Here is a 57,037-nt window from a genome sequence, read left to right on the forward strand (position 1 = left end):
GCGCTGGCCCTCAAGAGCAGCGGCATGACCGTTGACGTTCTGCACGACGGCGTCGCAGCTGATCTGGCCCTGAGTAGCGAAGAATATGCCGCGGTGGTGCTCGACGTCGGCCTGCCGCGCATGGACGGCTTCGAAGTGCTGGCGCGTCTGCGGGCGCGGGGCAAGAACACGCCCGTGCTGATGCTGACGGCCCGCAGCGACGTCAAGGACAGGGTCCACGGCCTCAACCTCGGCGCCGACGACTACCTGGCCAAACCCTTCGAGCTGTCCGAGCTGGAAGCGCGGGTCAAGGCGTTGTTGCGCCGTAGCGTACTGGGTGGCGAACGCCAGCAACGCTGCGGGGAGCTGGTCTACGACCTCGACACCCGCCGCTTCACCTTGGGCGAAGAACTCCTCACGCTGACCTCCCGCGAGCAATCGGTGCTTGAATCGCTCATCGCCCGGCCCGGTCGGGTGATGAGCAAGGAGCAACTGGCGGCCCAGGTATTCGGCCTGGACGAAGAGGCCAGCGCCGACGCCATCGAAATCTACGTGCACCGTCTGCGCAAGAAGCTCGACGGGCACCCGATTGCGATCGTCACGTTTCGGGGTCTGGGTTATCTGCTGGAAAGCCGGGATGCTTAATCCGTTCCCTTCAGCGGAAAACAGCCTGCGCTGGCGCTTGCTGTGGAACCTCGGTCTGCTGCTGGTGGTGCTGATGATCGCCAGCGGCATGAGCGCCTACTGGAACGGACGCGAAGCGGCAGACACTGCTTACGATCGCACCTTGCTGGCTTCGGCGCGGACCATCGCTGCCGGGTTGTCGGAACGCGACGGCACCCTCAGCGCCGACGTACCGTATGTGGCCCTGGACACCTTCGCCTACGACAGCGCGGGGCGCATCTACTACCAGGTCAACGACATCAATCAGAAGCTCATTTCGGGCTACGAAAACATTCCCGCGCCGCCCCAAGGCACGCCGCGCACCGACGCCTATCCGGCGCTCGCCAAGTTCTACAGCGCGCGTTATCAGGGGCAGGATGTGCGAGTGGTGAGCCTGCTCAAGGCCGTGAGCGAGCCGAACATGAACGGCATGGCCGAGATTCGCGTGGCGGAAACCGAAGAGGCGCGGGTCGACATGGCCCAGGCCCTGATGGCCGATACCCTGCTGCGTCTGGGCATGCTCGGCAGCGGCGCTCTGCTGCTGGTCTGGTTCACGGTCAGCGCCGCGTTGCGACCCCTGGACCGCTTGCGCACGGCGGTGGAAGAACGCCAGCCTGACGATTTGCGCTCGTTGCCGCTGGTCGAAGTGCAGCACGAGCTGCGTCCGCTGGTCAGCTCGCTCAATCATTTCACCGAACGGCTGCGCATGCAGTTCGAGCGTCAGGCGCAATTCATCGCCGACGCCGCCCATGAATTACGCACGCCGCTGGCTGCATTAAAGGCGCGGCTGGAGCTGGGGCTGCGTGATCAGGAGCCTGCGGCGTGGCGTAACACGCTGGAGAGCGCCGCCTCCGGCACCGACAAACTGACCCACCTGGCCAACCAGTTGCTGTCGCTGGCACGCATCGAAAATGGCGCGCGGGCCATTGCGGAGGGCGGCGCACAATTGCTCGACCTCAGTCAACTGGCCCGGGAGCTGGGCATGGCGATGGCGCCGCTGGCCCATGCCCGGGGTGTGGCATTGGCGCTGGAAGCCGACGAGCCGGTGTGGATGCGCGGCGAACCCACGTTGCTCAACGAACTGCTGAGCAACCTGGTGGATAACGCCCTGGCTCATACCCCGGCGGGCGGCAACGTGATTTTGCGTGTTCATGCGCCGTGTGTGCTTGAAGTCGAGGACGACGGCCCCGGCATCCCCGCCCACGAGCGCGAGCGAGTGTTCGAGCGCTTCTACCGGCGTAATCAGCAGAGCAAGGGTTCCGGTCTGGGGTTGGCGATCGTGGGGGAGATCTGCAGGGCACACCTGGCGCGTATCACCTTGCATGACGGCGCACAGCGGGGCTTGAAAGTGAGGGTGAGCTTTATGGTGCCGGAGTCGGGGCTGGTGGGACTGGTTTGACCGGTTAGGTCAACAGGATCAGTACAACAGCGTCATTGCCTGGTTCATCTCATTGATCAGCCCGCCATCGGCCATGTTCAGGCCCAACCGCGCCACGGCCGGCACGGCCTGAAACTGCAGATTCGAGTACGGCGTGCCGTTCATTTCGTGAATGTGAATCGTCGCGACCTGGACCAGATCCACGTAGTCAGCCTGACCCGAGACACGGCTGAAATTCTGGAATTCCCGGGGCACGATCGCCAGGCCGTCCGGGAAATCCCATGAGCGCAGCAGCCGCTCGCCGATGATTGGATGGATGCGTTCGATAACATGATTGAGGCTGATCGGGTCGGCGAGCAACTCGTAGTTGTCCTCGGCGTACGTCAGGATCGGCAACACACCAATCAGGTGGATGAGCCCGGCCAGCGTGGCCTTGTCAGCCTTGAGGCGCGCACTGCGGTAACTGAGGACATTACACACCCCGGCCACCTGCATGCTGAGTTTCCAGATGTCGCGCATCTTGGTTTCGATGACGTCGGATTTTGCGTGAAACATCTGCTCCACCACCAGCCCGATGGCCAGGTTACAGCTGTAGTTAACGCCCAGCCGTCGGACCGCCGTCAGCACGTCGCTGACTTCGAAATTGGGCCGCAGCAGGGGGCTGTTGACGACTTTGATCAGCCGTGCGGAAAGCGCGGTGTCGCTGCCGATGACCTTGCTCAGTGCAGCAATGGAGATTTCCGAGTCTTCCGCCGCGAGGCGGATTTTCAGTGCAACTTCGGGGAGAGTTGGCAGAAACAGAGCATCCTTGTCGATCGCCTTGATCAGATCCCTCTGCACTTCGTCAGCCATGCTACTCATATTGGATCTCTGGACATTGCATTCCGGCCAACGGCCGTCCACACGAGGGGACGGCGCTGGCAACTACACCGACGTCTTGCACATGCCTCAACCGGGTTCAACGCTGTGTTTCGAGCTTCGCGTCGAGGGTGTATGGCAATTCGCTCATTTGCAGGGCCTCGCCATCTGCCGCACCCAGATGGATCCGGCCATCTTCCGCCGCATCCGCCTGCAAGACCGCCAGCACCTCGATCCCGACATCAGACCGGGCCGCGATCACAACGTTGCCTACTGCGCTTGAATGAACCGGCGAAAACAGTGCAGCGCCCGGTTCAGGCAGTTCTGTGCTGCCCATGGTCAGGCGGTACAGCCGGCGTTTCAGCTTGCCGAGGTACTGCATGCGCGCCACGATTTCCTGGCCGGTGTAGCAACCTTTCTTGAAACTCACACCGCCCACGGCTTGCAGGTTGATCATCTGCGGAATGAATTCTTCGCGAGTCTGCCCGACCACCTGGCCGATGCCGGCGCGAATCTGCCCCAGCAACCAGTCGTTGAGCGGCGCTTGCGGCACGTGGGAGATCAGCCGGCTGCGCACGTCCTCGGCCTGCTCGGCACGTACCCACAATTCGGCGCGGGCAGGGGAGACGCGAATGGCGATGAGGTCATTGGCGCGGACCACCGAGTCGGTCTCCTGCGCAAGGTCGAGGCCAAGGCTGACCAGTGCCCCGTCGCCATCCTGCAAGCCGAATCGCACCCAGGACACGCTTTCGTCGGTCAGTTTGGATTTGGAGAAAACCGCGTATTTCTTCAGGTCCAGCAATTGCGCTTCGATCAGCTCGCTGGACATCGCCAGCAGCACGCCATCACCTTCGAGCAGGATGCGGAAGCTCGACTGCATGCGGCCTTTTTGCGTGCAGCGCGCACCGAGGGTGGCTTTGCCTTCGCTCAGGTAGTCGATGTTGCAAGTCAGTTGGCCTTGCAGGAATTTGCCGGCATCCACGCCGCGAACGGCGAGCACACCTTCATGGGACAGGGGGCAGAAAAATGCTGGAACGGCCATGAGTCATCGCAGGGTAGAAGTCTGGGGCACCATCATAGTGCCGCGTGTCGTTAATGGGTATACGCAAAAAGCTGCGACTAACTGCAAGTACGCCCCGGGACGATGCGCCTGTATACTCGCCGGCAAATTCGAGGAGCCCTCCATGGTCGAAGATGTTGAACTCAATCGCCTCTTTTGGCACAGCCGTCGCGGCATGCTCGAGCTGGACGTATTGCTGGTGCCGTTCGTCAAAGAAGTTTACCCGACGCTCAACCAGGTCGATCGCGACCTCTACGTGCGCCTGCTGACCTGTGAAGATCAGGACATGTTCGGCTGGTTCATGCAGCGCGCGGAATCCGAAGATCCGGAGCTGCAACGCATGGTTCGGATGATCCTGGACCGTGTCCAGCCGAAGTGATCGCTTCGAGTGCCGTTGGCAGCCTTCCCGGGCGCTGCTGACGGCGTACCTCGTCACGCAAATCCTTGCGCTGGCGTCGACCGTTTTCCTTTCAATTCCCTTGTGGGCAAAAGCCATCGGCGTCTTGCTGTGCGCTTTGCACGCAGCACGCAGTCTCCGGACGTTCATTCTGCTGGACCGGCCTCAGTCATCTACGGGGCTGCGCCGAGACGGCAGCGGCTGGGCGTTGTGGAGCGAGGAGGGCGGCTGGCAACCGGTGCAGCTGCGCCCCGACAGCCTGGCGCTGCCGCACCTGGTTGTGCTGCGTTTCAGGCGGATGACGGGCCATTGGCTGAGCCGCATGTGGGTGCGAAGCCTGTGCATCCCGGCAGACGCCATGGCCCCGGACAGTCACCGACGCCTGCGTTTGCGCCTGAAGTTCAGCCGGCGAAGGTGGGCGGCACCAGAATAGTGTCCAGCGCTTCGGGCAGCATGTCGGGGTAATCCAGCGTGTAGTGCAGACCGCGGCTTTCTTTGCGCGCCATCGCTGAAGCAATCATCAGCTCTGCCACTTGGGCCAGGTTGCGCAGCTCGATCAGATCGCGACTGACCTTGTAGTTGCTGTAGAACTCGGCGATTTCGTCCAGCAACAGCCGCACCCGATGCTGGGCGCGCTGCAGACGCTTGTTGGTGCGCACGATGCCCACGTAGTCCCACATGAACCGACGCAGCTCATCCCAGTTGTGGGCGATGATCACGTCTTCGTCGGAATCGGTCACCTGGCTCGAATCCCATGCCGGCAGGTTTTGCGGCTGGGGGACGTGCTCAAGCTGAGTCACGATGTCTGCCGCAGCCGAGCGGGCGTACACGAAGCACTCCAGCAGCGAGTTGCTGGCCATGCGGTTGGCGCCGTGCAGGCCGGTGAAGCTGGTCTCGCCGATCGCATACAGTCCAGGCACATCGGTGCGGCCCTGTTGGTCAACCATAACGCCGCCACAGGTGTAGTGCGCCGCCGGCACCACCGGAATCGGTTGACGGGTGATGTCGATACCGAACGTGAGGCAACGCTCGTACACGGTCGGGAAGTGGCTCTTGATGAAGTCTTCGGACTGGTGACTGATGTCCAGAAACACGCAGTCGGCGCCCAGGCGTTTCATCTCGTGGTCAATCGCCCGGGCAACGATGTCGCGGGGAGCCAATTCGGCCCTTGGGTCAAAACGCTGCATGAAGCGTTCGCCATCGGGCAGCTTCAGGTAAGCGCCTTCGCCGCGCAGGGCTTCGGTAATCAGAAAGCTCTTGGCCTGGGGGTGGTACAGGCAGGTGGGGTGGAACTGGTTGAACTCCAGATTGCCCACGCGGCAGCCTGCGCGCCAGGCCATCGCGATGCCGTCGCCGCAAGCGCCGTCTGGGTTGCTGGTGTAGAGGTAGACTTTCGCCGCGCCGCCGGACGCCAGAATGGTGAAACGCGCGCTGTGGGTGTCGACCTCTCCCGTCAAACGATCCAGCACATAGGCGCCCAGGCAACGCTGCCCTTGCAGGCCCAGCCGGGACTCGGTGATGAGATCGACTGCCACGCGCTGTTCCAGCAATTCGATATTGGGGCGTGCGCTGGCCTGCGCCAGCAATGTGCGGAAGATCGCCGCGCCAGTAGCGTCGGCGGCATGAATAATCCGGCGATGGCTGTGACCCCCTTCGCGGGTGAGGTGAAACTCGAAGCCGCCGTCCACGACGGTCGAGGGGTCATCGCGGGTAAAGGGCACGCCAAGGTCGATCAGCCATTGAATGGCCTCGCGGCTGTGCTCGACGGTAAACCGGACTGCGTCCTCATGGCACAGGCCGCCGCCGGCGTTGAGGGTGTCTTCCACGTGTGACTGTATGGTGTCGGCGTCATCCAGCACTGCCGCAACGCCGCCCTGAGCCCAGAACGTCGAGCCGTTCGCCAGATCGCCTTTGCTGAGGACCGCCACGCGCAAATGCCCGGGCAGTGTCAGTGCAAGACTCAAACCGGCTGCGCCGGAGCCTATTACCAATACGTCGTGCTGGAAATGCTGACTCATCTCAGGTACCGGCGTCTAAATGGCCACTAGTATAAGCAAGTGTGGAACGGCACAATGTCCGCGCTTTATGGCAACGGTGAATCACGGTGGGAGCGGAGTGTGCGCCACCTCGCAATCTCCCGCACCCCGTTTGATGGATGCGATCTTTCCCACAGCTTCATATGGATTGAGTCCTACAACTGACGGGGCATGTGTCTTACGGCCAATAATGAACGATGGGAACTTTTCACGAACCCGCACGTTCAATAGTGGGTTGCCCATAAAGGAACAGCGTCGACGTTGCGCAGTGGCAGTTTCCAGCCAGTACGAACGTTTTTGACGACAAGATTATTTACGCAGCCGACCTGGTTCGAGCGGCGTTTTCTGTGCGGGCAGCAGACGCCCGCCGGAAACTTGCTTGAAGGGGGGAGAACTTTTGCTTAAAGCCCGAGTCTATGTTTGCAAGCCTGCGAAAGAGCCGATGCGATGCTCCTTTAAGCTTTATGAGGAGTGTTCATGCTAACCCAGGAAGAAGATCAGCAGCTGGTTGAACGCGTACAGCGCGGCGACAAGCGAGCGTTTGATCTGCTAGTGGTGAAATATCAGCACAAGATTCTTGGGTTGATCGTGAGATTTGTTCACGACACCCACGAAGCCCAGGATGTTGCGCAAGAGGCATTTATCAAGGCCTATCGCGCACTTGGTAACTTCCGCGGTGACAGTGCGTTTTATACGTGGCTGTACCGTATCGCCATTAACACGGCGAAGAACTATCTGGTGTCGCGAGGTCGGCGTCCGCCGGATAGCGATGTCAGATCGGAAGACGCGGAGTTCTACGATGGCGATCACGGCCTCAAGGACATCGAGTCGCCAGAACGGGCATTGCTGCGGGATGAGATCGAAGGCACCGTCCATCGAACCATCCAGCTACTGCCAGAAGATTTGCGTACAGCTTTAACGTTGCGTGAGTTCGACGGTCTGAGTTACGAAGACATTGCCAGTGTCATGCAATGTCCGGTTGGTACCGTGCGCTCTCGCATTTTTCGCGCTCGGGAAGCCATCGACAAAGCCTTGCAACCTCTGTTGCAGGAAACCTGAGACAGCGGCGATAGCCACAAGAGAGGAACCGCCATGAGTCGTGAAGCCCTGCAGGAATCGCTGTCCGCGGTGATGGATAACGAAGCGGACGAATTGGAACTGCGTCGGGTGCTTAGCGCCATTGAAGATGCAGACACACGAGCCACCTGGTCCCGTTATCAGATTGCCCGTGCAGCAATGCATAAAGAACTGTTGCTGCCTCATCTGGATATTTCGGCTGCCGTTGCTGCCGGAATCGCTGATGAAGTCAGCCCGTTGAAGGCCGGTCGCGGCCCTTGGCGTACGCTGGGTCGCCTGGCGGTAGCCGCCTCGGTGACTGTTGCCGTTCTGGCTGGTGTCCGCTTGTACAACCAGGACGAAATTGCCGGGGCGCAACTGGCTCAGCAATCTCAGCCGGCCAACGTCGCAATGCCGCAGGCCAAAGGCCCGGCGGTGCTCGCAGGCTACACCGAGGGCGAGCAGTCCCCGGGTCCGATGGCCAGCGGTGTGCTGCAGAACCAGGCCGGTTGGCATGACCAACGTCTGCCAGGTTACCTGCGTCAGCATGCTCAGCAAGCTGCCATGAAAGGCGCTGAAGGCGCTCTGCCATACGCTCGTGCTGCAAGCCTGGAAAACCGCTAAGGAGGATCATGCGCGCCATCCCTCTACTGCCGCTTCTGCTGGGTGGATGGCTGGTCCTTCCAGCTCATGCCGATGACGCGCAAGACCAGCTGAAACGTCTTGCGCAGGCCGAGCAACGGCAAAGCTACACCGGCACATTCGTTTACGAGCGTAACGGAAGCTTCTCTACTCACCGAATCTGGCAGCGCGTCGCCGACGGCAAGGTTCGGGAGCATCTTCTTCAACTGGATGGCTCTCCTCAGGAAGTACTGCGCGTCGACGGGGTCACCCAGTGCGTGAGCGGTACCCTCGAAGAGGGTGTGTCCAGCGTTCCCGATTCTCCGGCCCGAGCTTTTGATGCTGCCAGGTTGTCATCCTGGTATGACATCAAGTCAGCAGGCACCTCGCGTGTTGCCGGACGTGTGGCCAATGTGGTGACGCTTACCCCCCGTGATCAGCACCGCTACGGCATCGAACTGCACCTCGACAGTGAAACCGGTCTGCCATTGAAGTCGTTGTTGCTCAGTGACAAGGGCCAATTGCTCGAGCGCTTCCAGTTCACCGACCTCAACACCTCGCAGTCGCTGACTGATCAGATGCTGTCGCCAAGTGCTGACTGCAAGCCGGTTGAAGTGGCCAGGTCCAAAGCAGATGCGCCAAAGCAGAATGTTGCATGGCGCTCGGACTGGTTGCCTCCCGGTTTTGACCTGAGCAGCGCTGCCGCACGCAAGGATCCGGACTCGAAAAGTCTGGTGACGAGCCTGATGTATGACGATGGCCTCGCCCGTTTTTCGGTGTTCGTCGAGCCCGTCACTGGCGCCGCGGTCACGGACATCCGAACTCAGTTAGGGCCAACCGTTGCCGTCTCCCGTCGCGTAACCACACCCAAGGGTGATGCGATGGTGACCGTGGTGGGCGAGATCCCCATCGGGACCGCCGAGCGCATTGCGTTGTCGATGCGCGACGATGCTGCGACCACGAGTAAGAACTGATTCTGCACGCCGGTGATGGCCACTATGAAAAAGGTTTCATTCGGTCGTTTCACGCTCACAAGCCTTTAAATATGGGCTTCACTGGTACTGCTGAAATGTTTAGTGCGCTTTGTCGGTTGCAATCGGGTGTATTTTTTTCTATAGGTCACAGCTTCGCAGCTGTGGCCTTTGTTGTTTCAGGGTCCAGGAAACTGGAGCAGACACAGGTGTCACGGGAAGCCGCGACACACAGATGCTTCGCGAGCCTGCGGGCTCGTACCGCTTAACCATGCTCGTTGTAAACGGGAGCCATATGTCGATACCACGCTTGAAACCTTACCTGGCCTGGATGGCCGCTGTGCTGATGCTTGGACAGGTCTTCACCGCTCAGGCCGAAGCCCTGCCGGACTTCACCTCTCTGGTGGAGCAGGCTTCCCCTGCAGTCGTCAACATCAGTACGCGTCAAAAACTGCCGGACCGCGCGGTTGCCCAGGGTCAGATGCCTGATCTGGAAGGCCTGCCACCGATGCTTCGTGAATTCCTTGAGCGCAGCACGCCGCCAGGCTCCCGTGCGCCAGGGGGCGGCAAGGGGGATCGTCAGCGTGAGGCGCAGTCACTCGGCTCGGGCTTCATCATCTCCGCCGACGGGTTCATCCTGACCAACAATCACGTGATCGATGGTGCCGATGAGATTCTCGTGCGTCTTTCAGATCGCAGCGAAATGAAGGCCAAGCTGATCGGCACCGATCCTCGTACCGACGTCGCGGTGCTGAAGATCGACGGCAAGGACCTTCCCACCGTCAAGCTGGGTAATTCCGACAAGCTGAAAGTCGGGGAATGGGTGCTGGCGATCGGCTCGCCGTTCGGCTTCGATCACTCGGTGACCAAAGGCATCGTCAGCGCCAAGGGCCGCAGTCTGCCGAATGATACCTACGTGCCGTTCATCCAGACCGACGTGGCGATCAACCCGGGTAACTCGGGCGGTCCGCTGTTCAACATGGCGGGCGAAGTGGTGGGTATCAACTCGCAGATCTTCACCCGCTCCGGTGGCTTCATGGGACTGTCGTTCGCCATCCCGATCGACGTGGCGATGGACGTTGCCAACCAGCTCAAGGCCAGCGGCAAGGTCAATCGTGGTTGGCTGGGTGTCGTGATTCAGGAAGTGAACAAAGACCTGGCCGAGTCCTTCGGTCTGGACAAGCCGGCCGGTGCGCTGGTGGCTCAAGTGCTTGAAGACGGACCGGCCGCCAAAGGTGGTTTGCAGGTCGGCGACGTGATCCTGAGCGCCAATGGCACGCCTATCGTCATGTCCGCAGACTTGCCGCACCTGATTGGCAACCTGAAAGACGGCAGCAAGGCCGAGCTGGAAGTGATTCGCGACGGCAAGCGTCAGAAGCTCACGGTGACTGTGGGTGCACTGCCGGCCGAAGGCGAAGAGATGGGCGCGGCTGACACCGGTGTTGAGCGCAGCAGCAACCGCCTGGGCGTTTCCGTGGTCGATCTGACCGCTGAACAGATGAAGTCGCTGGACCTGAAGGGCGGCGTCGTCATCAAGGAAGTCCAGGACGGTCCTGCGTCGCTGATCGGTCTGCAGTCGGGTGATGTCATCACTCACCTGAACAACCAGGCGATCACTTCGTCCAAGCAGTTCACTGAAGTGGCCAAGGGCTTGCCGAAGAATCGCTCTGTCTCCATGCGCGTGCTGCGTCAGGGTCGTGCGACATTCATCACGTTCAAACTGGCGGAATAGCCCGTCGGGAACAGCAAAAAGGAGCGGTCAGACCGCTCCTTTTTTTGTGCCCCCAGGGTGCATGGCGAGCAGGCGCTGCGCGTGAACGTGACGCCTGATCGTTCCTTCAGGTACAATTCCCGGCTATTTTAGGCGGGCAGTCTGCCTGCGACCTTTTTCGAGTGTTGATCCGTGAGTGATTTGAGTCATATCCGCAATTTCTCCATCATCGCCCACATTGACCATGGCAAGTCGACGCTGGCTGACCGTTTTATCCAGATGTGCGGCGGCCTGACCGAGCGCGAGATGGAAGCTCAGGTCCTCGATTCCATGGACCTGGAGCGTGAGCGCGGGATTACGATCAAAGCCCACAGCGTCACGCTTTATTACAAAGCGAAGGACGGGATCACCTACCAGCTCAACTTCATTGATACCCCAGGGCACGTTGACTTCACCTACGAAGTCAGCCGCTCGCTGGCGGCATGTGAGGGCGCGTTGCTGGTGGTCGATGCCGGTCAGGGCGTAGAAGCCCAATCCGTCGCCAACTGCTACACCGCTATCGAACAGGGCCTGGAAGTCATGCCGGTCCTGAACAAGATTGACCTGCCTCAGGCCGATCCGGACCGGGTCAAGGAAGAAATCGAAAAGATCATCGGCATTGATGCCACCGACGCCGTGGTCTGTAGCGCCAAGACCGGCCTGGGCGTCGACGAAGTGCTGGAGCGTCTGGTTCACACCATCCCGGCACCAACCGGCAACATCGAAGATCCGCTGCAAGCGCTGATCATCGATTCGTGGTTCGACAACTACCTGGGCGTTGTTTCCCTGGTGCGTGTGCGTCACGGCCGCGTCAAGAAGGGCGACAAGATTCTGGTCAAGTCGACCGGCAAGATGCACCTCGTCGATAGCGTGGGCGTGTTCAACCCCAAGCACAGCGCCACCGCTGATCTGAAAGCGGGCGAAGTGGGCTTCATTATCGCCGGCATCAAGGACATTCATGGCGCGCCAGTGGGCGACACCCTGACCCTGAGCACTACGCCGGACGTTCCGGTGCTGCCCGGTTTCAAGCGCATCCAGCCGCAGGTCTACGCCGGTCTGTTCCCGGTCAGCTCCGATGACTTCGAAGACTTCCGCGACGCGCTGCAAAAGCTGACGCTGAATGACTCTTCCCTGCAGTATCTGCCGGAAAGCTCGGACGCGCTGGGCTTCGGCTTCCGCTGCGGCTTCCTCGGCATGCTGCACATGGAGATCATCCAGGAGCGCCTTGAGCGCGAGTACGACCTGGACCTGATCACCACCGCACCGACGGTCATCTTCGAGCTTCTGCTGAAGACCGGTGAAACCATTTACGTCGACAACCCGTCGAAATTGCCAGACCTGTCCACCATCGAGGACATGCGTGAGCCGATCGTGCGGGCGAACATTCTTGTGCCTCAAGAGCACCTGGGCAACGTCATTACGCTGTGTATCGAGAAGCGTGGCATTCAGCACGACATGCTGTTCCTCGGCACGCAGGTCCAAGTGACCTACGATTTGCCGATGAACGAAGTGGTGCTGGATTTCTTCGACCGACTGAAGTCGACCAGCCGCGGTTATGCGTCGCTGGACTACCATTTCGATCGTTATCAGTCGGCCAATCTGGTTCGCCTGGACGTGATGATCAACGGCGACAAGGTCGACGCTCTGGCGCTGATCGTGCACCGTGACAACGCCGCCTACAAAGGCCGCGCGTTGACTGAAAAGATGAAAGAACTGATTCCTCGTCAGATGTTCGACGTGGCAATCCAGGCCGCCATTGGCGGTCAGATTATCGCGCGTACAACCGTCAAGGCGCTCAGAAAGAACGTACTGGCCAAATGTTACGGTGGTGACGTCAGCCGTAAGCGCAAGCTGCTCGAGAAGCAGAAGGCCGGTAAAAAACGCATGAAGCAGGTCGGCAACGTGGAAATTCCACAAGAAGCCTTCCTTGCAGTGCTCAGGTTGGAATAGTCAGGCCCTATGTCACTAAATTTCCCGCTGTTGCTGGTCGTCGCCGTGTTTGTCTGCGGTTTGCTGGCCCTGTTCGATCTGGTCATATTGGCGCCGCGTCGCCGTAACGCGATAGCGAACTATCAGGGCAGCGTGAGCCAGCCTGATGTCGCGGTCGTGGAGCGGTTGAACAAGGAGCCGTTTCTGGTCGAATACGGCAAATCGTTCTTTCCGGTGTTGTTCATCGTTCTGGTCCTGCGCTCGTTTCTGGTTGAGCCGTTCCAGATCCCGTCGGGCTCGATGAAGCCGACGCTGGACGTGGGCGATTTCATCCTGGTCAACAAGTTCTCGTACGGCATTCGCCTGCCGGTGATCGACCTCAAGGTCATCCCGGTCGGAGACCCGCAGCGTGGCGACGTGATGGTGTTCCGCTACCCAAGCGACCCCAACGTCAATTACATCAAGCGGGTGATCGGCTTGCCAGGTGATGTGATTCGCTACACCAACGACAAGCAGTTGTTCATCAACGGCCAGTTGGTGGCCAAGCAGTTGATCGGTTCGGAGCCGGGCACGCTGGGCAGCGCAGAGCTTTACAACGAGAAGCTGGGCGAAGTGGAACACCAGATCCGTCAGGAAATGAGCCGCTACCGCGCGCCGCCTGATCATGAATGGACCGTTCCGGCCGCGCACTACTTCATGATGGGCGACAACCGCGACAATTCGAATGACAGCCGTTACTGGGATGATCCCAACATTCCCAAGGACGAGCTGGGCATGGTCCCCGACAAGAACATCGTCGGCAAGGCCTTCGCGGTCTGGATGAGCTGGCCTGAACCCAAGCTCAGCCACTTTCCGAACTTCTCGCGAGTCGGTCTGATCAAGTAACCGATGCGGCGCTGCCATTGGCAGCGCCGTATGTCATTCAGGGCCATGTTGCGTGGCCGATCTCGCAGGTGACAGGGAAGGGCTACTCTTGAAAACAATCATGACGTCTGCCGGTCCGCAAAAAGGCCTCTCGTTCATCGGCTGGCTGGTGTTGCTGGCGATTCTGGCGTTCCTTGGAAGCGCTGCCGCCAAGATCGTGCCGCATTACATGGACTACCTGTCTATGAAGAAAATCATCGAAAGTGCCGGCACTGACCGCACGGCAGACATCACCAACGCCGGTGACCTTTACGCCTATGTGGCCAAAGGTATGCAGGTTAATAACATTCGGGATTTGGATTTGAACAAGGCGTTAACTGTGACGACGGAGAACAACAGGTTCCTCGCTCATTTGAACTACGAAAAACGTGAGTCACTGATCCAGAACATCGATCTGGTGGTCAAGTTCGACCACGAATTCAGCGTGGGTAAACCGTGAGCGTTTCATTGAGTCGCCTGGAGCGTCAGCTCGGCTATACCTTCAAGGATCAGGAGCTGATGATCCTGGCGCTGACCCACCGCAGCTTTGCCGGACGCAACAACGAGCGTCTGGAATTCCTCGGTGATGCCATTCTCAACTTCGTCGCCGGCGAAGCGCTGTTCGAGCGTTTCCCCCAGGCGCGTGAAGGTCAGTTGTCCCGTCTGCGCGCCCGTCTGGTGAAAGGCGAGACCCTTGCGCTTCTGGCCCGCGGTTTCGATCTGGGCGAATACCTGCGCCTGGGCTCGGGTGAGTTGAAGAGCGGCGGCTTTCGCCGTGAGTCGATTCTGGCTGACGCACTGGAAGCCCTGATCGGTGCGATCTACCTCGACGCCGGGATGGACATGGCAAGGGAGCGCGTGCTCGCCTGGCTGGCCAGCGAGTTCGAAACCCTGACCCTGGTCGACACCAACAAAGACCCGAAAACACGACTGCAGGAATTCCTTCAGTCACGCGCCTGCGATCTGCCACGCTATGAAGTGGTGGATATCCAGGGCGAGCCGCATTGCCGAATCTTCTTCGTCGAATGCGAGATCTCTTTATTGAATGAAAAAAGCCGGGGACAAGGCGTAAGCCGTCGCATTGCCGAACAGGTAGCAGCGGCCGCAGCCCTTATCGCCCTGGGTGTGGAGAATGGCAATGACTGATTCACCTGCAACACGCTGTGGCTATGTTGCCATTGTTGGCCGGCCAAACGTGGGCAAGTCGACGCTGCTGAACCACATCCTCGGCCAGAAACTGGCAATCACGTCGCGCAAGCCGCAGACGACCCGGCACAACATGCTTGGCATCAAGACTGAAGGCGCCGTGCAGGCGGTCTATGTCGATACCCCCGGCATGCACAAAAACAGCGACAAAGCGCTTAACCGCTACATGAACAAGACTGCCTCGGCAGCGTTGAAAGACGTCGACGTGGTGATTTTCGTGGTCGACCGCACCAAGTGGACCGAAGAGGACCAGATGGTTCTCGAGCGCGTGCAGTACGTGACCGGCCCGTTGATCGTGGCGCTGAACAAGACCGATCGCATCGAAGACAAGAGCGCGCTGATGCCGCATTTGTCCTGGCTGCAGGAGCAACTGCCGAACGCCCAGATCATCCCGATCTCGGCGCAGCAGGGGCATAACCTGGAAGCGCTGGAGAAGGTCATTGCCGATCAGTTGCCGGAGAATGAGCACTTCTTCCCGGAAGATCAGATCACCGACCGCAGCAGCCGTTTTCTCGCAGCGGAACTGGTGCGCGAGAAGATCATGCGTCAGCTTGGCGCCGAGCTGCCGTACCAGATCACCGTCGAGATCGAGCAATTCAAGCAGCAGGGCAAGACGCTGCATATTCACGCGCTCATTCTGGTCGAGCGCGACGGGCAGAAGAAAATCATCATTGGCGACAAGGGCGAGCGCATCAAGCGTATTGGCTCGGATGCGCGCCGCGACATGGAAGTGCTGTTCGACTCCAAGGTCATGCTCAATCTGTGGGTCAAGGTCAAAGGCGGCTGGTCCGATGACGAGCGCGCGTTGCGTTCGCTGGGTTACGGCGACTTGTAAGACGGCGGCATCGCTGGTCTGTAGGGACTGCCCTGTCGGCAGATCCATGCTGCACATGCAATCCTGTGGGAGTGAGCTTGCTCACGAAGACGGCATTTCAGTCGCTGAAGATTTAGCGCATGAACCTGGGTCTTCGCGAGCAACCTCACTCCCACAGTCGTTTCAGATTGCCCGTTCTGCCGTGTTCTTTCATCGAGATAGCCATGTCACAGACCCCTCCCGTCGGTCAGCTCGCTTATGTGTTGCACAGCCGTGCGTACCGCGAAAACAGCGCACTGGTGGATTTCATCACCCCGCAGGGTCGGTTGCGTGCGGTGTTGCGCAGCGCTCGGGGAAAGGCGGGGACGATGGCGCGGCCCTTCGTGCCGCTGGAAGTCGAATTTCGCGGGCGGGGCGAGCTGAAGAACGTGGGGCGCATGGAAGGCGTCGGCGTCGCTACGTGGCTGGAAGGCGAGGCGCTGTTCAGCGGTCTCTATCTCAATGAATTGCTGATTCGTCTGTTGCCCGCCGAAGACCCGCACCCGGGCGTGTTCGAGCATTACGCCGCGACCCTTGTGGCCCTGGCCGAAGGGCGCGCGCTGGAACCGTTGCTGCGCTCGTTCGAATGGCGACTGCTGGACGATCTCGGTTACGGCTTTGCGCTGGATGCAGACGTCAACGGTGATCCCCTGGCCAGCGACGGCCTGTACCGGCTTCAGGTGGACGCAGGCCTTGAGCGGGTGTATCTGTTTCAGCCGGGATTGTTTCAGGGCGCCGAATTGCAGGCGATGTCTGAAGCGGACTGGACTTCGCCGGGCGCGCTGTCGGCGGCCAAGCGTCTGATGCGCCAGGCCCTGGCCGTGCATCTGGGTGGGCGGCCGCTGGTCAGCCGTGAATTGTTTCGCAAACTCTAGCGTCCAGCGGCGCAAACCTAGAAAATCCTTCCTCCCTTGCGCAATCAGCCACTACTGGCTGGCACCGCCACAGTAATCAGGAGAACCCCGTGACCCACAGCACTCGCATTCTGCTCGGCGTGAACATCGACCACGTTGCTACCCTGCGCCAGGCCCGCGGGACACGCTATCCCGATCCGGTCAAGGCCGCGCTGGATGCCGAGGAAGCGGGTGCCGACGGCATCACCGTGCATTTGCGTGAGGACCGTCGGCACATTCAGGAACGCGATGTATTGCTGCTGAAAGACGTGCTGCAAACGCGCATGAATTTCGAGATGGGCGTCACCGAAGCGATGATGGCGTTCGCCGAGCGCATTCGGCCGGCGCACATCTGTCTGGTGCCGGAAACCCGTCAGGAACTGACCACGGAGGGCGGGCTGGATGTCGCCGGTCAGGAAGCGCGCATCAAGGCGGCGGTGGAGCGGTTGTCTGCCATCGGCAGCGAAGTGTCGCTGTTCATCGACGCCGATGAGCGCCAGATTGCCGCGTCGGCCCGGGTTGGCGCGCCGGCCATCGAGCTGCACACGGGCCGTTATGCCGATGCCGAAACCCCGGCGGCCGTCGCCGAAGAGCTCAAGCGGGTTGCCGATGGCGTTGCTTTTGGTCTGGCCCAGGGCCTGATCGTCAATGCCGGTCATGGTTTGCACTATCACAACGTTGAAGCGGTCGCGGCGATCAAGGGCATCAACGAACTGAACATCGGCCATGCGCTGGTGGCCCATGCCCTGTTTGTCGGCTTCAAGTCCGCGGTATCGGAGATGAAGGCGTTGATTCTGACAGCGGCGAGTTCTTCTCACCGCCAGTGATATGAGGGAGCGACCACCATCGCCTTCGCGAGCAAGCTCGCTCCCACGGGTGATTTGTCCGCACTGACAGCTGCGGTGTTGTCATGCTCCATGAGCGCGCGCGATGGCGCCGTTGTGGGTTTACGGCTTGCGCCCAACGATCACCGCACGCCGCGGTGCAGGCAGTCCTTCCACGGTCTTGCTGTGATCAGCGGGATCGAGAAAGTCGCTCAACGATTGAAAGCGCATCCAGTCGGTGCCGCGCTGTTCCTCTACCGTGGTGGTGCTGACGTCGACGCAGCGCACATCCACAAAACCCGCGCGGCGCAGCCACAGTTCCAGCGCCGGGACTGAGGGCAGGAACCAGACGTTGCGCATCTGCGAGTAGCGGTCTTCCGGCACCAGCACCTGATTCGCGTCGCCTTCGACCACCATGGTTTCCAGCACCAGCTCGCCGCCTTTGACCAGGCAATCCTTGAGTGCCAGCAGGTGATCGATGGGGGATTTGCGGTGATAGAGCACGCCCATGGAGAACACCGTGTCGAAGCCTTCCAGCCGCGCGGGTAGATCTTCCAGGGTGAACGGCAGGTGCCATGCCGGCAGGTTCGGCAGGTAGCGCTGCATGGCCTGGAACTGGCAGAAGAACAGCCAGTTCGGGTCAACGCCGATCACGCTGTCGGCCCCGGCCCCCAGCATGCGCCACTGGTAATAGCCGTTGCCGCAGCCCACATCCAGAACGCGCTTGCCTCTCAGATCAAGGTGCGGCGACACCCGCGACCATTTCCAGTCCGAGCGCCATTCGGTGTCGACGTGCACGCCGAACACCTCAAAAGGGCCTTTGCGCCACGGCGACAGGCCCATCAGCGCAGCACGGGTCTGCTCGCGGGTGGCATCGTCGCAGTCGGCGTCGAGGATGAAATCGTCCTTGAGCTCGATGCGGCTTGGCGTCAGATCAGGCAAGGCATTCAGGGCGCCTTGCCAGCGTTCGAGGTCGCCGTGACCCTTTTCCATCTTCGCGTCGAGTTGCGCCTGCAGGCCTTGGGCCCAGGCATACAGTGGCGTGCCCGCCAGACGGCGGACCAGGGGAGCGAGATCAATCATGGCAGGGCAATCAACGAGGCGAAATTAAGGCACTGGAACCAGGGCACGACTTTACTGAAACCGGCGGCCAGCAAGCGTTCGCGGTGCTGCTCAAGGCTGTCGGGCTTCATCACGTTTTCGATCGCGCTGCGTTTCTGCGCGATCTCCAGCTCGCTGTAACCGTTGGCGCGCTTGAAGGCGACGTGCAGATCGCTGAGCAGCGCGTGCTCTTCGGTGTCATCAAAGCGCAGCTTCTCCGACAGGATCAGCGCGCCGCCGGGCAGCAGCGACTGGCGAATGCGAGTCAACAGGGCGAGGCGTTGCTCGGGGGCGATGAACTGCAGGGTGAAGTTCAGGGCAACGACAGAGGCCGGCTGAAACTCCAGACCCAGGATATCGCCGTCGATGACCTCCACCGGCAGCAACTCCTGGTACATCGAGTCCTGGGCGTTGAGGTATTCGCGGCAGCGCTCGACCATGGCCGACGAGTTGTCGATGGCGATCACCCGACAATCTTCAGTGCGCACATGCCGGCGCAACGCCTGAGTGACGGCGCCCAGCGAACTGCCCAGGTCGTAGAGCACGCTGTGGGGCTGGGCGAACTGCGCCGCGAGCACGCCGAGGTTTTCGACGATGGTCGGGTAGCCCGGTACCGAGCGCTTGATCATGTCCGGAAACACCCGCACGACGTCTTCGTTGAAAGCGAAGTCGGGCACCTGGGGCAGCGGCTGGGCGAATAGGCGGTCGGGTTCTGGGCTCACGGCGATTCCGGGGGACAAGGCGAAAAGTGCGGCATTTTAGCCAATTCCGTCCCTCGGCTGGAACCTCATCTCATCGTTCGTGTGCAGACGTTTTCCCCTCAACGGCAAAAGCCGCCCCGGTTGCACTTGGGCGGCTGAGACGCAACCCGTGTTATCAGTATGTCCAGCTTACCGATGCGGTGAAGTTGCGTGGATCACCGAAGTTGCTTTGGTTGTAGCGCAGGCTCTGTTGGTATTTCTCGTTGGTGAGGTTGTTGAGGTTGAACTGGGTGCTCCAGTGCTGATCGATGTCATAGCGGGTCATCAGGCCGATGAGCGCGTAGGCCTCCTGCCGGGCGGCCGGTGCGTCGTCGTTCTGGGTCTTGCTCTGCCAGCTCAGGCTGCCGCCGACCTTGACCTTCGGTGCCATTGGCAACTGGTAGGTCATGGACGACGTCAGGGCGTGGCGCGGGATGAATTTGCGCGCACGGCTGTCGTCGTCGTCGGTGATATAGACGTAGGTGTACCCGCCGTTGATTTGCAGGCCGGGTGCCACTTCGCCGGACGCTTCCAGCTCCAGGCCGCTGCTGTCGTAGGACATCGCCTCGTACACGTAGCCGCCGAGGCTGGCGTCATACACCGAACTGCCCGGCACGTTGTCCTGCTTGGCATGGAACACCGCTGCGCTGACGTTGAGCTTCTTGTCCAGCAACTGGCCCTTGATGCCCGCTTCATAGCTTTTGCCTTCAAGCGGATCGAGCACCCGGCCTTGGCCGTCGAGGTAATACTGCGGATTGAAGACTTCGGTGTAACTGGCGTACAGCGCGTATTCGGAGGTCAGGTCGTAGACGATGCCGGCGTACGGCGTGACTTTGCCGTGAATGCGCACCTTGCGCGCGGAGCCGTAGTTGTCGCCATTGCTGTCCGCGCTGAGCATGCGGGCACCGGTGATCACATGCAGGTCGTCGGTCAGGCTGAAACGCGCGCCGGCGTAAACGCTCTTCTGGCGATCGGTGTAGTTCGAGGTCGCAGCGGGTAACGCAGCGACGTAATTCGGCCGCGGCAGGTAGCCATGCAGCGCATCTTCAAGGGTGACAGGCGAGTAGTTGAGTATGTCGCCATACTGCGACGATTCGCGGTTGCGCTGGCGTGCAGCGTTCGCCCCTAGCGTGAGTTGATGTTCGCGACCGCCCAGCATGAAGGGCCCGCTCAGCGAGTAATCGCCACTGAGTTCGAGGTTTCTGTCTTTGTACTTGGAGCCCAGACCACTGTAGCCGGTCGGTGAGTCGGTGGAGCTCAACATGTATAACATCTCGGTGTCTTCGCGGTGCTCTGCACCGGCGACGGTCAGCTTCGACTTCCAGTCGTTGGCGAAGGTGTGCTCCCACTCGGCAAACGCACGTTGCGTGTGAACGTCCCAATGCACCCACGGCTGGGAAATATTGGAATGGGTGCTGCTGTAATGGATGGCGTTGCCATTGCCATCGACCAACGGCAGTGCGCCCCAGCTTGAGCCATTGGCGTTGGTTTTCTGGTCCTCGTAACCAAGGGTCAGCGTGTCGCTGTCGCTCAGGTCGAATGCCAGCAGACCGCTGAAGATGTTCTTCTCGCGGGAGTAACGATCAAGGTATGAGTTGCCGTTTTCGTTGGCGTAGATGACGCGTCCGCGCACGTTGCCTGAGTCGGTCAGTGGCCCGGAAACGTCGATGTCCACCCGGCGTTTGTCCCAGGAACCGGCAGTCACGTCGATCTTCGCCTGGGGATCGTAGGTCGGGCGTTTGCGGATGAAGTTGACCGTGGCCGAAGGGTTGCCGGATCCGGACATCAAACCGTTGGCGCCGTGAACGATATCGACCTGTTCATAGGGCGCCAGGTCAATGTCGCCCACCAGCAACCCATTGGTCATCGGCATGGCCGTGCCGTCGTACTGGAAGTTGTTGATGTCGAAACCGCGCGCGGTGAAGTAGGTGCGGTCAGTTTCGACTTTCTGCACGTTGACGCCGGGGGTACTGGTTAATACGTCGCGAATGCTGTTGAGCTTGAAGTCATCCATTTGCTCGCGCTTGATGTTGGTAATACCTTGAGGCGTTTGCTGTTTGGTCAGGTCCAGCCGGGTAGTGGTACTGCCGGGTTTGCCTTGATAACCGAGCGGGTCGCCGGTGTCACCGTAGGTGGCCGTTGACGTCACGTCGGTGGCGGGCAGGCTGAGCGCTGTGTCTTCGGCATTCGCTGTGTTGAGCACGCTCAGTGCGATTAACGAAAGGGCCTTTGGGCAAAAGGGGATCGAGTGGCGCATGGCGGGCGAAGCTCCGGCGAATGTAACAAATGATGATGGTTCTCAATTATCGGCAAGTTATAATTGAGAATCAATGTCATCTATCGATGTTCACCCCACATCATTAAAGCTTTCCCATCCTCAGTCGAAGAACCTTAGTTGCAACCCATTTCATTACCAGACACAGGGAACCGTGGCATGCATGCGTTCAAGGCGTTGTACGAGTCCGTCGAGCGGCAGTTTTTCGATTCTTTGACCAAGAAGCTGTCGAGCCTTTTCCTGATGGTGGTGGTGAGCGCCGTGGTGTACTGGGTGGCCGTAAGCATCCGCGCGGACATTCTGCTTCAGTTGCGCAGCGCGCAGTTGCCGGCGGGGACGCTAGGCATGATCGAAGGCAAACTCGATGTGCTGAGCAACGCCATTCTGGGCAGTACGCTGTTCACCCTGTGTCTGGTCAGTTTCATGGTCTGGTATTTCCGCCACCTGATCGTGCGGCCGGTGACCCAGATGACGCTGGCGCTGGAAGGCATTGCCAATGGCGAGGGCGACCTGTCCAAGGACTTGCCGCTGTTGACCCATGATGAAATTCGCGTGCTGGCGAGCACCTGCAACCGGTTTCTCGCCAAGCAGCGGGAGATCATCAGCAGCGTTCAGGCGCTGACCGTGCACATTGCCGTGGAGTCCGCGCGCTCGCTGAAAAACATCAGCGATTCCAGCGACAGCGCGACCCATCAGGCGCGCTTCGCCAGGGAAGTCATGGAGCAGAGCAACGACGCAGTCGGGCGGATTGCCGAGGTGTCCCGGCAGACCCAGGGCATTTCCGGGACCACCGCGCAGAACCTCAGCATGGCCCGCGACTCCTACACCGAGCTGCTGGAAGTGACCGGCAACATCAGTGAGATTTCCACCAGCCTGAATGAATTCGGTACGCTGGTGTCGGCGTTGAACCAACGCTCGTCGAGCATCAAATCCATCGTCGGATTGATTCAACAGATTTCCTCCCAGACCAACCTTCTGGCGCTCAACGCGGCGATCGAGGCGGCGCGTGCGGGGGAGAGCGGCCGTGGTTTCGCGGTGGTTGCCGACGAAGTCCGGACCCTGGCCCAGAACGTCAGTCGTGCCACCGAAGACATTTCCCAGAACATCGACGCCATGCTGCTGGAAGTGAGCTCGACCCACGAGCAGACCACCCAGATCAGCCACAGCGCCCGGGAGACCCAGAAAGTGGTCGAGCGCGCGTCAGGGCATTTCGAGAGCATGATCGGCGATTTCGAATCCACTCACATCAAGTTGGAAGACATCGCCTCGCACATCTTGCAGTTCGCCGACAGCAACACCGGCATCAATAACCGCGTCACCCAGATTCATGCGGACAGCCAGTCCATCGACCAGCGCATGCAGCATTCCGCTACCGCCACCCGCGATCTGTCGGGCGTGGCGGAAAAGGTCCAGGCGCTGCTGGGCCGGTTCGTCCTCGGGCATGGTGCGCTGGACGCCGGCATTACCCGCGCCAGTCATTGCCGCGACCGACTCCAGGTGCGTCTGGCCGCGCTGCAACGTGAGGGCGTCAACCTGTTCGATCAGAACTACAAACTGATTCCCGGGACTGACCCCAAGCAATACACGACCAGCTACAGCGAGCGCTTCGCCCAGATCTGTCAGGAGGAGTGCGACGCGCTGACCAAAGGCACGCTGGGGGGCAAGGTCACCTTCATCGTCGACGCCAAGGGCTACTGCCCGGTGAATAACAGCTGGGTGTCGAAAAAACCTACGGGTGACCGGGCTGTCGACCTGCCGGTCTGCCGGAACAAGCGCATGTTCGCTGACCCCATCGGCCTGCGTGCAGCGGGTAACCAACAGCGCTTCCTGTTGCAAACCTACCTGCGCGACACGGGGGAAATCATGACCGAGATCGACGTGCCGTTTTTCTTCGACGGCCGTCATTGGGGCAACTTGCGCATGGGCTTCGATGCGGCGCAGTTACTGACCGAATGACGGGGCTTACGCCAGTGCTTGGCGACTTGCATGGACGGGGATAGATTGATTTACGGAGACGCGTGTAAATACATGGACGGGGACAGATTTATTTACCATGGACGGGGACAGATTTATTTACGGAGAAGCGTGTAAATAAATCAGTCCCCTTTCGATCACGATCCTTTCGATCAGTTCACGGTGATCACGCAATCGAAGGTGCGTTCTGGCGCCACTTCCGGCGCCCACGGCTGCTGGTAGACCATCATCAGATGGCCCGTGCCTGCATTGGCGGCTCGGTAGCGCCAGACCGACTGACCGCCTTCACCCACCAGGCCTACATCTTTAGAGGCATTGAACACCTCCGGCCCGAGGCTGGCGAGTATCGACGGCGCGGGGTTTTGCATCAGCCAGCGGTACCCGGTGGTGGGGTTGCTGGGCAGCATCAGCATGAGGGTCTGGCCGGTTTTGAGGGTGAGCGGGCAGTCTTGCTGATCGTCCAGGGAAACGATCTGCTTCGGTGTCGCCGCGCAAGCGGCAAGGAGGGAGAGGCTGAGCGGGACGAGCAGGCGGGCAGGGGTCATGAAGGCTCCGGTCGTGGGCAACGTTTGGGGTGAGGATAACCGAAGATCGGGTAGTTTTAAGCGTGCCTGGACGGGGACAGATTAATTTACGGAGAAGCGTGTAAATAAATCAGTCCCCTTTGATGCGCTGCCCCGTGATGCTTGGTTAAGCCTGCACCTCAACCACGTTCGCAGGTGACTGGGCCAAATGCGTTGGTTCAGAGAACGAATTGGGAAATGTACCTGGAAATTTCGACGATCGAGGTCTTCCCGGTGAATTCGAACTTCACTTTGCCCAGGGCGGAGAAGTAGATCTCGAGTTCCGAGTCGAGGTCGAAGGTACCGGACGTTTCCACCGAGTAGGCCACGATGTTTTTATACGGCAATGAAGTGAAGTCCTTCTTGCTGCCGGTAATGCCTTGCACGTTGACGGAAATGATCCGCTTGGTAGTGAAGACAACGCCGTCGCGCATCGACTTGTAGGCGTCGATGACGGTTTCATCCTCAAGCAGCAGCGCGGCCACACGCTCAGCGTATTCGTTGTTCTGCTTGAGTTTGAAAAAGCCTTTGTTGTTGAAGTCGAGCATGTTGAACTCCTTGTCTGTGAGGCCGACTTCCACAGGTCACGATTCGCCCCTGTGGAAGTGATGCTGGTCCGTCTTAGAACAATATCTTCGCCACATCCGCAAAGCGTTTAGCGAAGTGTGCGGTGATGCCTTCTTTCAGGTAATCCGGCAGTTCTTCGAAGTTGCCACGGTTGGCTTCCGGGAGGATCAGCTCGTAGATCTTCTGCCGCCGCGCCGCAATGACCTTCTCCCGCACGCCGCCAATCGGCAGTACGTGGCCGGTCAGCGTCAGTTCGCCGGTCATCGCCACGCCTTTTTTGGGCGCCTGGTTACGCGCCAGCGACAGCAGCGCGCTGGCCATGGTCACGCCCGCACTTGGCCCGTCTTTCGGCGTCGCACCTTCCGGCACGTGCAAGTGGACGAAGGCTTCGTCGAAGAAGCTCTTATCGCCGCCAAACTTCGCCAGATTGGAGCTGACGTAGCTGTAAGCGATTTCGGCAGATTCCTTCATCACGTCGCCCAGCTGTCCGGTGAGCTTGAAGCCGCGGTTGAGCGTATGGATCCGTGTCGCTTCGATCGGCAGCGTCGCGCCGCCCATGCTGGTCCAGGCCAGGCCGGTGATCACGCCGGTGCCCGACAGCACTTGCTCGTTGCGGAACACGGCCATGCCCAAGGAGGCTTCCAGCTCTTTCGGGCCGATCTTGACCACGGTGTCCGGGTTGTCCAGCAGCTTGACCACCGCTTTGCGCACCAGTTTGCCCAGCTGTTTTTCCAGCTGCCGCACTCCGGCTTCCCGCGCGTACCCGTCAATCACCGCGCGCAATGCACTGTCGCTGATCATCAGGCTGTTTTTCGAAACGCCGGCCTTGGCCAGTTGCTTGGGCCACAGGTGGCGCTTGGCAATGGCGAGCTTTTCTTCGGTGATATAGCCGGACAGCCGAATCACTTCCATACGGTCCAGCAGCGGGCCGGGGATCGAGTCCAGGGTGTTCGCGGTGCAGATGAACAGGACCTTCGAGAGGTCCAGACGCAGGTCCAGATAGTGGTCGAGGAATTCGACGTTCTGTTCCGGGTCCAGGGTTTCGAGCAGCGCCGAGGCCGGGTCGCCCTGGAAGCTCTGGCCCATCTTGTCGATCTCGTCGAGCATGATGACCGGGTTCATGACCTCCACGTCTTTCAGCGCCTGCACCAGCTTGCCCGGCTGGGCGCCGATGTACGTGCGACGGTGGCCCTTGATCTCGGCCTCGTCGCGCATGCCGCCAACGCTGAAGCGGTAGAACGGACGGCCCAGGGATTCTGCGATGGATTTGCCGACGCTGGTTTTACCCACGCCCGGCGGGCCGACCAGCAGCACGATGGAGCCGGAGATTTCACCCTTGTAGGCGCCGACGGCGAGGAACTCGAGGATGCGGCTCTTGATGTCATCGAGGCCGGCGTGGTGTTGATCGAGCACCTTGCGCGCATGTTTCAGATCGAGCTTGTCGTCACCGAACACGCCCCACGGCACCGAGCTTGCCCAGTCCAGGTAATTACGGGTGACGGCGTATTCCGGCGAACCGGTTTCCAGCACCGACAGCTTGTTGATCTCTTCGTCGATGCGCTTGCGCGCCTGCGGCGGCAGGGTCTTGCCCACCAGACGCTCTTCGAACTGTTCGATGTCAGCGCTGCGGTCGTCCTTGGTCAGCCCCAGTTCCTGCTGAATGACTTTGAGCTGTTCCTTGAGGAAGAACTCACGCTGGTGCTCGCCGATCTTGCGGTTCACTTCGGCGGAGATTTCTTTCTGCAGGCGCGCGACTTCGACTTCCTTGCGCAGCATCGGCAGTACTTTTTCCATGCGCTTGAGCACGGGCACGCAATCGAGCACCTGCTGCAGCTCGACGCCTGTGGCGGAGGTCAGGGCAGCGGCGAAGTCGGTGAGCGGCGACGGGTCGTTGGGGCTGAAGCGATTGAGGTAGTTCTTCAATTCTTCGCTGTACAGCGGGTTGAGCGGCAGCAGCTCCTTGATCGCGTTGATCAGCGCCATGCCGTAGGCCTTGACCTCGTCGGTCGGCTCGTTGGGCTGATGCGGGTATTCGACCTCCACCAGAAACGGCGGGCGGTGGTGCTTGAGCCAGGTCTTGATGCGCACGCGGCTCAGGCCTTGGGCGACGAACTGCAGCTTGCCGTTTTCACGGCTGGCGTGGTGCACCTTGACCAGCGTGCCGTACTCCGGCAACGCCTTGGTGTCGAAATGACGGGGATCGTCGGGCGGGGTGTCCATGAAGAATAGCGCCAGGGAGTGGTGATCAGACTTGCTGACGAGCTCCAGCGTTTCGGCCCAGGGCTCTTCGTTGACGATGACCGGCAGCACTTGGGCGGGGAAGAAAGGACGGTTGTGGATCGGAATGATGTACACCTGATCCGGCAGGTTCTGGCCGGGCAGGGCGAGGCGCTTGCTGTCGGAGCCGAGGATTTCGTGCTCGTGATCGTCGTCCGGGTGCGGCTGGTTGGCGTCGGATTGCTGGTCGCTCATGGGGCACCTGCATAAATGGAGATGAGCCTTAGATGGGGCAGATTGGCTCAGGTTTCAATAGCGTCGGTCGATAGCAATGACGGGGGATCGTTTTAAAGCCTGTAAGGCGTTGCGCCAGGCCTTGGCATTCCACTAATGAAGGCCATGTGCTTTGCTGGAAGTCCGTCTGATATCGCTGACCGCCGATGTGGGCTACGCTGGAAATCATCGCCACGGAGGCTCTGCCGGCCTCGCTGTCTGGAACATCTGTCATGCGCCACGTTTTTATTTCATTGTTGCTGGTTGTAACCGCGCTGCAGGGCACCCTTGCCAGTGCGGCCAGCCTGACCGCCGAATTCGTTGATGCCCAGGGCAAGCCGCTTCCCGACGCGGTGCTTACCCTGCGCGGCGCAACGGCGCCGCCTGCCGGGCCGATGAAAGCCGACATGGACCAGCGCGATGTGCAATTTGCCCCCCACGTGCTGGCCGTCCGCAGTGGGACGGAAATCAGTTTCCCCAACAGCGATCAAATCCGCCATCAGGTGTATTCGTTCTCGACGCCCAAGCGTTTTGAATTGCGGTTGTATGGTGGTACCCCGTCGGCCCCCGTGCTGTTCGACAAGCCGGGCGTGGTCGTGCTCGGCTGCAACGTCCACGACAACATGATCGGGTATGTGTACGTCACCGACGATGGCTGGTTCGGCGTCAGCAACGACAAGGGCGCGCTGACCCTGGATCAAGTGCCCGCCGGTCACTACGCCGTCACTCTCTGGCACCCCCAGGGGGCCGACATGCTGCCCGTGTCCGGTGGCGACATCGACATCCCGGCCGGCGGCCTCAAGCAACGGTTTACCATCGCTGTGCAGCCCAACGCTGATAACACCCCGGCCGCGCCGACGCCCAGCGCGTTCGGCGATGCCTTTCATAAAGCAGCCCACGAATGAAGGTGCGCATCAGCTTTCAGGCGCGGATTGCCGGCGTGTTGATCATGCTGCTGCTGATCGTGGTCTTCGCCGTGTTTATTGCGGTGAGAGCGGCGACCCAGGACGCGGTTCGCAAGCAGGCCCAGGCACAGCTCGAAGTCGGCACCCGGGTGTTCGAAGGTTTGCTGGAAATGCGCGGCAAGCGGCTGCGCGACGCCGTGCAATTGCTGTCCACCGATTTCGGCTTCCGTGACGCCGTGGCATCGGCGGACTCGGCGACCATCCGCTCGGTGCTGCTCAATCACGGCGCCAGAATCAACGCCAATGACATGTTCCTGCTGGGCATGGACGGCACGGTCATGGCCAGCACCGTCGCGCAGATCCCCGAAGGCTCGCCGTTCCCCTACACCCAGGCGTTGCGTGAGCTCAAGGGCAAGAATCAGTCGATGCTCATCGTGCCGTTGCAGGGCCAGCCGCACTTGCTGGTGGAGAGCACGGTCCTCGCACCGCTGCCGATTGCGCGCGTGGTGATGGGCTTCAGCATGGACGGTGATCTGGCGCAGGAACTGCGCTCGTTGAGCGGTTTGCAGGTGTCGTTTCTGTCGATCGTGCAAAAGCAGCCGGGTCAGATGATCAGCACCCAGCCGGCGCCGCTGTTCGACAGCCTGCGCGGGGTGATGATGAACCCGCCCAGCGACGAGATGCAGATGACCGAGCATCAGAACCAGAGCTTTCTGAGCAAAACCCTGCGCCTGGGGAGCAACAGCGACAGCGAGGTCGTGGCCCTGCTGCAGAGCCCACTGGATCAGGCCATGCAGGCATTCGCGCCGCTGGACAAGACGCTGTTCTGGATCACTGTCGTGGCGCTGGCGTGCTCGCTGGTCGGCGCGTTGTTACTGGCGCGCAACCTGTCGCGGCCGGTGAGTGCCCTGGCCCAGGCCGCCCGGCGCATTGGCGAAGGTGATTACGCTACCCCCGTGGTGCTGGATCGCCGGGATGAACTGGGGCTGCTCGCCAGCGCTATCAATTCGATGCAGAGCGGGATCGCCGAGCGTGAGCTGCAACTGGCCCACAACGCCCTGCATGATCCGCTCACCGGGCTGCCCAATCGCGCGCTGGTCATGGAACGCCTCGGCAGCGCGGTCATTGCTCAACGGCCAGTGGCCCTGCTTTATCTGGGCATCGATAACTTCCGCGCGATCAGCACCAACGTCGGTCTCGAGGGAGTCGAGCAACTGCTGCGCATCATCAGCGAGCAACTGCAGGAGCCGCTGCGTCCCGGTGATACGGTGGCGCGGCTCTCCGACAACGAATTTCTGCTGCTGGTGCACAACGCTGAAACCGACAGTGCCGTCGCGGTGGCCGACCGGCTGCAGCGTCTATTGGTCAAGCCTCAGCGCATTGGCGAGCAGGACATCGCGATGGATGCCTGCATCGGCATCGCGGCCTATCCGGCCAATGGCGATTCGGCGTCCGAGTTGCTCAGACGTGCCTCCATTGCGCGGCAAGACGCGGCGCAGCTGCCGGGGCGTCTGCAGGTCTACGTGGACGGTCGCGATGTCGCCCACTTGCGCCAGATCAGTCTGATCCGCGACCTGCGTCAGGCCGCGCGCAATGGCGAACTGTCCCTGCATTACCAGCCCAAACTGGATATCCGCAACGGCCGCGTGACTCAGGCCGAAGCCTTGCTGCGCTGGCAGCACCCGCAATTCGGCTCGGTGTCCCCGGCCGAGTTCATCGTGCTGGCAGAGCGCACCGGCAGTATTCAGATCCTCACCAACTGGGTGATCGAAGAAGCCCTGCGCCAGTTGGCCGAATGGGCGTATCGCGGTCTGGTTCTGCAAGTGTCGGTGAACATCTCGGCGGACGACTTGTTGGACGGCAACCTGGCTGACCGCGTTGCTGCGCTGCTCAAGCTGTACCGCGTGCCGGCCGAACAGTTGATTTTCGAGATCACCGAAAGCGCCATCATGCGCGAGCCCGAGCAGTCGCTGAAGGTGCTCAATCGCCTGCGCGAATTCGGCATCAGCCTGTCGGTGGATGATTTCGGCACCGGTTACTCCTCGCTGGCGCACCTCAAGCGGCTGCCGGTGCAGGAATTGAAGATCGATCAGTCCTTCGTGCGCGATCTGGATGAAACCAGCGAAGACGCCGTCATCGTGCGGTCGACCATCGAGATGAGCCACAACCTGGGCCTGAAGGTGGTCGCCGAAGGCGTCGAGTACGAACACAGCCTCCGTTTGCTGGAGCGGTGGCATTGCGATACCGCGCAAGGCTACCTGATCAGCCGTCCGCTCGATGCGATCGCTTTCGAAGCCTGGATTGCCCGCTCCCAGCTCCCACCCCGCATGACGGTGTATTGATGGAACACGGATTTATGGCACGACGCCTTTCGACGTACTTGAATCCCGTGCTGCTTGCCAGCGTGGTCGGAGGCTGTGCGACATGGTTCGCGCCGGCAGCCGAAGCCGAGCAGGGGCGCCTGATCGCCACCGGCGGCGCCAGCAGCATTGAAGGCGGCGCAGGCGGCGGGATCATCCCCTGGGCCATGCTGGCCGGGTATGACGAGCAGGGCGAGTGGGGCGGCAACGCGTTCGCCACCCACGTCGACTTGCCGGACTACACCCTCGATGTGGTCGGCGCTGCAGCGTCCTACGGCAATCGAGTTGAGGTTTCCTACGCCCATCAACGCTTCGACCTGGGCTCACTGGTCAGCAAGCTCAACCTCCCGGATGACAACCTCACCCAGGACATCTTCGGCGTGAAGGTTCGCCTGTTTGGCGACCTGATCTACGATCAGTTGCCGCAGGTGTCGGCGGGGCTGGAATACAAACACCAGAATGATTTCCTCATCCCCAGCCTGGTGGGCGCCAAGCGCGATTCGGACGTCGAGGGTTATGTCACCGCGAGCCGTCTGTTCATGGGCGCGGCCTTTGGCTACAACCTGGTGGTCAACGCCGGCCTGCGTTACAGCCGTGCCAACGAAACCGGGTTGATGGGCTTTGGCGGCGACCGGCGCGATACCCGCAGCGTACTGAAAGAGGGCGGCGCAGCCATCCTGTTCAACCCGCACTGGGCAGTGGGCATGGACTACCGCGAGAAGCCCGACAATCTGTCGTTCGCCGGCGAAAGCGACTGGGCGGACTTCTTTGTCGGCTGGTTTCCCAACAAGCATGTTTCCGTGGTGCTGGCCTACGCCCGGCTCGGTGAAATCGCCACGCTGGACAACCAGAACGGCACCTACCTTTCCGTGCAGGGGAGTTTCTGATGGGGCGGTCTCTGTGGCTGATTCTCGGGCTCAGTCTGTCGTTGCTGGCGGGGTGCGCCCAACAGCCGCCCAAGGACGACAGCCTCTATCACGACCTGGGCCAGCGCGCCGGCATCCAGAAAATCGTCGAAGGCATGCTGCTGCACATTGCTCAGGATGACCGCATTTATAAATACTTCGCCAAGGTCGACATCGTTCGGGTACGCGACAAGCTGGTGGAAAGGTTTTGCGTCGAAGCCGGCGGGCCGTGCACGTACACCGGTGACTCCCTGGAAGAAGTGCACAAGGGCATGAAACTCAGCCGCAGCGATTTCAATGCGTTGGTCGAGAACCTTATCGATGCGATGAACGAGCAGCACATTCCGGTGACGACGCAGAACCGCTTTATTGCCAGGCTGGCGCCCCAGCGTGGTGAGGTGATCGAAAAGTAGGGGCGCTAAAGGGGACCGCAAAAGGGGACAGATTTATTTAACGCAAAAGGGGACAGATTTATTTACGGTGAAGCGTTGTAAATAAATCTGTCCCCTTTTGAGCGGTCCCCTTTTGAGCGTTTCGGCGCGCATAAAAAAGGCGGTCACCTTTCGGGACCGCCTTTTCTTTTACTGCACGACGCTAATCAGCGAAGCGGATCAATCCGGCAGTTTGTAGGCGATGACGTAATCGCCCTGTTTGGTGCCCAGCGAACCGTGACCGCCTGCAACGACCAGCACGTATTGCTTGCCGTCCTTGCCGGTGTAAGTCATCGGCGTGGTCTGGGCGCCTGCTGGCAGGCGGCCTTCCCACAACTGCTTGCCGTTACGAACGTCGTAGGCGCGCAGGTACTGGTCCAGCGTGGCACTGAGGAACGACACACCACTGGCAGTGATGAACGTGCCGCCCAGGCTTGGAACGCCCATGGTCAGCGGGATCGGAACCGGCGCGCTGTCACGCACGGTGCCGTTCTTGTGCTTCCAGATGGTCTGGTGGTTGGTCAGATCGACCGCCGCCACATAACCCCACGCTGGCGCCTGGCACGGCAGGCCCATTGGCGACAGCATTGCTTCGAGGATCACACCGTAAGGCGCGCCCTTGTTCGGCTGCACGCCTTCGGTTTCGCTCTTGCGACCCGGGCCGCCTGCGACTTCAGCCGCCGGCACCAGTTTGGAACGGAACGCCATGTAGCTCGGGTTCACGAAAGCAATCTGACGCACCGGATCGACCGAAATGCCGCCCCAGTCGAACACGCCGAAGTTACCCGGGTACACCAACGTGCCTTGCAGCGACGGCGGAGTGAACGGACCTTCATAACGCAGGGATTTGAAGTCGATGCGGCACAGCATCTGATCAAACGGCGTCACGCCCCACATGTCGCGCTCTTTCAGCGGCGGCGGCATGAAGTTCAGGTCGGACTTCGGCTGCGTAGGCGAGGTGTGATCGCCGGCGACAGCGCCTTGGGGTACAGGGATTTCGTTGATCGGCACGATGGGCTGACCGTTGCTGCGGTCCAGCACATAGATGCTGCCCTGCTTGGTCGAGGCCAGAACAGCAGGCTTCACGCCGTCAGCGGTTTTCATGTCCATGAGCGTTGGCTGACCGCCGACGTCCATGTCCCACAGGTCGTGGTGGGTGAACTGGAAGCTCCATTTCACGTGACCGGTGGCGATATCCAGCGCGACCAGACCGGCGCTGAATTTCTCCGAGGCCTCGGTGCGGTCGCCGCCCCACTGATCAGGCATCTGGTTGCCCATCGGCAGGTAGAGCATGCCCAGCTTTTCGTCGACGCTGAACATCGACCACATGTTGGGCGAGTTGCGGGTGTAGGTCTTGCCCTCGGCAAGCGGCGTGGTGTCGTCCGGATTGCCGCTGTCCCAGTTCCAGACCAGACGGCCGGTGTGCACGTCGAACGCACGGATCACGCCTGACGGCTCGTCGGTGGAAACGTTATCGGTGACGTGACCGCCAATGACCACGAGGTCTTTGGTCACTGCCGGTGGCGACGTCGAATAGTAACCGCCCGGTGCGTAAGTGCCGATGTTCGCGCTCAGGTCGATCGAACCGTTGGTGCCGAAGTCTTCACACATCTTGCCGGTGTCGGCGTTCAGGGCGATCAGACGGGTGTCGGCGGTTGGCAGGAAGATGCGACGCGGGCAGGCATTGGCTGCGCCGGCAACCGCTGGAGCAGCAGGGCTTTGCGCAGGTGCGGCAGCGTCGGTCGGCGCGGTGGCAGCGTAGGCGGCGTCATCGTGATACGACACGCCACGGCAGGTCATGTGCGCCCAACCCTTGAAGTTGGCCGCCTTGCCGCTGCTGATCTTCGGATCGAAGCGCCAGATTTCCTTGCCGGTGTCCGGGTCCAGTGCGATGACCTGGCTGTGCGGCGTGCAGACGTAGAGCATGCCGTTGACTTTCAGCGGGGTGTTTTCGGCCGTGGTCTCACCCGGGTCGTTCGGACCCGGAATGTCGCCCGTGCGATAGGTCCACGCCGGGACCAGCTTGCTGACGTTGTCCGGGGTGATCTGCGACAGCGGCGAGTAGCGATCGCCGAAGGCCGTGCGGCCGTAGGACTGCCAGTCGCCGTCAGGCATGGCCGGCGCGGCGCTGGTGGTGCCGGCGGTTTCGCGGTCCAGCTGGCCTTTGATTTCACCGGGGTTAGTGAATTGGCTGGCCAGCGCGGCGATGCCTGCCACGATCACAGCGGCGCCCAATGCGCGGGTACCCGTATCACCGACCTGGCCACGCAGGACCGGACGACGGAACCATGGCAGCAGCATCACGATGCCCAGGGCAAACCAGAGTGCCAGACGCGGCACCAGCTGCCACCAATCCAGACCCACTTCCCACAGCGCCCATACGGTACTGGCGAACAGCACCAGTGCGTACAGGCCGAATGCCGCGCCGCGACCCATCATCAGCAGGACGCCGGTGATGGCGAAGCCGATGCCGGCCAGCAGGTAGTAAAGCGACCCGCCCAGCGTCAACAGTTTGATGCCGCCGACCAGCAAGGCCAGGCCCATTATCAGAATGACCAGCCCGAGCAAGCTCGGAAGCAGGCGACCCTTACCGAAAGCACCCTCAGTGCTCATAAGTGTTGTACTCCGTAACGATGTGGTGGTTAACGCGTGTTGGCGTGAAGGCGCGGCCGTTTAGCCATGCCTTCAATGCCGATGCCTGGGTGCAGACGGGCGAGCTGGGCTGATCAGAACGAGGACTGGATTTTCAACCCCGCGACCAGCGCGTCATCAACCTGATTCACACCGCCCGGACGGCGGATGAATTGCAGGTTCGGGCGCACGGTCAGCCAGTTGGCGACGTGCACGCCGTAGTAGATTTCGGCGTTGTATTCGGTGTCCTGCACGGGCAGAAACGCCGGGTCGTTGTAGTCCGCAACGCCTTCGGCCTGATTGCGCAGGTTGCTGTTCTTGCGGTACGCCGGGTTGACGTGGATGCGGCTGATGCCGACGCCGATGTCATCCTCGGGGCGCGCATCGAACGGGCCTTTGTACGTCGCACCGAGGGCAACGAAGTTGTCGATCATGTTGGTTTTCTTGTCGTGCAGCGTGCCGTTGGCGAACAGGCTCAAGCCGCGGTCGTTGTCGCTGGACTCGCTGGTGACTTGCTGGCGCAGGGTCAGCCACATGCCGTGTTTGCTGGACGACGAGGCGTAGTCATCGCCACTCCGGGCGGCGTATCGACCGTTGCTGTCCTTGGAAACGTCGCTGCTGTCGGCGGTGCTGTAGTAGTAACCGGCGCGGTATTCGCCCGGCAGGCCGTTGACCTTCGGCGACCAGACCACCTCGACCGGCAACACGGCGCCCTGGGTACCGCTGCCGCTGAGTTTGAAGGCGTTATCGTTTTCCAGGTTGGAGGGGTTCTGCTCGAACGCACCGACCTGCACGAACAGTTCAGGGCTCAGCTGATATTTGACGCGCATTGCCCACTGGCTGACCGGCCAGTTGTACCAGATCCCGCCGTCCCAGTTGCCGACCTGGGAGCCGCACAGTGCCAAGTTCTGGAAGTCGCACGGGAAGGTGTTGAAATCTTCGCCTTCATTGAATCGGCCGACCTTGACGCTGAGGGTCTGGTCGAGAAATTTCTGCTGGTACCAGAGGTCGGTCAGGCGTGTGACGTTGCCGCGGCCCCAGACTTCCTGGGACGACGAAATGGTGCCGGTGCGCGGATCGCCCACGCGGTCGTTGCTGATGTTGTCGCCGTTACGGTTGGTGAGGGTCAGTTGAAATTCAGCGTCGTGCCAGCCGAGGATCTTCTGCAAATCCATGTGCGCACCGAGGGCGAACTGGTCGCTGTAACGGGTCGCCTTGTCATGGTTGTAACCGCCGTGCAGGTTGGAGCCCACTTCGACGACTGAGTCGAGCTTGAAGTCGTAGCCCTGTTCGGAAAGCTCACTGCGCTTGCCGCCCCAGTCACCCAGCATCCACGGCGACGCGCTGTCGAACGCCGGTGCAGCATGGGCACAGCTTGCAAACTCCAATGCGGCAAGGCTCAGGGCGCTGGCATGACGAAGGGCTCGGGACGATTTGCAGGTCGGGCGTTTCAGATGACGGGGCATAGGGCGTGAGATCTTTTTGAGTTATTCGAGAGCAAAGGGCGACGCCGCTCGCAATGCTTGGGAGGCGCATTGCAAGGTCTTAATCAATGACGAGTTAGCCGTTTCAGCGTTTAGGGCGGCGATGATAGGACGCTAACGTTTTTTTAAAAAGTCAAAATTGCGACATGGATCATTGCGGTCGGTGTAACAGTGGTGGGAGCCCCGGGTAGCGCTGTCCTTTGTTTAGGTAGGCCGTCTCTTCGACGGCGGGTAAGGGCGGTATGCCGCGACCGTTGCAGGTGGCGCATAGATGAGCGTTGAGCAGGCGTGATCAGGTGGCAGGATTCAGCGGTGCAGCGGCTGTTCCTTTGCGGCTGAATGAATGCGATCAAATTGTGGGACCGGCTTTAGCCGGGAAAAGGCCGGATTGAACGCCGCAGATTTACGGCGTGGCGGCTGGCGCTTTCCCGGCTAACGCCGGTCCCACTATCACCCAACCCTTCACACCCAGCGGTGGGTCCGCTAAGGTGCGCAGCTCGCGAAACTGTCTTGTCCCACCAGCGTCCATAGGCCCGTCATGACCACACCCAACAACAACCCGCTGCACGGCGTGACGCTGGAGCAGATACTCATTGCGCTGGTCGAGCATTACGAATGGTCGGGTCTGGCCGAGCGCATTGAGATTCGCTGCTTCAAGAGCGATCCGAGCATCAAGTCCAGCCTGACGTTTCTGCGCAAGACGCCCTGGGCGCGGGAGAAGGTCGAAGGGTTGTACATCAAGCTGGCGCGCAGCAAGCGTCCTTGAACTGACTCGCCGATTGCCAAGGATCTGACCGAAATGCACAGCCCCCCGTTGCACCTGTCGCTAGGCCGGCGCCGCTTCATCAGCACGGCCGCCATGCTTGGCTGGTTCGGGCTTGCGGTGCAGCTCTATCTGATTCTCTGGGGGCGATGGATCGACCACGCCAGCCTGCTCGGCGGCCTGGTGCGCTTCTGCAGTTTCTTCACCGTGGTGACCAACACGCTGGTGGCGGTGGCGCTCAGCTGCGCGGTCATTGACCGGCATTCGGCGGGGTACCGATTCTTCCGTTCTCCCGCTGTCTGCGCCGGCATCACCACCAGCATTATTCTGGTGAGCCTCGCTTACAACCTGCTGCTGCGCCATCTGTGGACGCCCCAGGGCTGGCAGTGGATCGCCGATGAATTACTGCACGACGTCATGCCGCTGCTGTTCCTCGGCTACTGGTTGTTCTTCGTGCCCAAGGGCCTGCTGAAACCCAGGCATGTGCTGATGTGGATGCTGTATCCCGTCGTCTACTTCGGTTATTTGCTGTTGCGCGGAAATGCCTTCGGTGACTATCTCTATCCGTTTCTCGACATTGGCACGCTGGGCGTCGCTAAAGCCCTGACCAACGCGTTGGGCGTGCTGGCGGGTTTTGCGGGAATCGGGGCAGTCATTTTCGGGACAGACAAGGTTTTGGGCCGCCGAGGGCAGTCCTAAACCTCAATAGTGCCGGGGCGCCCCGAATCTGGCGCGCCGGCAGCATTCAATCATCTTCGGCGACCTCAACCGCCTCACTCCTCGTCCGAACCGTCTGCGCGCCAGTAACCTGCTGCCTTGACAGCCGCCTCGTCCAGCGTGAACTCATCCAGCAGCACTCGCCGTACCTTGCGCGACAGGGACGATTCGGTCGCTACCCAGGCATACAAGCTGCCCTGCGGGCGGGTCAGTTTGCGCGTGACTTCAAGCAGATCTTGCTGACCACGCACCACCCAAATCACCTCGATCTGCGCATCGCTGGTCAGCGCCTGGCGCTCCGCTGCGTTATCAATTTCAACGACCACCAGCGCACGCCGACCGGCCGGCAATGCCTCCAGCCGACGACCGATGGCGGGGAGGGCGGTCTCGTCGCCGATCAGCAGGTAGCTGTCGAACATGTCCGGCACGATCATCGAGCCCCGGGGCCCGGCGATATTCAGCGTTTGCCCGGCTTCGGCCTGGGCCGCCCAAGTCGCTGCCGGACCGTCCCCATGCAGCACGAAATCAATGTCCAGCTCGCCGGACTGCGGGTCGTAGCGACGCGGGGTGTAATCGCGCATCGCCGGGCGCGGGCCTTCAGCGTTTTGCAGCGGTGCATCACTGTCCAGCGCCGCCTGCTCTTCGGGCGTAGTGGCGAACAACAGTTTGACGTGGTCGTCCGTGCCCAGACTGATGAACCCTTCAAGCTCCGGCCCGTGCAAGGTGATGCGGCGCATGCGCGGGGTGATGTCGGTCACCCTCAGCACCTGCAGCGTGCGACGTTTGATCTCGTGGCTGACGCGGTGAATTCCCTGGGGTGCATTCATTCAGATTTCTCCGCAGCGGGTTGTTGGCCGTCGACGATGGCTTTCGCGGTGTCGTTCAGCAGGTCGCGAACCCGCAGGATCTCCTCAGGGTTCCAGCGGCCGTGGTGCATCTGCAGCGCATGACGCAGGTTATGCACGGCCTCGTGGATTTCCGGCGGACGATCATGCCCACGCAACGAGCGCTTGCTGACTTCGATGCGCATTTTCACGCCATCCAGCGCGACGGCCTGTTCGGTCAGGAACTGCTGGCCGGCCTCGGTGATGCGATAGCGTTTTTTGCCGCCGTCGGCATCGCCCTGGATCAACTCGCTTTCTTCCAGAAAGGTCAGCGTCGGATAAATCACGCCGGGGCTCGGGCTGTAGGCGCCGTCGAACAGCGCTTCGATCTGGCGAATCAAGTCATAGCCATGGCACGGCTGATCGGCGATCAGCGCCAGCAGCATCAATTTCAGGTCGCCTGGGGCAAATACCCGAGGCCCACGGCCACCGCGTTCACGGCCGGGACGTTTCTCGAAACCATCGCGGCCGTCGCCGTGTTCGCCGAAGTGTGGGCGGTGGTGGTGGGGGTGATCGTGTGAGTGGTCTTTCATTTTTTTCATCTCTTGGTACAAGTTAGATATACCTTAAGATATATCTTATTGTTTCCGCAAGATGGGTTAAGACGAACGGTTGTCGTCCCGTTTCAGAGGCATGGGATCGATGGATACCGGTTACAGAAGCGTGGCCACCTGCGTAGGGACGGGCGCTTTGCACTGGGTGAAAGTGCCCGGCTCCAGGTAGGGATTGAGAATCGGCGCCATGCCTTTGAGGACTTGCACCGGAAGGGCGGAGGTGAATTTGAAGCTCTCGGCGGCGCGTCCCGGGACGTAGGCCGTCAGCGTGCCGTAGTGGTTGTCGCCGATGAAAAACACGAACGTCGCGGTGCGGTTGATGGCCTTGGACGCCAGGATTCGACCCCCTGCGCCAATGCTTTCGATACGGTTGTCGCCCGTGCCGGTCTTGCCGCCCATGGCCAGCACGCTGCCGTCACGGGTTTTGAAACTGCCGGACACGCGCCTTGCCGTGCCGGCATCGACCACCTGGGACAGCGCCTCGCGCATGGCTGCGGCGACTTCCGAGGGCAGCACCCGTTTGCCCAGCTCGGGGTTGTTGATCAGTTGCGTTTCGTACGGTGTCTGCGCGGCAAAGTGCAGGCTGTCGATGCGCAACACCGGCAGGCGGATGCCATCGTTCTGGATGATGCCGATGAGTTCCGCAAGCGCGGCGGGTCGATCACCGGAACTGCCAATGGCGGTGGCCAGCGACGGCACCAGATGATCGAACGGATACCCCAGCCGCTGCCAGCGCTGGTGGATGTCGAGAAACGCTTCGATCTCCAGCATGGTGCGAATGCGGCTGTCGCGCGCGCTCTTGTGCTGGCTCTTGAACAGCCAGCTGTAGACCTCCTGCCGCTCGAAACGGCTGGCCGCGACGGCATCCTTGAACGTGGCGTCCGGGTTCTGGAGCAGATACCCCACCAGCCACAGATCCAGCGGATGAACGCGGGCAACGTAGCCTTGATCCGGCAGATCAAACTTGCCGGGGCCGTAGGCGAAATAGAGGTCGTCCAGGCGCTTCTCGGTGAGCGCCGTTTTACCCTTTTCCCCGGCCATGTGCGCCCGCACGAACGCATTGAACGCGCTTTGCGAAGCGTCAGGCAGCAGGTAACGGTGCACGGCGGCAAGTCGGCTCGCGGCAGGATGTACCCCGTCGAGGAAGGTGTCGAGTCGGTCTTGGGTGGATTTGTTTTTGTAACGCTTCCAGAAGCGCAGCAGGAACGACTTGCCCTCGCGGTCGGCGAAATCGGCCAGGTATTCCTGGCGCCTCGGATCGCTGTCGTCCTTGAGCAACACCGCGCTGTTGTTGGGCCCTTGGTAGGTGGTGTAACGCACCAGATCGCGCATCAGGCGAATGAACGGCAAGTTGATCGACTCGCGCAACGCCTCGCGAAGGGTGGGGTTGCGCGCGTTGTCCTCCCGGCGAAAATTATTGAAATGATGCAGGCCGCCGCCGGTGAAAAAACTTTCGCCGGGGCTGGCCGAATACTGACGATCGAGGGCTGCAGCGAGCATCTTCGCGAGGTCTCGATCGTTGTTCTGAATCAGGTAGTCCACCGCCCAGCGGCTAAGGCGGTCGGACTCTTCGACCGGGATTTTTCTCAGGGCGCTGGCGGGCAGATCGACGTACTTGTCGTGCAGCTCGGCGATGATCTGCAAGTACGTCGTCAGCACGCGCATCTTGGCCGTCGACCCCAGCTCCAGCTTGCTGCCCTCGTTGATGTCGAACGGCTGATCCGTGCTGTCCGTCTGCACCCGCACCCGCGAGCCATCAGGGTCGCGCTCGAACAGGGTAAAGCTGTAACGCACCGCCTGGGTGCTGGCCGGCGTCAGCAGATGCTCACCGATCAGCCCCATCTGACCGGCAAATTCGGGCTCGGCGAGGTCGCGCAGGTACTGGCCGACGCTGACCTGCAGGTCGTTTTGCAGCGTGCTGGTGGCCGAGAGGTCCAGGCGGTCAAGGTCGTAGAGCGAACGGTTGAGCATGCTCGACAGCCGCGTGCGGGCGACGGTGATGCCTTTGTTGCTCTCAATCGGTTGCACGGTCGGCTGCTGCACCCAGTCGCGATAGGACACGCTGGCTGCCAGAGCGGCGTCGGCCAGCGGTTGATCGATGACATGGTTCTGCGCGAGCACGCGCAGATGGCTGTCAGTCAGATCCGCGAGCTCCTTGCGCCCCTTCGCCAGAAAGTGCGAGGGCCTGCGCTGCGCGATCACCAACGACAGGACTTCGCGCAGCGCCAAGCCCTGCGCCGTCAGGGTTTTATCGTCTTTTGCCGTCGACGCCAGCAACTGGTTGGTGCGGTCGAAGTCCGCGCCGTACCAGACCCGCAACCCTTCGGCCATGCCGTGGACTTCACCATGACCCGGGACCGCCGACAGCGGCACGCTGTTGAGATAGTCCCGCACCACCCGCTGCCGCGCCTCAAGGGTCTGCCGCCCCGGCTGATAAGCGCGAACGCTGGCGGACACCATCTGACGAATCTTCTCGCTGCCCGACAGCGTCAGGCCGTCCGGCGAGTGCCGGTACTTCTCCAACTGTGTCGCCAACGTGCTGCCACCGGCCGACTGCCCCGGCAACCCCACCATTTTCGCCACCTGAGAGAGCGCCGCCTTGAAGAACCTTGGCCAATCCACCGCCGGATTGGCCAGCGGGCGCTGATCATCCAGCAAGTCGCGGTTCTCGATGAACAACAGGCTGTTGACCAGCACCGGTGGGATCGCGGCAAAGGTCGGGTACAGCTGCTGCGGATAGGTGTACTGATACAGCGGCGCGGCGCGACAGTCAGAAATGGTCAGGCCGGATTGAATCTTCTCCTGATACGGGACGAAGAAACCGCGCTCGGCGTAGGACATAAGATCAGGGGAGAAACGCGCCTGGGCGCTGATCAGGTAGTCACGCTTGAGCAAGCGGGGCAGGAATTCGCCGAGGGCGGAATAGCCCAGACGCTTGTCGAAAGGCCCGTCACCGGGATACACAATCGCGTCGCTGGGACCGGCTGCGACGGTGTAGCTCAGGCCTTGGGCCAGATGACTGAACTCCTGCGCCTGCAAACGGGAGCTGCGCACCTCGGTCGAGACCACAAATCCCAGGATCACTGCTGCCATCAGCACCGCCACCAGCAAAAACCGCCACACGTAACGCCGTGGGCGAGCATGGGCTGGCACTGATCCGTTTCCCTGACTGTCAGCCTTGACCGCAGCCTTCTTCGTATCGGAATGCCAAAAAGCGCCCATATCGTAAGCCCGGTCAAACCTGCACATCGCACTTGTTACAAGCGTAGACGCTGGTGGGCGCGGGTGAAGAGTTTGTGACCGGCGCTCGGTCGGGTTCTTTAGGAGGCACGTTCGTCATCCAACCGCTGGAACTTCGTGATAGGCGCGAGGGATCTCGCTTAGACCCCTCGCGCCTCGTGCCTGATTATTCCTTCCCTGGGGGCCGTTATGGGGACTGACTGATTTGTAGGAAATCTCTTGTTTTCAGCCTCGTCAGTTGACCGGAGTTGATTGAGATAGTTACGTCCTTTTGTCACCTCTGAATGCGGTGGCAAATCAATTTAAAGAGGATGAAACTATGAGCAGAAAAATAATTTTGAGTGACATGTTAAGAGGATTTTTTGTAGCGTGTGTCTGTACTCTCGCCGCGCCTGCCAGCGCTCAATCAATCTCCCCCGCTCAACCCTATGCCAAAGGTTTACAGGAAAGTGTTTCTGAGGTACATGATGATGGTGAGATGATTCTTACTGTGTTGTCTGATCAAACTCACGTGTTAGACGCTGTGCTTAAAAGCAAGACCGCCGTTCACTACTACAGTTTTACTTCCGTCCGGGGCCAAGATGTACTGGTGTCTAACACACCGGGATTGTCAGGTGCACCGTTTTGGGAGCTGGAATACTTCGATGGTGCTAACTGGCTTAAAAAACCTGATTCTGAAGATAAGTTCTCTAGTTTGATGCCTGGGACTGAGGTGCTTATCAGGGTTATCCACAGAGCGGATGTCCCTTTATCTGGACAGCCTTATCATTTGGCGATCGGCTCTTACCCCGTTTTAAAAAATTTCGAATTTAGCGACGAAATCGGTGTTAACAGGATTCCTTCAGGTTATACCGAACCGTCTTGGTTATGGACACAGGGCTACACCCAAGGAATCTTGAAAGGAAGATTCACTGACTCTGTCGGGGCGCCGCTGAAAGGGGCTGTCGGGCGATTTGTGCTCAGTCTTAAGGAATCCCGCATTCGGCCGGTCGTAGAGAAGGTGATCAGTGACGAGCACGGTGTCGTCACCAAAGTCGTTAACTTCGAGCGCTGTGCCGGAGGCCACGAGGCCAGGGATTACGTAAGCTACAATCACGGTACTAACACGTGGAGAAGTTATTACTATGTGGGCGGCTATGTATTTTCCAACTTTTTACTGGGTGCTAAGGGAGAGGTAGAGGCCAATAAAGATCTTAGGCTATTCGGCCATATCTGCAATCAACGGCTAATTAAAAGTGTTCCTGGGCCCGCCTGAATGAATGAGCTTGGCTGGTCATTCTCCAGCCAAGCTTATCGCTGCTTCAGATATGCACTGAGATAAACGGTGTCCGTTTTTCCGCCCTCTCAGAGATTTGTTTTTTCCACGTTTGCTCCATGTCGTCGCTCTCGAGGATTTTTCCGTAGTCAACAATCCGGGCGATATCAGCCGCCTCAAGCTTGTAGCGGGCATTGAAGCCGGTTTTGTCATATTTGGCTAACGCTAACATTGCGCTGGAATGGTCGACCAAATGATCCTCAATGCCTCGGTGCTTTAGCTGCTCGGTCAGCCAGATCCGCTCCTCTGTGGAGAGACTTTCCTGAGGGTCGAGTATCTGGATATTCCCACTGCTATCAAAGCCAAAGCTGAAGTTTTTGGAAGCCAGTTCCGGTCGTAGGTTATAGAGCTCGTTTTTGAATGACGTATAAGCCAGATTTGCCAGTTCAAGCGATATGGCCGCATCAATCCTTTTCAAGGAAAGATAGTCGGCCATGCTCGTTATGTTCTTCATATTCGGCTCGGTAAGCCACGGTTGTTCATCTTCCACGGCAACTGGGCCTTGAGACACGTCTAGGCTGCCGGGGGATTCGTCGCCCTGCTTTAGCTGTACTGAGATCCTCGCTGGTGCTAAAGCCACGTGCTGCATCAGGTGATGTAGTTCCATTTTTTCCTCCGCTGATTTGTCCACTCCTTCGCGTAACGGCAATTCGCGAAAAAGCTTTGCCTGATAAACCAGTAGGAAATTTCCGAAGAGCCCCCTCAGTGAGACGCTGTTCTCAAACCTTCACCACCTGCACCGCTTTCGGACTGCCCAATCGCTTGTTCAACTCCAGCCAGTTCGACAACAGCAGCATCAATCCCAGCCCCAACAACGCGGTGATCACGCGCATTTGCCAGGCATCGTCAGCCAGCGCGTTCGCCATGTCGGCCAGCGGGGCGAGGAGGACGCCCAGGCAGAAGATCTCCAGCGAATAGCGGCCCATCCGGCAGGTCTGCTGGACAGGCCAGTTGTCGAGCCAGGTCATCGACGTCGGCAGCGTCTTCGCGACGACATACACCAGCGCAAGGAAATGCAGCAGGCGCACCGGCGACAGGTCGGTTTTGCTGATTGGGTAGATCAATTCGGTGAGCGCGGTAGGCAGGAGCGCGTCATGCACGTCGGGAAATTTCCACAGCACGGTGATGACGCCGGCCAGCAGCAGGTAAGCCGCCGCTATGAGAAACAGCGGCTGTCGCCAAAGCGGGCGAGCAGGGGGCTTTGCGTTCAGCTCGCGTTGGGTGTGCAAGGCAAAGGCGCCGCCGAGCACGAAGATCAACTGCCAGGCGACGGGATTGAAATACCAGTAACCGCCGCCTTCGTAGGCGCGCAGGTTCCAGCCCAGCAGCGGCACCATCATGTACAGCGCAATCGACAGGCCGATCGCCAGCGCTGCGTTGCGCAGCATGACAGGCAGGATCAACGGCAACGTGCCCATCAGCAGGATGTACAGCGGCAGCGGGTCGGTGAGGTTGGGTTTAAAGCGCAGCAACAGCTCATCGGCCAGCGCCTGCTGCGGGTTGCCGACGAAATACTCCAGGCCCATCTCCCGCACCATGTCCCGGGTTTCGACGTGATTGTTGGCGACGAAAACGATGCCCATCAGCAGCGTCAGCAAGAAGATGTGCGCGACGTACAGCACCCATGTGCGCCGCAGGATACGCAGGCACGCCACGACATAACCGTCACGCTGCGCCACGCGCCCGTAAGCGAGTACGGCGGCATAGCCGGCGAGAAACACGAACACCTCGGCGGCGTCGCTGAAGCCAAAATTGCGCAGTGTCAGTTGCGCGAAAGGGTTGGCTGGCACGTGATCCCAAAAAATGAAAATCAGCGCCAGACCCCGAAAGAAGTCGATGCGATGGTCGCGTCCGTTCGTCATGACGGTGGGCCTTGCAAAGGTGTTTAAAGAAGAGGGGCCAATGGGGCCATGGTTCCTTGCCGTCAGCAGGGTCTGATCGGCGGCGCGCAGGGTGGCGGGTTTGCGGGGTAAAAGCAAAGGGTGGATGTTGCAGGATGTCTCGCTCTATAGCTCTTCTGAAAGCCGGGACAAATCATCCATCGGTTTTCGGCTGGCTTCGTCGCGTTTGTTCTTGAACGCCATCAGGTCAGAGAACAACACTCTGCGGTAGCGACCGGTTTTAAAGTGAGGAAGAGCGCCTTCCCCAAGCAGCTTGACGAAATGAGGTCTAGAGACGTTGAGGAGATCAGCGGCTTCCTGAGTCGTCAGTTCGGCATGCACCGGGACCACCCTGACAACGTTGTCTAGAACTGAGGATGTTATTCGAAATAAACGAAAATGCGATGGCGCGCTCAGGTGAGCCTGCCGTCTCGGCTCGCAAGCCGTAGAGCAGTCCGAAATCGACTGGTGGACGGCGGCTCAACGCTTTCATTTGATCTCATCCCTGCGACACCGTCAGGTTGGCCTGGAACCGGCATTTTTAACGACGAGCAACGCACCAGGGGAACTCACAGGCGCCCCTTTTTTCGCGCAGATTTCCAACCCAACCGTGAATTACTGAGCTTCCGGCATCAGCATCGGCTTGCGGTCCAGCGTCTCGCTGACCATTCGATAAATGTCTTCTTTGCCCTCGTCGTTGCAGCAGCGGATCTCGTGGAGCACTTCGCGCTCTTTGGGAGACAGCGCGATGTAGTTCCATTCACACGCCTGGCGCATGAACACGTCGTGGTCGTTGACCGGCATGACGTCGTCAGCGGCTTCGTGAAAAGCCTCCACGATCGTTTCGATCAGGCTGACGAGTTGCTCGGATTCAGGCTTACCGCCAGTTGCCTGGACCAGACGCTGCAGATGATTCAACGCGCTGCGGGCGTCAATCAGCTTCATGTGTCCCGGGACACTCATTTCGTATCGATCGATCAAGTGCATGGCACTCCCTCCTGGTGTTTTTGTTCATTCCGTTCCCGTCGAGGACCGGGCTGAGGTCGTCAGAGGCGCGAACGTTAGCGGCAGGGGAAGCGGCGGAAAAGGCGAAAGTTGTAACCGTTACAAAATCGTTAGCGGTTGAACTTTATCGAATTGATACTGTATAACGTATTACATGATTGTTTACATTCTGGAGAAAAACGATGAAGCCCGACATCCATCCCGACTACCGTAAAGTGCTCTTCCACGACACTGCTGCCGATGTGTTTTTCCTGATCGGCTCCACGGTTGATACCGATCGCACACACACGCACACCGATGGCACCACCTACCCTTATGTTGCCCTCGACGTGTCCAGCGCGTCGCATCCCATGTACACCGGTCAACAGCGCAAGACCACCACCGAAGGCCGTATCGCGGGCTTCAACAAGCGCTTCGCGACCTTCGGTTCCGGCGCCAGGAAAGAGGAATGACAGCAGCACCTCCCGCGCTCCGGGCATCGCCAGTCGATCACCCGGGCGCGGGATTTTTTTGCCCCGTTTTTCCTGTATTCCGTCTCGCAAGCCACCTTGGCACTGGACTATCGGGCCAAATTGCTTTTAGCTCTGCGACCTGAAATTCAGGAGCATCCCCCTTTGAAAAAGTCAGTCGCCATCGTTTTCGGTGGGCAATCCTCCGAGCATGAAGTGTCGTTGCAGTCGGCGCGCAACGTGATCAACGCGATTGATCGCAACAACTTCTCCATCACCCTCATTGGCGTCGACAAGCAGGGCCAATGGCTGCGCCTCGACGAGCAGGATTACCTGCAGAACCCCACTGACCCTGCGCACATCAAGCTCAGTGACTCCGGGCGTCTGCTTTCGCTGATGCCGGGCGCCAGCGGGCCGCAATTCGTGGAAGTGCAGACCGGCGCAGAGGTGCCGCGCATCGACGTGGTGTTCCCGCTGATCCATGGCAGTTTCGGGGAAGACGGCTGCCTGCAAGGCATGCTGCGGCTGCTGGACATTCCGTTCGTGGGCCCGGATGTGCTGAGCTCCGCGGCTTGCATGGACAAGGACGTGACCAAACGGCTTCTGCGCGATGCGGGTATATCGGTGGCGCCGTTCGTGGTCCTTCAGCGTGGCGAGACGGTGGATTTCGTCAGCGTCTCCGCCCAGCTGGGCCTGCCGCTTTTCGTCAAGCCGGCGTGCCAGGGATCGTCGGTTGGCGTGAGCAAAGTCACCGACGAAGCCGGCTATGCCGCCGCGCTGAAGCTGGCCTTCGAGTACGACAACAAGGTGCTGATCGAGCAGGGTATCGTCGGTCGCGAAGTGGAATGCGCCGTGCTGGGCAACCACGAGCCGAAGGTCAGTGTGTGCGGTGAGGTCGTGGCCAATGACGAGTTTTACGCCTACGACACCAAGTACCTGAACGACGGTCAGGCGCGCATCGCCATCCCCGCGCAGATGGCCGAAGAGATGAGCGAGGCCGTGCGTGAAGTGGCGCTGCAGGCCTATCGCGTGCTGGGCTGCGCCGGTTTGGCGCGGGTGGATTTCTTTGTCACCGAGGCACGGGAAATCATCATCAACGAGGTCAACACGCTCCCCGGCTTCACCTCCATCAGCATGTACCCGAAACTCTGGCAGGCCAGCGGATTGAGCTACGCCGAGCTGATCGATCGGTTGATCACCCTGGCGCTGGAACGTGCCGAAGAAACCCGCGCGCTGAAAACCGAGGTGGTGCTGTGACGGTGAAGACGCTCCGTATTGCCGCCGCGCTGCTGACCCGTGCCGATGGCAAGACGCTGCTGGTGCGCAAGCGCGGGACTGAAGCGTTCATGCAGCCGGGCGGCAAGATCGACGCCGGCGAGTCGGCGCTCGATGCGCTGGCCCGTGAGCTGAACGAAGAACTGGGGCTGGTCATCGCGCCTGAACACGCGCGATTCCTGGGCGAGTTTTCGGCGGTGGCGGCGAATGAACCGGGCTTCGAAGTGAATTGCCAGCTGTACGGCGTTCACGTGGACGAGCCGGTCAATCCCGCAGCCGAGATCGAGGAAGCGATCTGGGTCGACGGCGAGAATATTGAGCAGTTGCACCTGGCGCCGCTGACCCGGGATTCGATATTGCCGCTGTACCGAGGCCTGCCAATCGCCTGATTTTGATGGGGGGTGCGGTGCGGCGGGTTAACGAACCGCGCTCACCCCGTCCAGTGTCGAAAACGACGTGTCCTTCGCCGTCAGCAGGAAGTCACGCATGTAGGGCGCGTCCAGCATGTCTGCGCGAATCGCCGCGTACAGCGTGGCGAACAATCCTTTTTCCCCCAGCCGCTTGCCCTTCACATACCCGCGTGAGCTGTATTCATGCAGCGCCCAGTGGGGCATCCCGCACACGCCGCGGCCGCTGGCGACCAGTTGCATCATCATCACCGTAAGCTCGGACGTGCGCACCTGCGCCGGTTCGATGTCGGCCGGCTCAAGGAAACGCGTGAAGATGTCCAGGCGGTCGCGCTCGACGGGGTAGGTGATCAGGGTTTCATTGATCAGATCTTCCGGCACCACATAAGGCCTGGCCGCCAGCGGATGCTGATTGGCGACCGCGAGCATGGCCTCGTAGGTAAACAACGGCACATAGGTAATACCTGCCAGTTCCAGAGGGTCCGACGTCACCACCAGATCCAGATCGCCACGGGCCAGGGCGGGGAGGGGCGCGAAAGCGAAGCCCGACGCCAGATCAAGCTCCACCTCCGGCCATGCATCGCGGAACTGGTCGATTGTCGGCATCAGCCACTGAAAGCAACTGTGGCATTCGATGGCCATGTGCAGACGCCCTGCGACACCGCCGGCGAGTCGCGAGATATCCCGTTCGGCATGGCGCAGTTGCGGCAGTACCGAGTCGGCCAGTTGCAGCAGTCGCAGGCCCGCGCTGGTGAAGCGCACCGGTTTGGTCTTGCGCACGAACAGCGGCATGCCCATGCGTTCTTCCAGCTCCTTGAACTGGTGCGACAGCGCCGACTGCGTCAGATGCAGGCGGTCAGCGGCGTCAACGAGGCTGTCTGCTTCGCGTAACGCATGCAGGGTTTTCAGGTGGCGAATTTCCAGCACCGACGGCGCTCCATGAGTAAATTTTGTGATCAACACGAATTTAATGAGTTTGTCTCATGTCAGGGTAAGTGTCGACAATGGCGCCATCTTTTGAAGGAAGCAGTCAGCATGGGCCAGGTCAACAACTCTAATTTTCCTCACATCGGCGTGGCCAGGGGCTTCAAGCACATCCTCGAAACCCTGGGTGACGGCATTGATGTGGATTCGGTGCCAACGTTTACCCATGACCAGCGCTTCAACCTGAGCTGGGCGCCGCTGTTCGACGAGGTCGACCAGGCCCGCGCCGAGGGCCACACCCTCCGGCCGGAGATCATCGGTCCCTTGACGTACCTCTGGCTGGGACAAGCGGAAGGGGAGGGCTTCGATAAGCTCGACCTGCTCGACCGTCTGCTGCCGGTCTACGGTGAGATCCTCGGCCGGCTGGCGGGCAAGGGCGTCGAGTGGGTACAGATCGACGAGCCAATTCTGACCCTCGACCTGCCCCAGGACTGGAAGAACGCCTTCGAGCGCGCGTACCACGCCTTGCAATACTCGCCGCTTAAAAAGCTGCTCGCGGTCTCCTGCGGCAGTCTGGGGCTGGGCAGCAACCTTGGCCTTGCGGTGTCTTTGCCAGTGCAAGGCCTGCATGTCGATGTGCTCAGTGCCCCGGAGCAAATGCCTCTGGTGCTGGACCGCCTGCCCATCTACAAGGTGCTGTCGCTGGGTGTGGCAGGCGAACTTGACCCCGCTGGCGCCGACGGTGAAGCCGCCCTTGAGGTGGTAAAAGAGGCTCAACTGCGCTTCGCCGACAACCTGTGGGTGGCAGATTCGATCAGCTCGCCGGCAACAGCGGCCGCGTGAAAACAGGGTGAGATGACCGTTTTGCTACCGCTCAGCCCTCTTCATCAAACTGTCACGCAACTGTGGCAGCGCGCTTGAGCAAACTTCATCAGACTCGCGGCCTACTGGGGTTCTGTGTGTCGGTGTTTTTCCATGCGGGTTTTACTTTTTCTGGCTGCGCTCTTGTGCAGCCTGTCGTCTTTTGCGGCCTCTCGATGCGATGTTGACGTTCCCACGCAGGTGGTCGAGCTCGATGACGTGCACCTGGCGTATCAAAGCATCGGGCGTGATTCCGATCCGGCGCTGCTGTTGGTCATGGGGCTTGGCGGTCAACTGATCCACTGGCCGGACGAAGTGGTCGTTGCCTTATGCCAGCAGGGCTTTCGCGTGATTCGCTACGACAACCGGGACGTAGGATTGTCGACCTGGGTCCAGGCGCCGCCGAGTCCCAACCTTACCTACGAAGTGCTGCGCTACAAAATCGGCCTGCCGGTGTCGGCGCCGTATTCGCTGACCGACATGGCTCAGGACGCGCTCGGCCTGATGGACGCGCTGCACGTTCAGCAATTCCATGTGCTGGGGGCGAGCATGGGCGGCATGATTGCGCAGCATCTGGCGGACATGGCGCCCAAGCGCGTGGAGAGCCTGACGCTGATCATGACCAGCTCCGGCGCGCCCGGGCTGCCGATGCCCAGCCCGGCGCTGTTGCAACTATTGGCCCGTCGCGGCGCGCCTGACCGGCAGACTGCCCTTGAGCAACAGGCCGATCTTCTGGCGGCGCTGGGCAGCCCGGAGGTCAAGGATGATCGGCAGATGCTGTTGCATCAGGCGGCGGTTTCCTACGACCGGGCGTTTAATCCTGAAGGCGTGAAGCGCCAGATTCTGGCGATCCTGTCCGAACCCAGCCGAGTGGAATTGTTGAATCGTCTGCGCGTGCCGACGCTGGTCGTTCACGGCACCGCCGACCCGCTGCTGCCGGTCATGCACGGAATTCACGTGGCGGCACACATACAGGGCAGTCAACTGAAGCTCATTCCCGGCCTGGCCCACCGCTTTCAGGAAGCCTTCAAGGCCCCGCTGCTGGCGGCCGTGTTGCCGTATTTGCGCGAGCATCGTGAAGACGCATCCCACGTCGCGCAGCTCTAATAAGACGGCGGGGTTGACCCGCCCATTGAGGGCGGGCGTGCCGGTGTAGGGTTTGAGCGCCACCGTGATCGGCGTATCGTGGTGCTTTTCCTCTCTTGCACGAGGCTGCCATGAGCACTCCGCTGAAAATCGATTTCATCTCCGATGTGTCCTGCCCCTGGTGCATCGTCGGCCTGCGCGCGCTGGACCAGGCGCTTGAGCATCTGGGCGATGAAGTTCAAGCCGACATTCACTTCCAGCCCTTCGAACTCAACCCGCAAATGCCGCCTGAAGGCCAGGACATCTTCGAGCACATCGCCGAAAAGTACGGCTCGACGCGGGAACAATTCCAGGCCAACGCCGAGAATATCCGTGAGCGCGGTGCAGAACTCGGGTTCGTCTTCAAGCAGGGCGAGCGGCGCATTTTCAACACCTTCGACGCCCATCGACTGCTGCACTGGGCTGAGCTGGAAGGCAAGCAGCACGCGCTGAAAGAAGCGCTGTTCACGGCGTATTTCAGCCAGCATGCCAACGTATCCAGCCACCAGGTGCTGGCGGATGTTGCGCAGAAAGTGGGGCTGGACCGGGTGCGCGCCGAGGCCTTGCTGGCCAGCGATCAGTACGCCAGCGACGTTCGAGAACTCGAGCAACTGTGGGTATCGCGGGGCGTAAGTTCGGTGCCGACGATCGTCTTCAACGACCAGTACGCCGTTTCCGGTGGGCAACCCGTCGACGTGTTCGTCAGCGCCATTCGTCAGATCGTGGGCGAAGAATCGAGCGTAGTGAATCGGGCTGATTGAAAGGTGAGATGAGGCCTGACGCGCAGCGCACAGGCGGCTGATCCGGGCTCTTCGACCCCGGACGGCCGATTATCCTTCTGCGCGTGCAGCCGTCACCTGCTGTTACGCCTCCGTCATTGCATTTCAAAAAACACTTGCTCCTCCCAGCCACTTTCGGATATCAATTTGTACATGATTAGACAGGTTCGATTCGACAAGAAAAAACGTGTGGTGGATGAGCTGGCCCGACGCATCGAGACCGGACAGATGGGGTCGGGCGAGTTGTTGCCGGGCGAGAATCTGCTCGCACAGGAATTCAACGTCAGCCGCGGCACGCTGCGCGAGGCGCTGTCCGAACTCAAGCGGCGCAACTACATCGCCACGCAAACCGGCGTCGGTTCGATCGTCACTTACGACGGCATCTCGCTGGATCAGCACGCCGGTTGGGCCCAGGCCCTGGCCGACACGGGGGCCAGGGTCAGCACCGAGATTCTGCGTCTGGTGGCGGTGCAGCGGCCTGATCTGGCAGGACGGTTCGGCACGGCCGAGTTCATCGCGCTGGATCGTCGGCGCACGGCGGGGGATGGCAGCGTGGTTTCCCTGGAGCGTGTGTTGATCCCGGCGTGCGATGGCCTGGAAAATCTGCCCCGCGACGGGCTGATCGATGATTCGCTGACGGTCACCCTGGCTGCCCACGGGTATGTCGGTGATCGCGGCGATCAGTGGATCGGTGCCGAGCCCCTGAGCAACGACGACGCGGCGCTGATGTTGCGCCAGCCGGGTTCGGTGTTCCTCAAGGCGACTCGCACTACTTTTGATCGCCGCGAACGTTTCATGGAGCACGTGGAAAGCCTTCTGGACCCCGTGCATTTTCGTCTGCATCTGGCTTTTGGATCACCCACATGACTGCACTGATCGACACGCGCGACCGAGGCCTCGGCGCTTTCTACGGACTGGCGCTGGGCGATGCGTTGGGCATGCCGACGCAGTCCTTGAGTCGCGAGCAGATCAGGCAGCGATTCGACCGCATCACTACGTTGCAGGCTGCCGGTGCCGATCAGCCTATTGCGCCGAACATGCCTGCCGGATCGATCACCGATGACACCGAACAAGCCGTTTTGGTCGCTGAACTGCTGGTCGCTGGAGAAGGGCGCATCGAGCCGTCGGATCTGGCGCAGAGCCTGATCGACTGGGAAGCGGTGATGCAGGCCAAGGGTTCGCAAGACCTGCTCGGCCCCTCGACCAAGCGCGCCATCGAGATGATTCTGGCCGGTCACAGCCCCGAAGAATCGGGGCGTTTCGGCACCACCAACGGCGCCGCCATGCGCATCACGCCGGTGGGCATTGCCTTCGATGTGCGCGAAGAGGCGCGTTTCGTCGAGGCGGTCAAACAGGCCTGCCAGGTCACCCACAACACCAATCTCGGGATCTCCAGCGCAGCAGCGGTCGCGGCGGTTGTCTCGGCAGGTATCAGCGGTGCCACTCTGGGCGAAGCCCTCGACGTCGGCGCGCGCATCGCCCATGAGGCCGAGGGCTACGGGTACTGGATCGCCGGGGGCCGCATTGCCGCCCGAATCCGGTGGGCCAAACAACTGTGCGTCGAATGCAGCAATGAACAACTGCCCGAATTGATTTATGACGTGATCGGCACGTCCGTCGCCTCCCAGGAATCGGTGGTTGCGGCCTTCGCCCTCGCCCATCAAGTGGCTCGCGGGCAGGTATCGGCATTCGATGCGCTGTGCATGGCCGCCAGCCTGGGCGGCGACACCGACACCATCGCCGCCATTCTCGGGGCGATGCTCGGTGCCTGCGAGGGCATGGCCGCCTGGCCCGCACCGCTGATCGAACAGATCCACACCGTCAACGGACTCGACCTTCATCCCGTGGTCGAGCAGTTGCTGTCCCTGCGCGGGGTCTGATCCGACCGAAGCCAGCCCGTATAAAGAACAAGACCTACCTCGCGGCTCCATGTAGCGGCGAGTCAGGGCTTTTGCAGCCTGCAAAAGCCCACGCTGACACGGACGTCGTTTGCTTTGCGTACTGCCCACAACCAGAACAAATGGCACAGGAGCATTCACATGACGACATCCAACGCCGCTCAAGGCGCAGGTCAGCTTGAAACACGCGGCATCGAACCGGTTCCGGAAAACGAATGCAACGGCCACCCGTTGCAGCTTTTCTGGGTGTGGTTTGCGGCCAACATCAGCATCCTCGGGCTGCCGCTGGGGGCAACGCTCGTGGCCTTTCGCGGGCTGTCGATCGGGCAGGCGATCATCGTGGCGATCCTCGGCGCGGCCGGTTCGTTTGCTGTCGTGGGGGTCATCTCCATTGCCGGCCGACGGGGCAGGGCACCGAGTCTGACGCTGTCGCGGGCGATTTTCGGGGTGCGAGGGAATATCGGCCCTACCATCGTCTCGCTGATGTCGCGCCTGGGCTGGGAGACGGTGAACACCACGACCGCCGCTTTCGTACTGCTGTCGCTGTGCTCGATTCTCTTCGCCACGCCGGTGGAAGCTAAAAGTGCGCCGGGCCTGACCCTGGTGTTCATCGCCATTTTCGTGCTGATGACGCTGACCGTTTCCGGGCTCGGCCACGCCACGCTGCTGGTCATTCAGAAATGGGCGACGTACATCTTCGGCGCTTTGAACGTCATCGTCGGCGGGTTCCTGATCGCGCACATCGACTGGGCGGCCGTGTTCAACGCCGCGCCTGCACCGGTGAGCGCGATGATCATCGGTATCGGCACCATGGCGGCCGGCACGGGCATCGGCTGGGCCAACGCGGGCGCCGACATGTCGCGCTATCAGCATCGCAGCGTCAAAGCCACGCGGCTGGTGGCGTCGGCTGCTTTCGGCGCAGGCATTCCACTGGTGTTGCTGATCACCCTGGGCGGGCTGCTGTCAGTGGGCAATGACCACCTGGCGTCGGCCACCGATCCGATCATCGCGATCCGCGAACTGCTGCCGACCTGGATGGCGGTGCCGTACCTGATCACGGCATTCGGCGGGCTGCTGCTCTCCAACAATCTGTCGGTGTACTCGGCGGGCCTGACCACGCTGACGCTGGGCCTGAGGATCAAGCGCGTGCACGCAGTGATTGTCGACATCGTGGCGATCTTCGCCGGCTCGATTTACTTCATGCTGATCGCCGACAGTTTCTACGGCCCGTTCATCACGTTCATTTCGATGCTCGCCGTGCCAATCACCGCGTGGGTCGGGATCTTCGTCGTCGACCTGATGCATCGCCATTACTATTCCCCCGCTGACTTGATGGACGTCTCGCCGCGCAGTGCCTATTGGTATCGCGGCGGGATCGAGTGGCGTGCGCTGGGTGCGTGGGCCCTGGCCATCGTGCTTGGGTACAGTTTCACCACCGTCGCGACCACGCCGGAGAACGTGATATTCAAAGGTTTGCTGTCCGACTCGTGGTTCGGCCATAACGGGCTGGGCTGGATCGTGACCTTCGTGGTCGCGGGCGGTGTGTATGCTTTGCTGGGCGGCGCCCGTGACCGTCGCGTTGCTGCCGATGAGGTTGTTCATGCCCGCTAGATTGCTCTACACCGGCCAGGTCGTGGTCGATCTGGTCATGGCGCTGGACGCCTTGCCCCGCTCCGGCGGCGATGTGCTCGCCCGCTCGGCGGCCTTCGAAACCGGCGGGGGATTCAACGTGATGGCCGCCGCACGACGCAGTGGCATGCCAACGCTGTACCTCGGTCGCCACGGTGCGGGGCGTTTCGGCGATCTGGCGCGGCAGGCCATGGCGGCAGAAGGCATCGACATCGCGGCGGCGGCGTCGACGGGTCAGGACACTGGCCTGTCGGTGGCGCTCATCGAGCCTTCGGCCGAGCGCTCGTTCATTTCCTATGTCGGTGCCGAGGGCGGTTTGTCGGCTGAAGATCTGCGCGGCGCCGATGTGCAAGCTGAGGATTACGTGTTCGTCAGCGGCTATAGCTTGCTGCACGAGAATAAGGTTTCGACGCTGCTGGACTGGCTCGCGCATTTGCCAGCGGGGGCGGGCGTGGTGTTCGATCCGGGGCCGCTGATCGATTCCCCGGAGGCGCCCGGGATGCAGGCGGTGTTGCCCTTGATCACGCTGTGGACGAGCAATGCCGAAGAAGCGCTGCGCTTCACTGGGTGCGAGACGATTGATGGGGCCCTGGACAGGCTGGCGCACTGGCTGCGCAAGGATGCCTTGATGGTGGTGCGCGACGGAGCGAATGGCTGCTGGATCCGCCAGGGTTCCGAGACCCGACACGTGCGCGGCTTCCCGGTGACGGCCATTGACACCAATGGCGCCGGTGATGCCCATGCGGGGGTGTTGCTGGCCGGGCTGGCGTCAGGGCTGTCCGCTGCAGAAGCCGCATTGCGCGCCAATGCGGCGGCGGCCATTGCCGTCACTTGCTGGGGCCCGGCGACTGCGCCAACTGCGGCAGAAGTGGATGAGTTAGTCGGCAGCAGCGAATTTCCCCTGGCACCCTGATAACCCCCGCCATCGCATGACCTGTAGGAGCGTGGCTTGTCCCGCGATCTGGCGCGAAGCGGCAGCCAATCCGCTGACTGCGTTCCTCAGGAAGGACCGAGTCGTCCGGTTTACGACTGCTGCGCAGCCGATCGCGGGACAAGCCACGCTCCTACGGCCTGCGGCCAGAATCAAACAGCGAACTTGCTCACCCCAACCCGTATTTCTTCACTTTGTCGAACAGCGTGGTCTTGGCCATGCCCAGTTCCTGGCTGGCCTGGCTGAGGTTCCCGCCGCTGCGCTGCAACGCCTCACCCAACAGGTTCTTCTCGAATGCTTCCACGGCCTCGGCGAAATCCAGGCTTTGGGTGGCGACTTCCGCACCGGCGGTCTTGAATGCTGGCAGGCCCAATGCGTACCGCTCGGCGACGTTGCGCAGCTCGCGCACATTGCCCGGCCAGTCGTGGGCCAGCAGCGCCGAGCGGGTCTTTGCGTCCAACTGCGGCGCCTCGCGGTCGAAGCGCAGTGACGACTGCTGCAGAAAATGTTCGAACAACTGCAGGATGTCTTCACGGCGCTCGCGCAGGGGCGGGAGGTCGAGGGTCACCACGTTGAGCCGGTAATACAGGTCGCTGCG

Annotated in this window: 51 protein-coding genes and 2 pseudogenes (2 of these 53 cut by a window edge); 33 read left to right on the plus strand and 20 right to left on the minus strand. The window is 60.8% G+C overall.

From position 1 onward, the window contains the following. Together BBI10_RS24205 and BBI10_RS24210 are read left to right on the plus strand one after the other, a co-directional pair. Positions 1-624, plus strand: the 3' portion of a protein-coding gene (locus BBI10_RS24205) for a response regulator (protein WP_065992426.1). It extends 48 nt beyond the left edge of the window; only the last 624 of its 672 coding nucleotides appear in the window; its start codon lies off the left edge, out of view; it ends in the stop codon at positions 622-624. Continuing rightward, positions 617-2,041, plus strand: a complete 1,425-nt coding sequence (locus BBI10_RS24210; protein WP_065992428.1) for a sensor histidine kinase — start codon at positions 617-619, stop codon at positions 2,039-2,041. Before BBI10_RS24205 ends, BBI10_RS24210 begins: the two co-directional genes overlap by 8 nt. An 18-nt stretch (positions 2,042-2,059) precedes the next feature. On the opposite strand, the gene BBI10_RS24215 is transcribed toward BBI10_RS24210, so the two are convergent. Together BBI10_RS24215 and BBI10_RS24220 are read right to left on the minus strand one after the other, a co-directional pair. Then, positions 2,060-2,881: an HDOD domain-containing protein gene (locus BBI10_RS24215; protein WP_065992430.1), complete on the minus strand. Its 822-nt coding sequence runs from the start codon at positions 2,879-2,881 to the stop codon at positions 2,060-2,062. 97 nt (positions 2,882-2,978) lie between these two features. Next, positions 2,979-3,920 (minus strand): YgfZ/GcvT domain-containing protein, encoded by a 942-nt coding sequence (locus BBI10_RS24220; RefSeq protein ID WP_065992432.1) that lies wholly within the window; start codon positions 3,918-3,920, stop codon positions 2,979-2,981. A 142-nt stretch (positions 3,921-4,062) separates the two neighbouring features. On the opposite strand from BBI10_RS24220, the gene BBI10_RS24225 reads away from it, so the two are divergent. Next, complete coding sequence (locus BBI10_RS24225) at positions 4,063-4,317, plus strand: succinate dehydrogenase assembly factor 2 (RefSeq protein WP_065992433.1); 255 nt, start codon at positions 4,063-4,065, stop codon at positions 4,315-4,317. After that, entirely contained in the window at positions 4,301-4,768 is a 468-nt protein-coding gene (locus BBI10_RS24230) for a protein YgfX (protein WP_065992438.1), read from the plus strand. The genes BBI10_RS24225 and BBI10_RS24230 overlap by 17 nt, the downstream gene beginning before the upstream one ends. Here BBI10_RS24230 and nadB read toward each other — a convergent pair. Then, on the minus strand, positions 4,737-6,353 hold the full coding sequence (gene nadB, locus BBI10_RS24235; protein ID WP_065992440.1) for an L-aspartate oxidase: 1,617 nt from the start codon (positions 6,351-6,353) through the stop codon (positions 4,737-4,739). The genes BBI10_RS24230 and nadB overlap by 32 nt on opposite strands. A gap of 495 nt (positions 6,354-6,848) precedes the next feature. Between nadB and rpoE the strand changes: the two genes are divergently transcribed. From rpoE to pdxJ, 11 genes are all read left to right on the plus strand, one after another. Further along, positions 6,849-7,430, plus strand: a complete 582-nt coding sequence (rpoE, locus tag BBI10_RS24240) for an RNA polymerase sigma factor RpoE (protein ID WP_037014368.1) — start codon at positions 6,849-6,851, stop codon at positions 7,428-7,430. A 33-nt stretch (positions 7,431-7,463) separates the two neighbouring features. Then, the gene (locus tag BBI10_RS24245; RefSeq protein WP_065992442.1) at positions 7,464-8,051 is read left to right on the plus strand and encodes a sigma-E factor negative regulatory protein; all 588 of its coding nucleotides are present in this window, start codon (positions 7,464-7,466) and stop codon (positions 8,049-8,051) included. A gap of 8 nt (positions 8,052-8,059) precedes the next feature. Beyond that, positions 8,060-9,022, plus strand: a complete 963-nt coding sequence (locus BBI10_RS24250; protein ID WP_065992444.1) for a MucB/RseB C-terminal domain-containing protein — start codon at positions 8,060-8,062, stop codon at positions 9,020-9,022. Between the two features lie 292 nt (positions 9,023-9,314). Further along, positions 9,315-10,751 carry a DegQ family serine endoprotease gene (locus tag BBI10_RS24255; protein ID WP_065992446.1) on the plus strand — a complete coding sequence of 479 codons (1,437 nt, stop codon included), beginning with the start codon at positions 9,315-9,317 and terminating at the stop codon, positions 10,749-10,751. A gap of 171 nt (positions 10,752-10,922) precedes the next feature. Next, on the plus strand, positions 10,923-12,719 hold the full coding sequence (gene lepA / locus BBI10_RS24260; protein WP_065992448.1) for a translation elongation factor 4: 1,797 nt from the start codon (positions 10,923-10,925) through the stop codon (positions 12,717-12,719). Between the two features lie 9 nt (positions 12,720-12,728). Next, positions 12,729-13,583 (plus strand): signal peptidase I, encoded by an 855-nt coding sequence (gene lepB / locus BBI10_RS24265; protein ID WP_065992450.1) that lies wholly within the window; start codon positions 12,729-12,731, stop codon positions 13,581-13,583. Between the two features lie 100 nt (positions 13,584-13,683). Then, complete coding sequence (locus BBI10_RS24270; RefSeq protein ID WP_065992452.1) at positions 13,684-14,061, plus strand: DUF4845 domain-containing protein; 378 nt, start codon at positions 13,684-13,686, stop codon at positions 14,059-14,061. Beyond that, on the plus strand, positions 14,058-14,747 hold the full coding sequence (gene rnc, locus BBI10_RS24275; protein ID WP_065992454.1) for a ribonuclease III: 690 nt from the start codon (positions 14,058-14,060) through the stop codon (positions 14,745-14,747). Before BBI10_RS24270 ends, rnc begins: the two co-directional genes overlap by 4 nt. Next, positions 14,740-15,642 carry a GTPase Era gene (era, locus tag BBI10_RS24280; RefSeq protein WP_065992456.1) on the plus strand — a complete coding sequence of 301 codons (903 nt, stop codon included), beginning with the start codon at positions 14,740-14,742 and terminating at the stop codon, positions 15,640-15,642. Before rnc ends, era begins: the two co-directional genes overlap by 8 nt. A gap of 203 nt (positions 15,643-15,845) precedes the next feature. Next, on the plus strand, positions 15,846-16,535 hold the full coding sequence (recO, locus tag BBI10_RS24285) for a DNA repair protein RecO (protein ID WP_065992457.1): 690 nt from the start codon (positions 15,846-15,848) through the stop codon (positions 16,533-16,535). 89 nt (positions 16,536-16,624) lie between these two features. Next, positions 16,625-17,380, plus strand: a complete 756-nt coding sequence (gene pdxJ, locus BBI10_RS24290) for a pyridoxine 5'-phosphate synthase (RefSeq protein ID WP_065992458.1) — start codon at positions 16,625-16,627, stop codon at positions 17,378-17,380. Between the two features lie 120 nt (positions 17,381-17,500). Here the strand turns inward: pdxJ and cmoB are convergent, their stop codons facing one another. From cmoB to BBI10_RS24305, 3 genes are all read right to left on the minus strand, one after another. Continuing rightward, positions 17,501-18,460, minus strand: a complete 960-nt coding sequence (gene cmoB, locus BBI10_RS24295) for a tRNA 5-methoxyuridine(34)/uridine 5-oxyacetic acid(34) synthase CmoB (protein WP_065992460.1) — start codon at positions 18,458-18,460, stop codon at positions 17,501-17,503. Next, positions 18,457-19,200: a carboxy-S-adenosyl-L-methionine synthase CmoA gene (cmoA, locus tag BBI10_RS24300; RefSeq protein ID WP_065992462.1), complete on the minus strand. Its 744-nt coding sequence runs from the start codon at positions 19,198-19,200 to the stop codon at positions 18,457-18,459. Before cmoA ends, cmoB begins: the two co-directional genes overlap by 4 nt. A gap of 154 nt (positions 19,201-19,354) precedes the next feature. Further along, a complete protein-coding gene (locus BBI10_RS24305) occupies positions 19,355-21,475 on the minus strand; it encodes a TonB-dependent siderophore receptor (protein ID WP_065992464.1) in 2,121 nt (706 codons plus the stop codon). 177 nt (positions 21,476-21,652) lie between these two features. Here BBI10_RS24305 and BBI10_RS24310 point away from each other — a divergent pair, with 177 nt between their 5' ends. After that, positions 21,653-23,449 carry a methyl-accepting chemotaxis protein gene (locus BBI10_RS24310; protein ID WP_065992472.1) on the plus strand — a complete coding sequence of 599 codons (1,797 nt, stop codon included), beginning with the start codon at positions 21,653-21,655 and terminating at the stop codon, positions 23,447-23,449. Positions 23,450-23,619: 170 nt separating this feature from the next. Here the strand turns inward: BBI10_RS24310 and BBI10_RS24315 are convergent, their stop codons facing one another. The 3 genes from BBI10_RS24315 to lon form a co-directional block, all read right to left on the minus strand. After that, the gene (locus tag BBI10_RS24315; protein WP_065992474.1) at positions 23,620-24,012 is read right to left on the minus strand and encodes a protease inhibitor I42 family protein; all 393 of its coding nucleotides are present in this window, start codon (positions 24,010-24,012) and stop codon (positions 23,620-23,622) included. A gap of 197 nt (positions 24,013-24,209) precedes the next feature. Continuing rightward, positions 24,210-24,578 (minus strand): PH domain-containing protein, encoded by a 369-nt coding sequence (locus tag BBI10_RS24320; protein ID WP_065992476.1) that lies wholly within the window; start codon positions 24,576-24,578, stop codon positions 24,210-24,212. Between the two features lie 73 nt (positions 24,579-24,651). Then, positions 24,652-27,069 (minus strand): endopeptidase La, encoded by a 2,418-nt coding sequence (gene lon / locus BBI10_RS24325; RefSeq protein ID WP_065992480.1) that lies wholly within the window; start codon positions 27,067-27,069, stop codon positions 24,652-24,654. A 251-nt stretch (positions 27,070-27,320) separates the two neighbouring features. On the opposite strand from lon, the gene BBI10_RS24330 reads away from it, so the two are divergent. From BBI10_RS24330 to BBI10_RS24345, 4 genes are read left to right on the plus strand one after another with little or no spacing between them, the layout of a single operon-like run. Beyond that, positions 27,321-27,992, plus strand: a complete 672-nt coding sequence (locus BBI10_RS24330) for a methylamine utilization protein (RefSeq protein ID WP_065992481.1) — start codon at positions 27,321-27,323, stop codon at positions 27,990-27,992. Next, positions 27,989-30,334 (plus strand): bifunctional diguanylate cyclase/phosphodiesterase, encoded by a 2,346-nt coding sequence (locus BBI10_RS24335; RefSeq protein WP_065992482.1) that lies wholly within the window; start codon positions 27,989-27,991, stop codon positions 30,332-30,334. Before BBI10_RS24330 ends, BBI10_RS24335 begins: the two co-directional genes overlap by 4 nt. Before the next feature lie 14 nt (positions 30,335-30,348). Then, positions 30,349-31,239 carry a DUF3034 family protein gene (locus BBI10_RS24340; protein ID WP_065992484.1) on the plus strand — a complete coding sequence of 297 codons (891 nt, stop codon included), beginning with the start codon at positions 30,349-30,351 and terminating at the stop codon, positions 31,237-31,239. Then, the gene (locus BBI10_RS24345) at positions 31,239-31,670 is read left to right on the plus strand and encodes a group I truncated hemoglobin (RefSeq protein ID WP_065992485.1); all 432 of its coding nucleotides are present in this window, start codon (positions 31,239-31,241) and stop codon (positions 31,668-31,670) included. The genes BBI10_RS24340 and BBI10_RS24345 overlap by 1 nt, the downstream gene beginning before the upstream one ends. 198 nt (positions 31,671-31,868) lie before the next feature. Here BBI10_RS24345 and BBI10_RS24350 read toward each other — a convergent pair whose 3' ends face one another. Continuing rightward, positions 31,869-34,301: a glucose/quinate/shikimate family membrane-bound PQQ-dependent dehydrogenase gene (locus tag BBI10_RS24350; RefSeq protein ID WP_065992486.1), complete on the minus strand. Its 2,433-nt coding sequence runs from the start codon at positions 34,299-34,301 to the stop codon at positions 31,869-31,871. Between the two features lie 113 nt (positions 34,302-34,414). After that, a complete protein-coding gene (locus BBI10_RS24355) occupies positions 34,415-35,785 on the minus strand; it encodes a carbohydrate porin (protein ID WP_083233255.1) in 1,371 nt (456 codons plus the stop codon). 556 nt (positions 35,786-36,341) lie between these two features. Between BBI10_RS24355 and BBI10_RS24360 the strand changes: the two genes are divergently transcribed. After that, on the plus strand, positions 36,342-36,569 hold the full coding sequence (locus tag BBI10_RS24360; protein ID WP_065992489.1) for a VF530 family DNA-binding protein: 228 nt from the start codon (positions 36,342-36,344) through the stop codon (positions 36,567-36,569). Between the two features lie 33 nt (positions 36,570-36,602). Next, positions 36,603-37,265, plus strand: a complete 663-nt coding sequence (locus BBI10_RS24365) for a Pr6Pr family membrane protein (protein WP_065992491.1) — start codon at positions 36,603-36,605, stop codon at positions 37,263-37,265. 74 nt (positions 37,266-37,339) lie between these two features. On the opposite strand, the gene BBI10_RS24370 is transcribed toward BBI10_RS24365, so the two are convergent. The 3 genes from BBI10_RS24370 to BBI10_RS24380 form a co-directional block, all read right to left on the minus strand. Further along, positions 37,340-38,110 (minus strand): siderophore-interacting protein, encoded by a 771-nt coding sequence (locus BBI10_RS24370; RefSeq protein WP_065992496.1) that lies wholly within the window; start codon positions 38,108-38,110, stop codon positions 37,340-37,342. Next, positions 38,107-38,700, minus strand: coding sequence for a PadR family transcriptional regulator (locus BBI10_RS24375; protein ID WP_065992498.1), 594 nt, complete (start codon positions 38,698-38,700; stop codon positions 38,107-38,109). Before BBI10_RS24375 ends, BBI10_RS24370 begins: the two co-directional genes overlap by 4 nt. Positions 38,701-38,820: 120 nt before the next feature. Beyond that, positions 38,821-41,943 (minus strand): transglycosylase domain-containing protein, encoded by a 3,123-nt coding sequence (locus tag BBI10_RS24380; RefSeq protein WP_065992500.1) that lies wholly within the window; start codon positions 41,941-41,943, stop codon positions 38,821-38,823. Between the two features lie 337 nt (positions 41,944-42,280). Between BBI10_RS24380 and BBI10_RS24385 the strand changes: the two genes are divergently transcribed. Beyond that, positions 42,281-43,216: a hypothetical protein gene (locus tag BBI10_RS24385; RefSeq protein WP_141695262.1), complete on the plus strand. Its 936-nt coding sequence runs from the start codon at positions 42,281-42,283 to the stop codon at positions 43,214-43,216. 46 nt (positions 43,217-43,262) lie between these two features. Here the strand turns inward: BBI10_RS24385 and BBI10_RS24390 are convergent, their stop codons facing one another. From BBI10_RS24390 to BBI10_RS24400, 4 genes and pseudogenes are all read right to left on the minus strand, one after another. After that, positions 43,263-43,883, minus strand: coding sequence for a hypothetical protein (locus tag BBI10_RS24390; protein ID WP_065992502.1), 621 nt, complete (start codon positions 43,881-43,883; stop codon positions 43,263-43,265). Between the two features lie 112 nt (positions 43,884-43,995). After that, positions 43,996-45,138, minus strand: coding sequence for an OpgC domain-containing protein (locus tag BBI10_RS24395; RefSeq protein WP_065992504.1), 1,143 nt, complete (start codon positions 45,136-45,138; stop codon positions 43,996-43,998). A gap of 144 nt (positions 45,139-45,282) precedes the next feature. Beyond that, positions 45,283-45,540: pseudogene (locus tag BBI10_RS26910) on the minus strand (excisionase family DNA-binding protein); the annotation flags it as partial. A gap of 231 nt (positions 45,541-45,771) precedes the next feature. Next, on the minus strand, positions 45,772-46,143 hold the full coding sequence (locus BBI10_RS24400) for a hypothetical protein (RefSeq protein WP_065992506.1): 372 nt from the start codon (positions 46,141-46,143) through the stop codon (positions 45,772-45,774). A gap of 200 nt (positions 46,144-46,343) precedes the next feature. Between BBI10_RS24400 and BBI10_RS24405 the strand changes: the two genes are divergently transcribed. The 3 genes from BBI10_RS24405 (at position 46,344) to BBI10_RS24415 (ending at position 48,274) form a co-directional block, all read left to right on the plus strand. Continuing rightward, positions 46,344-46,613: a type B 50S ribosomal protein L31 gene (locus BBI10_RS24405; protein WP_065992508.1), complete on the plus strand. Its 270-nt coding sequence runs from the start codon at positions 46,344-46,346 to the stop codon at positions 46,611-46,613. Positions 46,614-46,775: 162 nt separating this feature from the next. Further along, positions 46,776-47,867: a D-alanine--D-alanine ligase gene (gene ddlA / locus BBI10_RS24410; protein ID WP_065992510.1), complete on the plus strand. Its 1,092-nt coding sequence runs from the start codon at positions 46,776-46,778 to the stop codon at positions 47,865-47,867. Positions 47,868-47,869: 2 nt separating this feature from the next. Then, positions 47,870-48,274 (plus strand): NUDIX hydrolase, encoded by a 405-nt coding sequence (locus BBI10_RS24415; protein ID WP_065993203.1) that lies wholly within the window; start codon positions 47,870-47,872, stop codon positions 48,272-48,274. A gap of 27 nt (positions 48,275-48,301) precedes the next feature. Here the strand turns inward: BBI10_RS24415 and metR are convergent, their stop codons facing one another. After that, a complete protein-coding gene (gene metR, locus BBI10_RS24420) occupies positions 48,302-49,219 on the minus strand; it encodes a transcriptional regulator MetR (RefSeq protein ID WP_065992512.1) in 918 nt (305 codons plus the stop codon). Between the two features lie 207 nt (positions 49,220-49,426). Between metR and BBI10_RS24425 the strand changes: the two are divergent. From BBI10_RS24425 to BBI10_RS24455, 7 genes and pseudogenes are all read left to right on the plus strand, one after another. After that, a pseudogene (locus BBI10_RS24425) lies at positions 49,427-50,035 on the plus strand (5-methyltetrahydropteroyltriglutamate--homocysteine S-methyltransferase); the annotation flags it as partial. A 156-nt stretch (positions 50,036-50,191) separates the two neighbouring features. After that, positions 50,192-51,184, plus strand: a complete 993-nt coding sequence (locus BBI10_RS24430) for an alpha/beta fold hydrolase (RefSeq protein ID WP_065992516.1) — start codon at positions 50,192-50,194, stop codon at positions 51,182-51,184. 110 nt (positions 51,185-51,294) lie between these two features. Continuing rightward, complete coding sequence (locus tag BBI10_RS24435; RefSeq protein ID WP_065992518.1) at positions 51,295-51,963, plus strand: DsbA family oxidoreductase; 669 nt, start codon at positions 51,295-51,297, stop codon at positions 51,961-51,963. Positions 51,964-52,134: 171 nt separating this feature from the next. After that, complete coding sequence (locus BBI10_RS24440; RefSeq protein WP_065992520.1) at positions 52,135-52,848, plus strand: GntR family transcriptional regulator; 714 nt, start codon at positions 52,135-52,137, stop codon at positions 52,846-52,848. Further along, a complete protein-coding gene (locus BBI10_RS24445) occupies positions 52,845-53,861 on the plus strand; it encodes an ADP-ribosylglycohydrolase family protein (RefSeq protein WP_065992522.1) in 1,017 nt (338 codons plus the stop codon). Before BBI10_RS24440 ends, BBI10_RS24445 begins: the two co-directional genes overlap by 4 nt. A 159-nt stretch (positions 53,862-54,020) precedes the next feature. Next, a complete protein-coding gene (locus BBI10_RS24450; protein WP_065992524.1) occupies positions 54,021-55,490 on the plus strand; it encodes a purine-cytosine permease family protein in 1,470 nt (489 codons plus the stop codon). Further along, the gene (locus BBI10_RS24455; RefSeq protein WP_065992525.1) at positions 55,480-56,421 is read left to right on the plus strand and encodes a PfkB family carbohydrate kinase; all 942 of its coding nucleotides are present in this window, start codon (positions 55,480-55,482) and stop codon (positions 56,419-56,421) included. The genes BBI10_RS24450 and BBI10_RS24455 overlap by 11 nt, the downstream gene beginning before the upstream one ends. A 187-nt stretch (positions 56,422-56,608) precedes the next feature. Here BBI10_RS24455 and BBI10_RS24460 read toward each other — a convergent pair whose 3' ends face one another. Next, positions 56,609-57,037: the end of a sigma-54-dependent transcriptional regulator gene (locus BBI10_RS24460; RefSeq protein ID WP_065992527.1), read on the minus strand. It continues 897 nt past the right edge of the window; 429 of the gene's 1,326 nt are visible here — the last part of the coding sequence; its start codon lies off the right edge, out of view; its stop codon occupies positions 56,609-56,611.

It is taken from the genome of Pseudomonas graminis, from assembly GCF_001705435.1.
GTDB lineage: Bacteria > Pseudomonadota > Gammaproteobacteria > Pseudomonadales > Pseudomonadaceae > Aquipseudomonas > Aquipseudomonas graminis_B.

Excerpts from the sequence above, each read along its gene's own strand:
- BBI10_RS24435 (WP_065992518.1), top strand. The coding sequence starts at position 51,295 with ATGAGCACTCCGCTGAAAATCGATTTCATCTCCGATGTGTCCTGCCCC.
- BBI10_RS24350 (WP_065992486.1), bottom strand. The coding sequence starts at position 34,301 with ATGAGCACTGAGGGTGCTTTCGGTAAGGGTCGCCTGCTTCCGAGCTTG.
- BBI10_RS24215 (WP_065992430.1), bottom strand. The coding sequence starts at position 2,881 with ATGAGTAGCATGGCTGACGAAGTGCAGAGGGATCTGATCAAGGCGATC.
- BBI10_RS24270 (WP_065992452.1), top strand. The coding sequence starts at position 13,684 with ATGACGTCTGCCGGTCCGCAAAAAGGCCTCTCGTTCATCGGCTGGCTG.
- rpoE (WP_037014368.1), top strand. The coding sequence starts at position 6,849 with ATGCTAACCCAGGAAGAAGATCAGCAGCTGGTTGAACGCGTACAGCGC.
- BBI10_RS24400 (WP_065992506.1), bottom strand. The coding sequence starts at position 46,143 with ATGCACTTGATCGATCGATACGAAATGAGTGTCCCGGGACACATGAAG.
- BBI10_RS24370 (WP_065992496.1), bottom strand. The coding sequence starts at position 38,110 with ATGAATGCACCCCAGGGAATTCACCGCGTCAGCCACGAGATCAAACGT.
- BBI10_RS24315 (WP_065992474.1), bottom strand. The coding sequence starts at position 24,012 with ATGACCCCTGCCCGCCTGCTCGTCCCGCTCAGCCTCTCCCTCCTTGCC.
- BBI10_RS24320 (WP_065992476.1), bottom strand. The coding sequence starts at position 24,578 with ATGCTCGACTTCAACAACAAAGGCTTTTTCAAACTCAAGCAGAACAAC.
- BBI10_RS24450 (WP_065992524.1), top strand. The coding sequence starts at position 54,021 with ATGACGACATCCAACGCCGCTCAAGGCGCAGGTCAGCTTGAAACACGC.
- nadB (WP_065992440.1), bottom strand. The coding sequence starts at position 6,353 with ATGAGTCAGCATTTCCAGCACGACGTATTGGTAATAGGCTCCGGCGCA.
- recO (WP_065992457.1), top strand. The coding sequence starts at position 15,846 with ATGTCACAGACCCCTCCCGTCGGTCAGCTCGCTTATGTGTTGCACAGC.
- lon (WP_065992480.1), bottom strand. The coding sequence starts at position 27,069 with ATGAGCGACCAGCAATCCGACGCCAACCAGCCGCACCCGGACGACGAT.
- BBI10_RS24430 (WP_065992516.1), top strand. The coding sequence starts at position 50,192 with ATGCGGGTTTTACTTTTTCTGGCTGCGCTCTTGTGCAGCCTGTCGTCT.
- BBI10_RS24335 (WP_065992482.1), top strand. The coding sequence starts at position 27,989 with ATGAAGGTGCGCATCAGCTTTCAGGCGCGGATTGCCGGCGTGTTGATC.
- BBI10_RS24395 (WP_065992504.1), bottom strand. The coding sequence starts at position 45,138 with ATGACGAACGGACGCGACCATCGCATCGACTTCTTTCGGGGTCTGGCG.
- BBI10_RS24385 (WP_141695262.1), top strand. The coding sequence starts at position 42,281 with ATGAGCAGAAAAATAATTTTGAGTGACATGTTAAGAGGATTTTTTGTA.
- BBI10_RS24405 (WP_065992508.1), top strand. The coding sequence starts at position 46,344 with ATGAAGCCCGACATCCATCCCGACTACCGTAAAGTGCTCTTCCACGAC.
- BBI10_RS24255 (WP_065992446.1), top strand. The coding sequence starts at position 9,315 with ATGTCGATACCACGCTTGAAACCTTACCTGGCCTGGATGGCCGCTGTG.
- BBI10_RS24365 (WP_065992491.1), top strand. The coding sequence starts at position 36,603 with ATGCACAGCCCCCCGTTGCACCTGTCGCTAGGCCGGCGCCGCTTCATC.
- BBI10_RS24360 (WP_065992489.1), top strand. The coding sequence starts at position 36,342 with ATGACCACACCCAACAACAACCCGCTGCACGGCGTGACGCTGGAGCAG.
- BBI10_RS24250 (WP_065992444.1), top strand. The coding sequence starts at position 8,060 with ATGCGCGCCATCCCTCTACTGCCGCTTCTGCTGGGTGGATGGCTGGTC.
- BBI10_RS24310 (WP_065992472.1), top strand. The coding sequence starts at position 21,653 with ATGCATGCGTTCAAGGCGTTGTACGAGTCCGTCGAGCGGCAGTTTTTC.
- BBI10_RS24445 (WP_065992522.1), top strand. The coding sequence starts at position 52,845 with ATGACTGCACTGATCGACACGCGCGACCGAGGCCTCGGCGCTTTCTAC.
- BBI10_RS24390 (WP_065992502.1), bottom strand. The coding sequence starts at position 43,883 with ATGGAACTACATCACCTGATGCAGCACGTGGCTTTAGCACCAGCGAGG.
- era (WP_065992456.1), top strand. The coding sequence starts at position 14,740 with ATGACTGATTCACCTGCAACACGCTGTGGCTATGTTGCCATTGTTGGC.
- BBI10_RS24305 (WP_065992464.1), bottom strand. The coding sequence starts at position 21,475 with ATGCGCCACTCGATCCCCTTTTGCCCAAAGGCCCTTTCGTTAATCGCA.
- BBI10_RS24440 (WP_065992520.1), top strand. The coding sequence starts at position 52,135 with ATGATTAGACAGGTTCGATTCGACAAGAAAAAACGTGTGGTGGATGAG.
- cmoB (WP_065992460.1), bottom strand. The coding sequence starts at position 18,460 with ATGATTGATCTCGCTCCCCTGGTCCGCCGTCTGGCGGGCACGCCACTG.
- BBI10_RS24375 (WP_065992498.1), bottom strand. The coding sequence starts at position 38,700 with ATGAAAGACCACTCACACGATCACCCCCACCACCACCGCCCACACTTC.
- BBI10_RS24245 (WP_065992442.1), top strand. The coding sequence starts at position 7,464 with ATGAGTCGTGAAGCCCTGCAGGAATCGCTGTCCGCGGTGATGGATAAC.
- BBI10_RS24220 (WP_065992432.1), bottom strand. The coding sequence starts at position 3,920 with ATGGCCGTTCCAGCATTTTTCTGCCCCCTGTCCCATGAAGGTGTGCTC.
- BBI10_RS24455 (WP_065992525.1), top strand. The coding sequence starts at position 55,480 with ATGCCCGCTAGATTGCTCTACACCGGCCAGGTCGTGGTCGATCTGGTC.
- BBI10_RS24355 (WP_083233255.1), bottom strand. The coding sequence starts at position 35,785 with ATGCCCCGTCATCTGAAACGCCCGACCTGCAAATCGTCCCGAGCCCTT.
- lepB (WP_065992450.1), top strand. The coding sequence starts at position 12,729 with ATGTCACTAAATTTCCCGCTGTTGCTGGTCGTCGCCGTGTTTGTCTGC.
- BBI10_RS24340 (WP_065992484.1), top strand. The coding sequence starts at position 30,349 with ATGGCACGACGCCTTTCGACGTACTTGAATCCCGTGCTGCTTGCCAGC.
- BBI10_RS24330 (WP_065992481.1), top strand. The coding sequence starts at position 27,321 with ATGCGCCACGTTTTTATTTCATTGTTGCTGGTTGTAACCGCGCTGCAG.
- BBI10_RS24225 (WP_065992433.1), top strand. The coding sequence starts at position 4,063 with ATGGTCGAAGATGTTGAACTCAATCGCCTCTTTTGGCACAGCCGTCGC.
- BBI10_RS24345 (WP_065992485.1), top strand. The coding sequence starts at position 31,239 with ATGGGGCGGTCTCTGTGGCTGATTCTCGGGCTCAGTCTGTCGTTGCTG.
- BBI10_RS24210 (WP_065992428.1), top strand. The coding sequence starts at position 617 with ATGCTTAATCCGTTCCCTTCAGCGGAAAACAGCCTGCGCTGGCGCTTG.
- BBI10_RS24380 (WP_065992500.1), bottom strand. The coding sequence starts at position 41,943 with ATGGGCGCTTTTTGGCATTCCGATACGAAGAAGGCTGCGGTCAAGGCT.